We start from the raw sequence: 57,521 nt of genomic DNA, 5'->3' as shown, positions 1-57,521 counted from the left end.
TCAACGTCCTGACCCTGGAAACACTAACCCGGGCCCTCGCTTTGCTTGGCCCTCCCTGGGGAAAAGAGGTGGTGCAGGTTTCCGTAACCCGCACGGTATCCCGGGGCCATTATCATCTGATGCATGCTTTAAACCCTGTGTGGATCATCACTGCCCAAAAGGAGGGGGATGAGGGTGTCGGGTAAGTTTTATGGCATCGGCGTTGGTCCCGGGGATCCGGAGTTGCTCACCCTGAAGGCCTACCGTATTTTACAGGAAGTGGACCTGGTGTGTGTACCCAAATCGGCCGCCGACCGGGAAAGCCTGGCCTTGTCTATCATCAACAAGGTTATCAAGCGCCAGTTTACAACCCTGGAGTTATCCTTTCCCATGTCCCGGGATCGCCAAATACTCGAAGAGCACTGGGCCAGGGCCGGTGAAAGGGTGGCCCAACTGGTACGAGAGGGGCAGAAGGTAGCCTTTGTCACCATCGGTGACCCGATGTTTTACAGCACCTATGGCTACGTACGGGCTTACCTGCAAAAAAATTATCCCGACCTGCCAGTGGAAACCATTCCGGGGATTACCGCCATGAGCGCCTGTGCGGCCGCGCTGGAAGAACCACTGGCCACAGGAGAAGAAAGCCTGGCCGTAATACCAGCGGCCTATAACCTAAAGCGCCTGGAAGAGGTGCTGGACAGCTTTGACAACGTGGTGCTCATGAAGGTAAACCGTTATTTCGATCGGGTGTTGGAGCTCTTACGGGAAAAGGGTTTAACCGAACGAGCTGCCCTGGTGAGCCGCTGCGGTCATCCCGATCAAATGGTAAGCCGGAAGGTCACCGATCTGACCGGACAGAAGCTTGATTACATGTCGATCCTGGTCATCCACAAGGGAGGCCGTTAACAAGGGGGACGCAAAAGTGATTTTCTTTATTGGTGCCGGACCGGGAGATCCCGAATTGATTACCGTTAAGGGAGCAAAGTTGCTGCAGGAGGCCGATGTGGTCATTTATGCCGGTTCCCTGGTTAATCCGAAAATACTGGAATATTGCCGCCCCGGAGTAGAGATATACAACAGCGCCACCATGACCCGGGATGAGGTGCTGGCCGTGATGCGCCGAGCACATCAGGAGCAATTAACTGTAGTCCGGCTACATACCGGTGACCCTGCTTTGTACGGGGCCATCCAGGAACAAATGGATGCCCTGGCAGCCCTGGGCATACCTTTTAAGGTTGTGCCGGGAGTGAGCTCCTTTCTAGCTGCTGCTGCCGCCATCCCCCACGAACTGACCCTGCCGGGGGTAACCCAGACCGTGATCCTTACCCGGCTGGAAGGGCGCACCTCGGTACCCGAGCGGGAAAAACTAAGGGAACTGGCCCGCCACAAAAGCACCATGTGTATCTTTCTTTCCGTACACCAGATGGATCAGGTGGTTGAAGAACTGCTTGCCGGAGGTTATACCCCCCAAACCCCGGTGCTGGTAGTGGAAAAGGCCTCCTGGCCCGAAGAACGGTTGTTGCGTGGTACGCTGGCCGATATCGCTGATCAAGTCAAGGAAGCAGGCATCACCCGCACCGCCCTGGTGCTGGTGGGAGATGTTTTCAACTCCCCCTACCAGTTGTCGCAGCTCTATGACCCCCAATTCTGCCATGGTTACCGGAGTAGCAGGACATGATCATTGCCGTATTCGCCATTACCAAAAACGGTATTGATCTGGCGACAAAGGTATCCCGGCATTTACAACAAGCGGGGCACCAGGTGCGCATGTTCAGGCCCGCCCGTTTCCCGGGGGAGGGGGAACCCTTTACCGGTCCGGTGTCCCGGGTGGTGGCGGAGGAATTCTACCGGTGCCAGGGACTGGTCTTTATCATGGCCCTGGGCATTGTGGTGAGATTGCTTGCTCCCCTGATCAGGGATAAGCGCTCCGATCCGGCTGTAGTGGTCATGGATGAAAGGGGACAGTTCGTAATCAGCACTCTAAGCGGTCATCTGGGAGGAGCCAATGAGCTGGCCCAACAGCTGGCCGGGGCTCTCCAGGCAGTGCCGGTGATCACCACCGCCACCGATGTACACGGCCTGCCCGCGGTGGACGTCCTGGCCCGCAAATATGCCTTGACCATGGAACCATTCACCGCCGTAAAACAGGTGAATGCCGCCCTGGTAAACGGTGAGACGGTCACCCTTTGCAGCGAACGGCCCCTCCCTCTCACCCAAACCCCGGGCCTGCGGTTAATCCCGTGGGAAGACTTGCCCGCCACCCGGCCGCGAGGTTGGCTGGTGGTAATCACCAACCGCGTGATGTCGTTGCCCCATGAAAAGACCCTTTTCCTGAGGCCACGAAACCTGGTAGCCGGCATAGGCTGCCGCAAGGAAATAGCCCCGGAAAGGGTCAGACGAGCTCTTTTGCATGCCCTGGATCTTGCCCGGCGCAGCCCCGCCAGCCTGCGGGCACTGGCGACGGTGGACTTGCGGGCAAAGGAACGGGGTTTGCAGTTGGTTGCCCGGGAGGTGGGTGTGCCCCTGTTCAGTTTCACGAGGGAACAAATTCGTTCCATTTTTGCCCAAAAACCCAACCTTCATCATTCATCCTTTGTCCAGGGAAAAATAGGAGTTGGTGGTGTATGCGAACCGGTTGCCCTGCTGGCAGCTGCCCCCCAGGCCAAACTGATTCTCCCCAAAACCAGCTGGGAGGGCGTGACGGTAGCCTTAGCCGAGGAAAGCTATGGGTGGTGGGAACGGGACCGGGAAGTATAGAACATTTAAGTCCAAGGGCATTAAAGGCCCTGCAGGAAGCCGACGTAATTGCCGGGTACAAAACCTATATTGAACTCATTGCCCCTATAGTGGAAGGGAAAGAAATCATCAGTACGGGTATGACCCGGGAAGTTGAGCGCTGCCGCGCGGCCATTCAGCGGGCCAGGGGAGGGCAGAAGGTAGCCCTGGTATCCAGCGGAGATCCTGGGGTTTACGGTATGGCCGGACTGGCTTTAGAAATCTTGCACCGGGAAAACCTGTTTGACCAGGTCGAGGTTGAGATCATCCCCGGCATCACCTCCGCTACCGCTGCAGCAGCTCTTCTGGGCGCACCATTGATGCACGACTTTGTGGTGATGAGTTTAAGCGACCTCCTAACCCCCTGGGAAGTAATTGAAAAAAGGCTAGCCCTGGCCGCCCAGGGGGACTTTGTGGTAGTTTTGTACAACCCGGCCAGCCACAAAAGAACATCCCAAATCCGCCGGGCCAGGGAACTCTTGCTCCAGCATAAAAAGGCCAGCACACCGGTGGGGATTGTTCGCAAAGCTTACCGGGACGGGGAAGAGGTGGTAATTACGGATCTGGAACATATGCTCGACCACCCCCTTGATATGTTTAGCATTGTGATCATTGGCAACAACCAGACCCAAAGGATGGGCAACTTTCTGGTTACACCCAGGGGATATGCCTTATGATTCTGGTCTTAAGCGGCACCGCCGACGGACGCCTGATTGTACAGGACCTGGTAGCCAGCGGTTACACTGTGCTGGCCTCGGCAGCCACGCCGTACGGCGGAGAACTGTTGGCCCGGCACGGCGCCGAGATCATTACCGGCCCCCTAGCCCTGGACGAAATGGTTGCCCTGATCAAAAAACATCGCATTGAGCTTTTAGTTGATGCCACCCACCCCTACGCCCAGCGGGTCTCGGAAATTGCCCGCCAGGCCTGTGCCCAAACACAAATCCCTTACCTGCGCTACCAGCGGGGGGAAAGCAACTTGCCCCGGCACCCCTTGATCCATTGTACCGCCGGTTATGAGGAAGCAGCTCAACAAGCCGCATGTTTGGGAAAGGTAATTTTTCTTACCACGGGCAGCAAAACTCTGGATATCTTTTTAACTGCCGCCCGCCGGCATGGATGCCGCCTGGTGGTACGGGTACTCCCCGAACCTGCGGTAATCCAGCGCTGCCGCCAGCTGGGACTGAGCCCCGCCGATATTGTAGCCATGCAGGGCCCCTTTAGCCTGGAACTGAATCGCGCCCTGTTCAAACAATATGGAGCCGAGGTGATAGTCACCAAAAACAGCGGGGTCGTAGGGGGAACAGATGCCAAGATAGCAGCAGCACTGGAACTGGCCCTGCCGGTGGTGGTGATTAACCGGCCCCGGGAGCAGGACGGGGCAATAACCACTCGTGAAGAACTCCTGGAGAAAATCCGTAGAAGAAAGGATGTTCATGAGGCATGAAGACGGGTATTATTCTTTTGACCCACGGTAGCCGCCTCCCGGAAGCCCAGATTACCCTGCATCATTTAAAGGAGCTGGTAGCCCAGGAAAGCTCCTATGATGTGGTGGAGGGAGCCTCCCTGCAATTCAACCAACCTGACTTGCCCGCAGCTCTGGCTACCATGGCGGCCAGGGGAATGAAAAGGGTTGTGGTTGTACCCCTGTTCCTGTCGCAGGGGGTGCATATGAAAGAGGACATACCGGAAATTCTGGCCAGGGAGAAGGCCCGTTATCCCCACATGGATATTGTTATGACCGGCAATATCGGCGCCCACCGCAAACTGGCCGAAATAATCATGGAACGGATCCGGGAGGTAAGTGACCAGCATGCAATTAATTACTAACCCTAGGGCCATTGAGGAGCAGAGCATGCGCATTATCGAGGATCATTTGCCCGACCTAGCCAGGTTGCCGGCAGGGGAAAGGGCTATTGTCAAGCGGGTGGTGCACACCACCGGCGATCTTTCTTGCGCCCAGCTCATGCGTTTTCACCCCCGGGCTGTGGAAAGTGGTTTAAGTGCCCTCAGGGCGGGAAAACCCATCCTTACCGATGTCAACATGGTTCGCAGCGGCTTGATTAAAGATCGTCTGGCAGCCCTGGGGGTGGCAGTAGATTGTTTGATTAACCATCCGGAGGTAGTTACCCGCGCCCGGGCCAGGGGAACTACCCGGGCCATGGTAGCCATGGAACTGGGCGCCCCCAAAATAGAAGGGGGTATCATTGCCATTGGCAACGCTCCTACGGCGCTTTTCACCCTGTGCCGGTTGATCTCTACCGGACAGGCCAAACCGGCCCTTGTAGTGGGAACACCCGTGGGCTTCGTGGGCGCGGCCGAATCCAAAGAAGAATTGATATCCCTTGATATTCCTTATATCACCATAACCGGCACTAGAGGAGGCAGCACCATTGCCGCGGCAGTGATCAATGCCTTTTTGCTCATGGCTTAAGTTTTGGAAACTTTCAAAGTCAAAAATGATGCCCGTGTATAATTCCTCCCCGGCCTGTTTAAAATAGTATGTGGCCGGAAAGGAGGACACAATGGGCAGTAAACTAACCAGATATGCTGGCGTGGTTACCTTTTTTGTTGTGTTAACCTGGGTTGCAGCCGGAAAACAGGTAGAAGCCAGCACATCTTGGGGTAGTGGCAGCAACCTGACCCACTACAAATATCTGCTTTGCTATACCGTCAGGTCAGGAGATACCCTGTACGATATAGCCAGAGTTTACGATGTACCTCTGGCAAAACTGATGGACACCAATAAACTAAAGGACACCATCATCAGGCCCGGCGATGTATTGCTGGTACCGGACCGGGTCAGCGACAACGTCCCGGCAGTACTTTCCCGCGGAGGTATTTCCCGGGAGGAGTTTATGCTCCTGGCCAGGCTGATCCACGCCGAAGCCCGGGGGGAAAGCTTCACCGGTCAAGTGGCCGTGGGGGCAGTAATCCTCAACAGGGTAGCCAGTCCGGGCTTTCCCAAAACCATCCGGGAAGTAATCTTTCAGAAAGATCAAAACGTCTTTCAGTTTTCCCCGGTGGAGGACGGCTCCATCTACCTGGAACCGGATGAAATGGCCATTAATGCTGCTCTGGAGGCTCTGGCGGGGCGGGATCCGACCAACGGAGCTTTGTTCTTCTATAACCCACGTACTGCCACGGACCGCTGGATCCGTACCCTGCCGGTGGTCACCCGCATCGGCAACCATGTGTTCGCTACCAAAACCTAAAAAAGAGCCGGCCGTTAGACCGGCTCTTTCCCCCGGGGAAAAGACAACTCCCGCACCAGGATGTTTACGGACTTGACCATCAAGCCGGTCATTTCCTCCACCCGCCTTTTCACCGCCACCTGGATTTCCCGGCCCACCTGGTTTAATACGCAACCGTAGTATAAAACCGGATGCACCTCGATAACTACCCCGTCCACATACCTTTGTACGGTCACCCGCCCAGCACTTTTTACTCCCGGCACTTCTTCTGCCGCCCGGGATACAATAGCCACCAGAGCGCTGGTGGTGATGGTTAGTTTACCGTAATAGGTAAAGGTGGGGCGCACCACCGATTGTTCCAGCCAGCTACGCTTACCCTGCGGACCTTTACGACCCAGAAAAATCCTTAAGGAATCGGCAAATATATCTGGAAATCTTTTTTTGACCTCCACCGTGGGAGCGGGAATGACATGTTTACTGTACCGGGCGCGCATGGTCAGGGCCTGACGGATTTCGCGGGGAGAAGCTATTTCTTCAATGGAAATGATCCGGGAAACCGGGGGCAGACCCAACCGGGCGGCAATTTTTTCCACCATCCCCACCGAAGTGCCCAGAATTAGAACCCGGGACGGTTTTACCTTTTCCAACACCGCTCGGGCCTGCCGGGCGTGCTCTTCGTCCATGAAAAGGGCGGCCTTAATGGCTCCAATACGGGTTGACTGTCGTTTTGCCGATATACCCCCCAGGATTCGATTGCCTTTAATCAAAAGACCGTCGTCAATGATCAATTCTGCGCCACATTCATGAGCGGTAGCAATGGCCCGGAAACTCTTTCCGGTGCCGCTGGGACCTACCAGGGCGTAAACTTCCACGTTGTTCCCTCCAAAATAACGTGAAAAGGACATTTCTACGTACATAAACCACTTTCCTTTTTTTAGAGTCAAATTAGCGGTAGATGCGCCTGGTTGAAATGGGATAAAATACTATACCAACCGGAAGTATCTCCATTTTTTAAAAAACAAAAGGCCATGAGGCCTTCCTTGGGAGTGCCTTTAGAATGAAAAGAATGCTTCTGCTGCTCCTCATTCTAGCGGGCCTGGTTGCCGGATGTACAAGCCTAACCCTGCCGTCTGAATTACCCACCCCTTCGAAAGTATTCGATGCCCAGGGGCGGCTGATTGCCACCCTTTCTCCCCAAAAGCGTATACCGGTACCCTTAAAAGACATCTCCCCCTACATGCAGCAGGCCATAGTGGCTATTGAAGATGCCCGCTTTTACCAGCACCACGGTATTGACCCGGTAGGCCTTTTGCGCGCACTATATCATAATATTCGGGCGGGGAAAATAGTGGAAGGGGGGAGCACCATCACCCAGCAACTGGCCAAAAACATGTTTCTGAGCCCGGAACGGACCGCCAGGCGCAAAATAAAGGAATTGTGGTTAACCATCCAGCTGGAAAGGCGTTATAGTAAACAGGAAATACTGCAGATGTATCTGAACCAGATTTATTTTGGCCAGGGGGCTTACGGCATTGAAATGGCCGCCCGCACATATTTTGATAAGTCAGCCCGGGAACTGGATCTGGGTGAGAGCGCCATGCTGGCTGGAATTGTGCGGGCACCCAGCCTGTATAACCCGGCGACCAATTTGAATGGCGCCAGGGAAAGGCAATCACTGGTTCTCCAGCGCATGGTGGAACTGGGTATGATTACTCCTGAAGAGGCCAGGGAAGCCAGGCAGAAGCCCCTGCACCCCCAAAACCGCCTGGCCGGGCAAACCCGCGCCGCTTACTTTGTAGCTGAAATAGTGAAATACCTGCAGGAAAAATTTCCCGACCAACCGGACCTGGCTTATACGGGCGGGCTGTATATTCATACAACACTGGATTTAGATATGCAAGAAGCGGCTGAAAAAATATTTCAAGAAAGCTTGGCGCAACAAGACCCTGCCCTGGAAGGAGCTTTGGTGGCCTATGATCCCCGTAACGGTTATGTGAAAGCCATGATTGGAGGTAGAGATTTCAGCCGGTCCCAGTTTAACCGGGCCCTGGCCAGAAATCAGCCGGGCTCGGCCTTTAAACCTTTTCTTTATGCCGCCGCTATCGACCGGGGCTACACGGCAGCCACCACCCTGGAGTGCAAACCGGTTAGCTACGAAATACCGGGCCAACCACCTTACCAACCGCGGGATTTTAACGGAGGCTATCATAACCGGCCCTTTACCCTTAAAGAGGCCCTCTACACATCGGATAATGTGGTGGCTGTGGAACTGAACAACCGCCTGAAGCCGCAGACCCTGGTCGCATACGCCCGGCGTATGGGCATTGCGAGCCCCCTGAGGCCTTACCTTTCTCTGGCCCTGGGCACCTCAGAGGTGACTCCGCTGGAAATGGTCCGGGCCTATGGCCCCCTGGCCAATGGAGGTGTACTGGCCAGACCTTTGTTGATTACAAAAATCCTGGACCAAAAGGGCAGGGTGCTGGAAGAAAACAGCCCTCAACTACAACAGGTGCTTGACTCTAAGACGGCCTATATTGTTACCGACATGCTGAAAGGGGTGCTTGAACCGGGAGGCACGGCGGCAGCGGCCGGCGCCCTCCTGGACCGGCCGGCGGCGGGGAAAACCGGAACCACCGCCTATTTCCGGGATGCCTGGTTTGTCGGTTACACTCCGCAACTGGTAACCGCCGTGTATATTGGTTACGATGATAAATCGAGATCGGTGGGGGCCACCGGAGGCCAGCTGGCTGCCCCGCTCTGGGCCAAGTTCATGGCCGCGGCTCTACGGGATGAACCTAAGGATGATTTCCCTGTACCTGAAGACATTGTCTTTGTCGACATTTGCACCGATGATGGACTGCGGGCCACCCCTTTCAGTTCCCGGGTGATTAAGGCAGCCTTTGTGAAAGGCACGGAACCAGCCCTCCCCAGTTTCTGGGGCAGCACCACCCCCTGGGGTTTAAAACTGCGGGATCTGCTGCAACAGGACGTGAACTTTTACCGGAAGAATTATGAAAAACCTTAAAGGATCTGGACCCTGTTATGGAGAAAGAGAATCATTGAGGCAATAACGCCGCACAACACAAGGGGTGGGAATCTTGTCCCGGGAATTTGCCGCCGCCATAGGTAAACAGTTCCGTCTCAACGAGCAAGAGGTTGCCCTGTTGGGAAAGAACATCCGGCAGCTCTCCCGCCTGGAACGGCGTACCTATTTTGAGCAACTAAAACCAAGGGAAAGGGAGTTCAAACTCTTCCTGAAGGAAAAGTACGCTCTCCTGGATGAAGGAGGACGGCAGAAATGGATGGACACCACCGTGCATAGCCTCCTGGAAAAAGGAGGCGACCCGGATCTGGCCGACAGCCTGGTTATGGATGTGATCGGCCGGTTACAGGTCTACAAGAGTTTGCGGGAAAGGGCAGAGAATGAAGGCATTCGTTTAAAGGCTCTAACAAACTTCGGCGGGCTTTCCATGGTTCTTTTCATGGTAGTAATCATTACAGCCATCGTCCTGTACCTTGTGGGCCGCTAAAAATCCTGATGAGGTGGGAAAATGGTTAATCAGCTTAACGCTTTAAGTGAAGCAGTGCGGAACTTTGCATCCCTGGCCAGCGAACCGGAAGCCGTGGTTTTACGCACCGGTGCCTCCTTTGATGCCCAGAAAAAATTTTTCCTGTTACCTTATTTGGGACATTTTTACGAAATTGATCTCGCCGGTAACGTACAAAAGCAGGGCTCCACTGAAAAAGTACCCTACAATGATCGCACCCTCATCTTGCAATACCTGTGCTCGGCCAGCGGTTTACCGCCTCGAGGTCGCTGGCTGTCCTTCCTGGAATTGCCCAATGGCGCCCACCACAATGCACCATTCCACACCGACGCCCTTAACCCCCTGGCGGAAGCCTTTGGCACCAGACTGGAGGATTTTCGCCGCGCCACCAGGCATCTGGGAGGCGAACCCCTGAATATGGGAGATGCGGGTGCTAAAATCCCGGCCCTGCCCAAACTGCCTCTGGCCGTCACCATCTGGGCCGGCGACGAGGAATTCCCGCCCCGGGCCAATATTCTTTTTGACGCCGTAGCCCCCACCCATTTAACCACCGCCGCCCTCTGGGTACTGGGTGTGGAACTGGCCCACAAGCTCATAGCCTTCATCCAGCCGGCGCGGCAGGCAGTGGATTGGCTCGGGAAAAACCCTTGACTTTTCTTAAACCTTATAGGATAATATTCTTTGCGGGCGGGATGTAGCTCAGTTTGGCTAGAGCGCACGGTTCGGGACCGTGAGGTCGCAGGTTCAAATCCTGTCATCCCGACCAGTATTTTTTATAGTGAAGGGGATCCGGGTCAGACCCGGGTTTTGTTTTTGTTGCTTGATAAACCTGTTTCCCTGGTGAGTAATCCATGCTATAATTTATATTAATTGATTACGGTTATTTTCAGGAGGGGATGGTTTTGAAACTGCTGATTATGGGGCCCCCAGGGGCCGGGAAGGGCACCCAGGCCGAAATGCTGGTGAAGGAACTGAATATTACCCACGTTTCCACAGGAGACATGTTCCGGGCAGCAATTAAAGAAGGCACAGAAATGGGGAAAAAAGCCAAAGAATATATGGATAAGGGCGAATTGGTCCCCGATGACGTGGTCGTGGGCATGGTACGGGACCGCCTGCAGAAACCCGATTGTGTAAAGGGCTTCCTGTTGGATGGTTTTCCCCGGACTCTGGCCCAAGCCCAGGCACTGGACGACACTCTTCAAACCATGGGTATCCAGCTTGATGCGGTAATTAATATTGCCGTACCCCGGGACAAGCTTATGGCTCGCCTAACCGGTCGCCGGGTTTGCCGCGGTTGCGGCGCCAGCTATCATATTCTGTTTAACCCACCCCGGGTAGAGGGCAAATGTAACAGCTGTGGCGGCGAGCTCTACCAGCGTAGCGATGATAACGAGGAAGCTGTAGCCAACCGCCTGGATGTTTACGAAGCCCAGACCCAACCATTAATTGATTATTACGCTGGCAAAGGACTGCTCAAAAATATTAATGGTGACCAGGAAATTAAAAAGGTGCTGGAAGACATTCTGGCCTGTCTCAACTAATAAGGCAATCAGGATATCAAAGCCCCCGAATTTCAACGGGGGCACATTTAACTTAACCCGTGAAAGGAAATGGTCATGCATTGTTATGCCGGTCTGGCACGAATTTACGATTTTTTAGTGGCCGGGGTGGACTTTGAGGGCTGGGCCGATTACCTGGAAGAAATCCTACGGCGATTTGACCATCACCCCCGTACGATCCTTGATTTAGCGTGCGGTACGGGGAATACCACCCTACCCCTGGCCCGAAGGGGTTACCGGGTCATGGGGTTGGATCTCTCCCCGGCCATGGTAGCCATTGCCAGGAAAAAGGCTGCAAAACAGGGTTTGGCGGTAAATTTCTTTGCCGCCGATATGCGTTCTTTTCAGCTAAATAAACCGGTAGACTTGATTACCTGTTTCCATGATGGATTAAATTATCTAGCAGACTACAGGGATCTGGAAAGGACCTTTCAACAAGTGAGAAAAAATCTTACGCCCGGTGGAATGTTCATTTTTGATTTAAATGCCATTCAATGGTTGGCCGGCACCACCCCTGAAGTAACCATAGTGGACGAACCGGATTTGACCCTAATCTGGCAGAGCTGTTACCAGCCCGCAAATTGCAGCTGGGAAGTCCAACTAACCGCCTTTGTCCGGGAAGGGGAATACTATTATAAATTTACCGAACAACACCGGGAGTACGGCTACACACCGGAGCAGATACAGCAGGCCTTGCAAACCGCGGAGCTTAAGCACCTCGCTTCCTACGATGCCTTCTCCTTTAACCCCATTCATGCAGAAAGCCGGCGTCATTTTTATGTTGCCCAAAGGAGTTGATTGCGTGTCCGCACCAGACATCCCACGGGTAGAGTTTGCCATCATTGGCGGGTCAAGTACCTTTAGCTTAAATTTCCCTCAAGACCTGGGTACTCCCGATGTCCAGGTTCTGGCTGAAAACCTGGTTTTCCCCACGCCCTATGGGGACAGTCCTCCCTTAAAGTTGTTTACCATCGGGGAAAAAAAAGTGTTAACCGCAAAAATGCACGGCTGGCGCCGGGGGATAAGCCGGGGCAGGGCCTCCCAACAACTGTTCTGGGTGCTGCGAGAAGCAGGAGTAAAGAGAATTTTAGCCGAGGGCGGGGTAGGATCCATCAACCACCTGCTTAAGCCCCGGGATATTCTGGTTGCCTCGGATTACCTGGACTTTTCCATGCGCAAAGACGTGGGCCTTGATAGTGAATTTCTGCTCACCATGCGCCAGCCCGTTTGCCCTGTCCTCCGAGACGCCCTGATCAACGCGGCCGAAAAAAGTACGCCGGGACGGGGGCGTATTTTTGACCGGGGGATTTATGCCGTTACTGACGGACGTCATTTTGAAAGCCCGGCCGAGATAGCCATGTTGGGACGCTTAGGAGCCGATATAGTGGGGCAGAGCATGTGCCCCGAGGTTTATCTGGCCAGGGAAATTGGTGCCTGCTACGGCCGGGTGGATATAGTGACCAACTACGCCGAGGGTGTGGTCAAGGAATGGGAGCACCGGGAACTGGCCGACATCTTTTACCAAGAAGCAACCCGGATGGGAAACATTCTTCTGGAAGCCATGCGCCAGCTCGATACGCATCAGGAGTGCGGGTGTCCGGACTTACGCCATCCCACCCTTCTTAAGGAATAAATTACCAGACAAAATACCCGGGTGTATTTAATATAGTTTTATTGTAATCGGGCTACAAGGAGGTGGATGAGTAAGAGAAGGGATTCCCTGCCACAATTTAAATTATTGTCCAAAATATCCCAAAAAGCTATGAAAAATGCCCTGTGGAGCGCCAATACAGGCGCTCCAAAATTTTTATCCCCTTATAAGAAGTTTTTAAAGGATTTTTGAAGATTTTGTGGAATTAACTTACCGTTTAATATGACTAACCCGCCAAAATAAAGGGGAGGTGACTGTGCCCGGGAGGAAGCAAAAGCTTATTTGGCAGCTCGCAATCTAAAAAGGAGGAGGTACGACCCGTGCGTAAGAAATTTTGGTCCATCCTTTTAGTTGTACTGCTCAGTTTGGCCCTGGTTGTTACAGGCTGTGGCGGCCAGGGTAAAACGGAGACCCAAGGCGCCTCAGGGGAAAAGGTAATCAAGATCGGGTTTATTGCCCCCTTAACCGGCGATGTAAAGACCTTTGGCGAATCGGCCCAGAAAGGTTTTGACCTGGCATTAGAACAGGCCGGTTACAAGGCAGGGGATTTTAAAATTGAACCCGTAAAAGCTGATGATCGTAACGACGCCACGGAAGCTGTCAACGTAGCCACCAAACTGATTACCCAGGATGGCGTCAAGGCCATTGTAGGTTCCCTTACTTCCTTAACCACCATTCCCATTTCCAAGTTTGCCAATGATAACAAGGTGGTTTTGATTACCGGCACGGCCACCAGCCCCAAGGTTACTGTAGACGAGGGTAAGCGCAAAGAATATATCTTCCGGGCCTGTTTCATTGACCCCACCCAGGGTACTGTGGCAGCCAAGTTTGCCCTGGAAGAACTCAAGCTAAAAACTGCCGCCATCCTTTATGACCAGGGTAACGACTATACCATTGGCTTGGCCAACAACTTCAAGGAAGCCTTCACTGCCGGCGGAGGACAGGTACTGACCATGGAAGCCTATGCCAAGAATGATACCGATTTCTCCGCAGTGCTGACCAACATTGCCAAGAAAAATCCCGACATTCTCTACCTGCCGGACTACTACCAGAAGGTCAGCCTAATTGGCAAACAGGCCAGGGATAAAGGCATCAAGGCCGTATTTATCGGCGGGGATGGTTGGGACTCCAGCGACCTGGATTACAAGACCATGGAAGGCGGTTATTTCACCAACCACTACTCCGCACAAGATCCCAGGCCCGAGGTACAAAATTGGGTCAAGCAATTTAAGGAAAAATACGGCCAGGAACCCGACGCCTTTGCTACTCTGACCTACGACGCCACCAACCTGCTGCTCAATGCCATTAAAACCGCGAATAGCGATGACCCGGCCAAGATCAAAGAAGCCTTGCAGAACACCAAGGACTTCTCCATCGTAAGCGGCGAGAAAGTTTCCTTCGACGAGAACGGCAACCCGATTAAACCGGTAACCATACTCAAAATTGAGGGCGGCAAGCAGAAGTTCGTCACAGCCATCAAGCCCAATTAAAACGGCAACAGGAAGCGGGGAGGTGGGAAACCCCTCCCCGCATTCAGATTGGTTGACTGCAGGAGGTTTAGTGGAGTGGAGCATTTCCTGGAACAGGTGTTGAACGGCTTACAACTCGGACTCATGTACGCCCTGATTGCCCTGGGCTACACCATGGTTTACGGAGTGGTGCAGCTGATTAACTTCGCCCACGGTGATGTCTTTATGGTGGGGGCTTTTCTCGGCTACTTTGGCTTTGCCGTATGGGGGTTGCCCCTGCCCGTGGCCATACTTACGGCCATGGTGGCCTGTGCCCTGCTTGGGGTGATCATTGAACGGGTAGCTTACCGTCCCTTGCGTTACGCCCCGAAAATTGCCGCCCTGATTAGCGCCATCGGTGTATCGCTCTTTTTAGAGTACTTCAGCAGCCTTAAGTTCGTATTTGGCCCCAATTACCGGGTGGTGCCGCGACCTTTTCCTGAAGTACACTGGAATATTGCAGGCCTCTCCGTCAGCAACATTCAAGTGATTGTTTTTGTGGTTGTTCTGTTCATGCTTATCCTGCTCCAAATACTAATTTACCGTACGAAAACTGGTATGGCCATGCGCACGGTGGCCGTGGATCATAACGCCGCCCGGCTGATGGGCGTAAATGTGGATACCACCATATCCATTACCTTTGCCATCGGGTCGGCCTTTGCCGCCCTGGGAGGCGTTTTATACGCCATTGCCTATCCCCAGATTCATCCCTTCATGGGTATCATGCCAGGTTTAAAGGCCTTTACCGCCGCCGTACTGGGCGGAATCGGGATCATTCCGGGAGCAGTACTGGGCGCGCTTATAATGGGTCAGGTGGAAACCCTGACTTCCGCCTATATATCTTCCCAAATGCGAGATGCCATTGCCTTTGCCATTTTGATTCTGGTTCTCCTATTCCGGCCTACGGGGCTGTTGGGCCGTACGGAAACAGAAAAAGTATAACGTCATAAAGTAAGGTGAAGGGGCAGATGAAATTATCACGCAATACGTTTTTCTACTTTGCAGGGGCAGTGTTCTTCTTTGCCCTGGTCAAAGCCATGCAATTTAGTGGGATGCTCACTCCCTACTGGCAACTGGTGCTGGACCAAGCCCTGATTATTGTCATCGGTGCCCTGGGGCTTTCCATCATTTACGGCTTCACCGGGCAGTTTTCCCTGGGCCATGCAGCTTTTTACGGTCTAGGAGCCTATACGGCCGGAGCCCTGGACAAGGTCTATGGAAACGGCAACATGCTGTTTTTCTTTCTATCCCTCCTGACCGGGGCTGCGGTAGCAGGTCTGGTAGCATTGCTGATCGGCCTGCCTATTTTAAGGTTGCGTTCCGACTACCTTGGTATCGCTACCCTCGGGTTTGGTATTATTGTTAGAGTAGGCATGGAAAACGGCAACAAGTTGTTCCCGGTGCTGGGTGGAGCCACGGGGATGAGTGGCACACCCCAGGTGGCTCACTTCGATTTGATCTTCATCTTAACCCTGATTGTAATTCTGTTGGTACGTAATTTCATATTTTCTACTTACGGTCGTGCCTGCACCTCCATCCGAGAAGATGAAATTGCTGCCGATGTAATGGGCATTGATACTACCCGTTACAAGGTCATGGCCTTTGTCCTGGGCTGTGCCTTAGCGGGCCTCGCCGGAGGCATTTACGCCCACCGTTATCCTTTTTTGCACCCGGCCAGTTTTGATTTCCTGAAATCCTTTGACTTCCTCCTCATTGTGGTGCTAGGCGGGCTGGGAAGCATGACAGGCACTATCGTCACGGCAGTAGGCTGGGTCTTCTTGCTGGAAGTTTTGCGTGTGGTCCTGGGACAAAACTTTATTGACTGGCGCGGAGTTATTTACGCCCTCATCCTAGTCGTTTCGATTATCGTTAGACCCCAGGGTCTTTTCAGCGGCAAGGAATTGCGGTTATTAATCCCTGATCATCTGAAAATGCTGACCGGAAAGGAGCACACCCATGCCGGTTCTGGAAATTAGTAACCTGGCAAAAACCTTTGGCGGCCTCAAAGCAGTGAACAATTTTAGCTTAAGTTTAGATGAGGGAGAGATTGTCGGCCTCATTGGTCCCAACGGTGCGGGTAAAACGACAGTTTTTAACTTGATCACCGGCCTTTATAAACCAACCGCTGGTACCATACATTTTTGTGAAGAAGATATTACGGGCTTACCACCTTTTAAAATTTCCCAGCGAGGAATAGCCAGGACATTTCAAAATATTCGCCTTTTTAAAGGAAACACGGTGCTGGACAATGTGCGGGCAGTGTTTCATCCCCGCATTAAATATAACTTTTTTGATGCTCTTTTACGAACACCCCGGTATAACGCTGAAGAAGCAAAGGTTACCCGGGAAGCACTGGAACTGCTGGAGGCATTGAACCTGGCCCACCGGGCAAATGAAAAGGCAGCCAACCTGGCTTACGGGGATCAACGGCGGTTGGAAATTGCCCGAGCGCTGGCCACGCACCCCAAATTGCTGCTCCTAGACGAACCGGCAGCGGGAATGAACCCAGCGGAAGTGAAGCGCATGGTGGAATTAGTCCGTTACATCAAGGAGAGATTCAAACTGACGATATTACTAATTGAGCACCAGATGGGTATGGTTATGAACCTGTGCGAGCGCCTTGTGGTTATGGACTTTGGACAAATTATTGCAACAGGTACTCCCCTGGAAATCCGAAACAACCCGGTGGTTTTGGAGGCCTACCTGGGTAAGGGGGCGACAGTGGCTTGATCCTGCAAGTAAAAGATTTGGAAGTTTATTACGGTTCCATCCGGGCACTACAGGGGATTTCCTTTTACGTTGATAAAGGGGAAATAGTTACCCTTATCGGAGCCAATGGCGCGGGGAAATCCACCACCCTGCGCACAATCTCGGGACTGTTAATTCCCCGCCAGGGAGAAATATATTTCCAGGGCCAAAAAATAAATCGCACCCCGGCCCACCAGATAGTGAGAATGGGTATTTCCCACGTGCCGGAAGGGCGGCAAATATTCCCCAATCTCACCGTCATGGAAAACCTCTTGATGGGAGCCTACACCCGCCGCAACCGGTCCGAGGTACAGGAAAGCCTGGAAGAAGTACTGAACCGTTTTCCCCGTTTACGGGAACGGGCCAAACAGCTGGCCGGCACCCTGTCCGGCGGGGAGCAACAAATGCTGGCCATGGGCCGGGGATTGATGAGCAAACCCACTTTGCTTGTTCTGGACGAACCGTCCATGGGCCTGTCACCCCTGCTGGTAGAAGAGATCTTTGAAATTATCAAGAATATCAACCAGCAAGGAACTACTGTACTCCTGGTGGAACAAAATGCCTACATGGCCTTGCAGATAGCTCACCGGGCGTACGTGCTAGAAACAGGCCGCATTGTCTTAAGCGGCACCTCAGCAGAAGTACAGGCCAATCCACAAATTCGCAGCGCCTATCTGGGCGAAGTGGAAGAGGGGGCTTAAAATGTACGATGTAGCGATTATCGGAGGTGGCCCGGCAGGTTTAACAGCCGGGATTTACGCTGCACGAGCAAAACTCAAAAGCCTTTTAATTGAACGGGGTATGACCGGTGGCCTGGCAGCTACCACGGAATTTATTGAAAATTATCCGGGTTTTAGCGAAGGCATTGGGGGTCCGGAACTGATGAACCGGATGGAAGCCCAGGCCAGGCGTTTTGGCCTGGAAATCCTTAATTCCAATGTTGAGGCCCTCAAAAAAGAAAACCTGAACTTCATAATAAAAACAGAGGACACTGAGTTCACGGCCCGTACGGTCATTGTTGCCACCGGAGCGCAACCTCAAAGGTTAAACGTCAGGGGTGAAGAAACTTTTCATGGCCGGGGTGTCTCTTATTGTGCCACCTGTGACGGGGCCTTTTTTAAAGACAAACACGTGGCGGTAGTGGGCGGTGGAGACGCGGCAGTAGAGGAGGCCATGTTTTTAACCAAATTTGCCACCCGGGTGTTTATCATTCACCGGCGCGGTGAATTAAGAGCCACCAAAATCGTACAAGAGCGGGCCCGGCAAAACCCGCGCATAGAATTTATCTGGCACAGCGTAGTGGAAGAGATCACAGGTAACGAAATCGTAACCGGTGTACGCATTAAAGACGTCCGCACCGGCCAAACCAGCGAATTGCCCGTTAATGGGGTGTTTATTTACATTGGTTATAGTCCCAATTCTTCTATAGTTAAAGAGCTTGTTAAGCTGGACGAGCGTGGCTATATCCTTACCGACGCAAACATGCAGACCAGCTGTCCCGGCCTTTTTGCTGCGGGAGACGTCCGGCAAAAGTCCCTGCGCCAGGTAGTTACCGCCGTAGCCGATGGCGCCATTGCAGCAGTCAGTGCGGAAAAGTACCTGGAACAAAACCGGTAACGAGACAAAAAAGAAGCTGTATCGGTTGATACAGCGGAGAAAGGGAGAGGAGATTAGGTTGTTGTCAGCCTTTGTCTTTATTGTATCCATTACCCCGGGAGCTGAAAAGTTTTGGCGGCCAAACGGTTAGATTTACTTCCTAAGCGGAAAATAAAAGCTCTTACAGTTTCAGCGACCCCCTCGTTTTATGGTGGGCCCTATTTTTTTCCCCGCTGTTACCATTCGGCAGTTCATAGAAACCATCTGGCTGATACCCGAGCAATCAGCCGCCACAGTTAGCAAAAATATTTATAATCTTTTTATTCAAATAACAATAGATGCCATGGGGGTGGTTTTTTCAGTTATAATAAAAAGGGGGGAGGGGTACGAATTGAAGGATATAGCAAGCCTTATGGAAAGATTTCGGGCCGGCGACCCCAGAGCACTGGCCCGGGTAATCAGTTACCTGGAAAATGAAGAGCCTGTGGTTGAACACATCATGGAACAGATTTATCCCCTAACGGGGCGGGCGTATATCATAGGTATTACCGGTTCCCCGGGCGCAGGCAAAAGTTCCCTGGTGGACCATCTCACCACCTTGTTGCGCCAGAAAGGGGAAACCGTAGGTATTGTGGCAGTGGATCCTACCAGCCCCTTCACTGGAGGGGCACTGCTGGGAGACCGTATACGCATGCAAAACCACGCCACTGACCGGGGCGTATTCATACGGAGCATGGGTACCCGGGGGAGCCTGGGCGGACTGGCCCATACTACCGGGGAAGTGGTCAAAGCTATGGATGCTTTTGGCTTTTCCTGGATTATAGTGGAAACAGTGGGGGTGGGTCAGGCCGAACTGGATATTATGCACCTGGCCGATACCACTGTGGTGGTCTTAACCCCGGGGGCAGGGGACGCCATTCAAACCATTAAAGCCGGTATTATGGAAATAGCCGATGTCTTTGCCATCAACAAGTGCGATTTATCGGGGGCAAACAAAATTGCTGCTGAAGTGGAAATGATGCTGGATATGCAGGAGGATCGTTTAAGCTGGCGACCCCCGGTGGTAAAGACTTCTACCCTGGATGGACAGGGAGTAGCCGAACTGCTTGCAGCCATTGAAAGCCACCGGCAGTACATGCTACAGGACAAAACCCTGGGGGAAAGACGCTGGTTACGGACACGAAACGAAACCCTGGAACTGGTACAATACCTCTGGCAACGCATTATCACCCAGGAACTTGAGCATATTAATCCCATTCTTGATGCGGTTGCCAGGAGGGAAAAAGACCCTTACCGGGGGGCACGGGAGATTACCAGATACCTGCTGGAGAAATATTACCAAAAACTGGGTTCAGGATTTGAAATAGATACCAAAGAAGGTAAGGTGGGATACAATAACTCATAATAAAACTAAACTGAAAGGAGTGGTGTTACCAGATGAAGGTTACCTTTTTAGGCCACGCAGCCTTTCTCCTAGAGGGAGAGGCAAAGGTATTAATTGATCCCTTTATTACTGGCAACCCGGTAGCCACCGTTCGGGTTGAAGATCTGCACCCGGACCTGATCCTGGTCAGCCACGGCCATGGTGATCACCTGGGGGATGCAATTGAAATTGCTAAAAGGTCCGGTGCAACGGTAGTCTCAGTCTTTGAACTGGCCAGTTATTGCAGCCGTCAAGGTGCACTGGCCCACGGCATGCACATCGGAGGGAGCCATCAATTTGGTTCGGTAAAAGTAAAATTAACGCCCGCCTGGCACGGCAGCGGACTGGTTACCAACGGACCAGCTGAATATCTCGGCACTCCCTGCGGCTTTGTTTTTACCATGGACGGAAAGACCATTTATCATGCCGGAGATACAGGATTATTTGGAGACATGGCCATGGTGGGACGCCTGCATCCCATTGACCTGGCCCTGTTGCCCATCGGAGATAATTTCACCATGGGCCCTGAAGACGCCCTGGAAGCAGTACATCTAATTAAGCCAAACCTGGTCATTCCGATGCACTACAATACCTGGCCCCTGATTGAACAGGATCCCCAGGAATTCAAGCGGGCGGTGGAAACACAAACACCGGCGCGGGTAATCATTCTCGCCCCGGGAGAGAGCTATGAAGTCTAATCACCAGCCGGACCCGGCCTGGATGCGGGAACAGGGACAAAAGCTCCTAACATTGTTTAACCAGGCCCTGAACCAGCTGCAGGCGCTCCCACCTGACCCGCAGCTGGCCAATTACGCAGCCTTCCTTCACGGGCAGATTTACGGCCTGGCCATTGCCTTACATTTTCTCTTCCCGGGGTCCGGCAATCTGGGGGAAAAGGCCGCTTTAATGGTAAGACCCGTTCTTACCGAACACCGGTGTGAATGTGAAAGTTAAAAGGCTGAAATGGCTAAAAGGGAAGTCAAAGAGGAGGTTTACCTGCACGGTAGCCTCCTCTTTCTTTGAGTCTCTTTTTCCTCCCTTTGAAATAATTGTAATCAGCGTCACCCCATCCAAGTTTTTCTCATATTATAAACCAGAACGATGCACCCGGGTGTCGTTCAGAAAGAAAATTTAATTCCATAAATAAGGAGGAATTTAAGATGCCCGATGTGGTGGAAAAACCGGAAGTGGGGACCAAGGCTACTAGCGTCACTGAAGTTTTTGCGGGTATTTTCTTGATTCTAATTGGCCTTTTGTTGATCAGGTTCGGGTTCTTCTTCGCCGGTGCTCTGGTTGCCGTAGTAGGACTGGTTGTCCTGGCCTTTTAGAGCCAGCATGCCACCGGTACCCGTGAGGAACTTTTCCCTAAACAAGGAGGGCTACACCAGTGTAGCCCTCCACCCGCATCTTAGATGAAAGGATGTGCAGAGCGTGAGCTACGAAAAATCCATCCACAAAGCTCTCGATGACCTGGTGGAAAAACTAGAAAGCCTGCAGGCAGAAAAAAGCGGTCAGATTGAAGATACTGGAAAAGTGTCGGCCAGCCTGGACCGCCTGGCGGAATTAATTGCCGATCTTGAAGTACAGCGTTCACGAGAAAACAAACTGACCCAGAAGTTGGAAGTAGTCATTAATCAACTGGAGCGCCTGACCAAGGAACCTCTTTTTCGTTCCGAAGCCCAAAAAAAGGATCTAGAGTTCACACTGCGCAAGATTATCGCCGGCACCAGAACAGTCGGCCAGGTAATTGAAATCATCGCCAACAGTGTACAGATCATGTTTGATTCCATACTGAAAACCTTCAATGACTTCAAGGTAAACGCCAATCAAAGCACCCGCAGCGGCAAGAGCAATTCCCTGGAACTGGCCAAGGTTCTAGAACCTATGAACACCTTTTTAAGGAGCCTGGCCGCAAACATAGAAAAAAAAAGTAACGCCGAATCAACGGCAAGCTCGGAAGATACCCCGGCTGTTAGCGGCAGCAAGCAAGCATAGGGAGATGGGGCCGATGAAGCTTTTTGCCCATCATGAAAAACTCTCCAACATAGTACTCTTCAAAAAACCCGCTTTTGACGGGAATGAATTGCGCAGGGAATACCAGGACCTTCTTCATAAACACGGCGCCACCCGCATTGAACCTTTGCCCTTGGTGAACGGCGTAGTTTGCAATTTTTCCTTAGGGATTCAGCTGCGGGCTTTAGGAGAAGAGGAAGAAGTAGCTGTCCTGGAAGAAAATCTCCAGGTAAAACTGTATCCGTTTGAGGTACAGTCAAAAAACATTTTTCTGGAACAGGAGAGTTACCAGATCATCCCCTGGGGTATTCACCGCATTGGAGCGGACCAGCTCTGGTCCCAGGCCACGGGAGAAGGCATGAAAGTAGCCGTTTTAGATACGGGAATTGACCTGCACCACCCCGACTTACAGAAAAATATTGCCGGGGGCGTAAATTTTGTGGAACCCCACCTTCCACCCCAGGATGATAACGGCCACGGCAGTCACGTAAGCGGTACAATTGCGGCCGTAAAAAACAACTATGGTGTGGTCGGTGCCGCTCCCGGAGCTAAACTTTACGCCGTAAAGGTTCTCAATCACAAGGGCGAAGGGTATTTCGCCGATGTAATCCGGGCTCTTGCATGGTGCCTGGAACAGGGCATCCAGGTGGTTAACCTGAGCTTCGGCTCCAACACACCCAGCCATGCCCTCCATGAGGCCATCCGCCAGGTAACCGGCAAGGGAATGATTGTGGTGGCTGCAGCCGGCAATGACGGTACAACCCGTTCGGTGGACTATCCCGCAGCATATCCGGAAGTAGTGGCGGTAGGTGCAGTAGATGAAAAGAACCGTCTGGCCTCCTTTAGCAGCCAGGGGCCGGAAATTAATCTTGTGGCTCCGGGGACCCGCATACTTTCCACCGGAAACGGGGGATTATTCTGGCGTTTGAGCGGTACCTCCATGGCTACTGCCCACGTCAGCGGGACAGTAGCCTTAATATGGTCCATGGCACCCCAACTAAACTCCGATCAAATCCTGCGGACCCTTTATTCCTCGGCAGAAAGACTACCTGATCTCACCCGTGAACAGCAGGGTGCGGGAATGGTACGGGCGGATCACGCCAGCCAAAAACTAAGCCGGGGGAAAGGAGAAGAACTGGAAACCCCGGTAATGGAAACAACTGGTGCCGATCAGGCACATGAACCAAGCCACCGCTTTCCCCTTCTGCACTTTGGCCCTTTGTTTCCGGGACCAGTGAGGGAACAATAAGAATTTGGGGTAGCTTCGAAAGCTACCCCAAATTAATTTTAGCTTTTATCCTGGTGGTTCATTAACTGCATCATATTGGCCAGCAATTGGTTTAGTGCCTGATTATCCTGTTCACGGAGGGAGCGTATAAATTCTATGGCATTACCAAAAATACCCATCAAAACTGCCGGATCAACGCTGGCTCTTAACTGATCCAGCGTGGTCGGATCGATGTTCTCGAGCAGATTACGCAAGGGTTCGGACAACATGCCCAAATCCAAAGGTGTTTTTTCCATCTACTCTTCCCCCCTTTAATTTGATACTATATATATGTGTGTGATATATGTGTGTGATTATTTTTTTGCCCCCATGACCAGAATTCGAAAAGGGGAGAGTGTGCGCGGTGCCACATTCGGTGGTAGTTTGTGATGTGGAAACTACAGGTTTAAATCCTCAACATGATGAAATCATCGAAATAGCTCTCCTCCGGCTGGAAGAAGGAGAAATAACCGGGCAATTCCACAGCCTCGTCCGCCCGCGACAACGGATCCCAGTAACCATCCACCGTCTCACCGGTTTAAGTGAGGAACTTCTGGCCAGTGCCCCGTCGATAGATGAGGTGTTACCATCAGTGATGGATTTCCTTGGCAACAGCTCCCTAATGGGTCATAACGTATCCTTTGACCGGGATTTCCTGCAAGCCGCGGCAGGCACCCCGATCGCAGCTCAGCTTTTTGATACCCGGGAACTGGCCCGCATCCTTTTACCCAACGCCCCTGGCTTTCGACTGACCGACCTTTGCCGGCTTTTGGGGATAGAACAAAGGCGCGTCCACCGGGCACTGGATGACGCTCTGGCCACGGTCTCCCTTTATCGCCGGTTGCTCGATAAGGCCGGGGAAATGGAGGGGCAGGTGTTGTTATACCTGGCCGCCTTTTTGCAGCGGGCCGGATCGGCCTGGGCAGACGAAATAGGCCAGCTGGCCTGGCAATGCCGCTCCAGGAAGATTACCCGCCCCGCCTTCTTTTTGCCCCCTGAACCGGAAGAAACACAGGAACCAGTTTGCCCGCGAAACCTTCCTCAATCATCCCGGGAGCTAGCCGCCTTGCTGGAGCCCGGCGGCCCCCTGGCTCTCCACTTGGAAAACTACGAATATCGCCCGCAACAAAAACGAATGGTAGAGGCGGTAACCCGGGCCCTGGAGGAAGAAAAATTTTTGCTAATGGAAGCCGGCACGGGAACGGGAAAATCCATGGCCTACTTGATCCCGGCATTTTACTGGTCCCTCTTCCGGAAACAGCGTGTCCTTATTGCTACGCGAACCATTAACCTACAGGAGCAGTTATGGCAAAGAGACATACCCCTGGTGAAAGCGGCCCTCGGCTGGTCCTGCCGCGCCGCACTGGTTAAAGGCAGGCAAAATTATCTGTGCCTGCGGCGCTGGTTAAATACCCTGCAGACCAGTGATTGGACTGCTGCGGAAGCAGCTTTCTATGCCCGCATACTCGTCTGGACACAAGAAACCACCACCGGGGACAGGAGCGAACTCAATCTTTCCAGTTTGGAGCAAGAACTCTGGCAAGAACTGTGTGCCGATAGTGAAGCCTGCCTGGGCTCCCGTTGCCGGTGGTTCGCCCGGGCCTGTTATGTTTCCCGGGTCCGGGGCCAAGCTGAGAGAGCTAATCTGATCATTGTCAATCATTCTCTTCTCTTTTCCGATGTGCGAGCTGAAAACCGCGTACTTCCAGAATATGCCGCTCTGGTAGTAGACGAAGCGCATCATCTGGAAGACGCGGCCACTGAACAACTGGGGCGCGCAATTTCGCGTACCGTACTTTTCCGCTGGTTAAACAAGCTCAACCGGCTCCTGATCCGCTTGAGCGAACTGGCACCGCACCGGGGCGATTCTTCCTGGCTTTCCAGCCTCCAAAAAGTCCGTGATGCCTGCCACAGGGCATTCGAGGGGGCGGAGTCGTTCTTTAACGTCTTCCAGCAACTGGTTGTCCGGCAAGCTTCCGTGCAACAAAAAGAAAATACACGCAGGCACGTCCTCCGCTTACAACCGGGCTTAGAGGGGGATATCACTGTCGAGCTGCAATCGGAACAGGCAAACCTCCTTTTCTATCTCAAGGACTTGTTGACCGGCTTGAAAAACCTTATAGATCACCTGGAATCCAGCCAGATAGAAGATGAGAGCTGGGCCGGCCCGATCTGGGAGCTATCATTCCATGCCACAGAGGGTACCAGGATGGTAGCAGACCTGGAATCCATTCTTAAGGGCACCCTGGAGAAAAACGTCTACTGGGTCGAAGTACATGAAGGAGGGGAAAAGACCAACTGCAGCCTGCGGGCTGCGCCAATTCAGGTAAATAAAATACTTTACGAACACTTGTATCAAAGTAAAAAATCAATCATTTTTACCTCAGCAACCTTAACGGTTGAAGAATCGTTTGAACATTTTATGGAACGTACCGGTTTGGACCTTATTCCTCCCGAACGTGTAGTAACCATGCAGGTGGACTCACCTTTTCGGTACGAATACCAATCCCTGCTATGCGTTGTGAGAGGACTGCCTACTCCCGGAGAAGGGGCCGAAGATATATACTTCGCCACCCTGGCAAGTACGCTCCTGGACCTGGCTGAAGTTACGGGAGGCCGCATGCTGGTCCTATATACCTCCCACCGAGCACTGCAGGAAACCTATCGCCGGTTAAAGCCCACATGTGAAGAAAGGGATATCTGTCTCCTCGGCCATAATCTTGACGGCAACCACTGGCAACTGGTAGAGGAATTTCGTACTTCTGAAAGGGCTATCCTAATGGGAGCGTCCAGCTTCTGGGAAGGTGTGGACATTCCCGGACCGGCTTTAAGCTGCGTGGTCATGGTCAAACTTCCCTTTTGGGCTCCCCAGGTTCCAGTGGTGGAAGCACGCCTGGAAGAGCTGGCCTCCCAGGGGAAGGATGGTTTCCGCCATTTCAGCCTCCCCCAGGCCATTATTCGCTTTAAACAGGGCTTTGGCCGGCTAATCCGGACAGCCCAGGACCGGGGCGTAGTGGTAGTTTTAGATGGACGCCTGCTAAACAAAAAGTACGGCCGCCATTTTTTACATTCTCTACCTTTAAAAAGCCACATCCACGGAGACCGCCACCTGATTGTGAAGCGGATTGCCCACTGGTTTGCCCGTCCCGGCAGTCAGCCTAACTGGCTTGCGATCAATCAAACCGAAAATGTAGAGCGATTTGCTTCTTCCAGTCAACAAAAGAAATTTAATCTCTAAAACTGTCACATTTCGGCCAGCGGCACATACTATATTAAGGACCAACAAAGTAAAGGGGTGAGTTGTCTTGCGCGTGTATTTCGTGCGGCTGCCATCCTTCATAAGAGCCCTTTTAATGAGGGTTTGGAAATAGGGTCGGGGACAGGCCAAAACCTGTCCTTTTTTATTTGCTTGCAATATTGTGATCTCCGTCATTTTTAAAACGGGGATTTTTTTTAGACTTTAAAAAGGAATTATAATTGAGGCGTCGAAAGTATATCTTAAAACAGATATAGCATTAATTGGTTTTAGCGAAATCAACCCCTATCATATTCGAAAAGGGGCAAGTTCTTTACAAAAGAGGGATTGAGATGGAAACTATCAGACTCAACGAAAGTGAAGATAGGGATTTTATCGAACGTGTATCCCGGGAAAGCGGACAGGCAGTGGAAAATTGTTACCAGTGCGGAAAGTGTACCGCCGGTTGCCCGGTGGCCTTTGCCTATGACTTAATGCCCCACCAGGTAATGCGTATGGTACAAATGGGATTAAAGGAAGAGGTACTTCGTTGCCAGAGCATCTGGCTCTGTGCCTCCTGCGTTACCTGTACGGTCCGTTGCCCCCGGAAGATTGATGTAGCGATGGTTATGGACACCTTGCGGATTATGGCCCGCCGCAAGGGCATGGTACCCCCAGGCAGGGGACGCAATGTAGCCCTGTTCAACAATAATTTCCTTGGGTCCATTCAAAAGTACGGGCGGCTGTTTGAATTAGCCACCATGGCCATGTTCAATCTCAAAACCGGCCAGCCTTTCCGGGAAGCCAATACAGGGCTAACCATGTTAAGGCGGGGCAAGTTAAAGTTATCGGTAACAAAACCACGGGGATTGGAAGAAATTAACCATATTTTTGAAAAAGTACGCCAGGCGGAAAAGGAGGTTTAAACGTGAAGTTTGCCTATTATCCCGGTTGCAGTTTGGAAACCAGCGGGAAGGAATACGATCTTTCCACCCGGGCGGTAAGTAAACACCTGGGTATTGAACTTACGGAGGTCCCCGACTGGAGTTGCTGCGGGGCTACGGCTGGACACAGTACGAGCCACCTTCTGGCCCTGGCCTTGCCCGCCCGCAATCTGGCCCTGGCCGAAGAAACAGGTCTCGACGTAACCGCACCCTGTGCTGCCTGTTACCAGCGCCTGGCCCTGGCCTGCCACGAATTGAACCAGAACCCCCAGTTGCGGGAAAAAGTCAATGAAATTACAGGGCGGCCTTTTCACGGCAAGAGTAAGGTGATATCCATCCTGGAAGTGATTAGTTCCGTTGGTTTGGAGCAGATTCGGGCCCAGGTAGTGAAGCCCTTAAAAGGGCTGAAAATTGCCGCCTATTACGGCTGTCTTTTAGTGCGGCCCCGGGCCATCCAGATCGATGATCCCGAAAACCCGCAAATTATAGAGCAAATTATGCAAGCCGCCGGAGCGGATACGGTGGACTGGCCGCATAAGACCGAATGCTGTGGGGCTTCCCTGGCGGTAAGCAATGAAGAAGTAGCCATTCCCATGGTTTCCCGTATCCTGAAGGCGGCGGCACTCTCCGGTGCCAATTGCCTGGTGTGCGCCTGCCCCCTGTGCCACTTCAACCTTGACATGCGCCAGTTAAAGGTTAACCGACTCCGGGGAACCAATTATCAATTACCGGTATTTTATTTCACCCAGCTTTTGGGGGTGGCCATGGGTTTGAATCCGCAGGATTTGAGCCTGCATACCCATTTTGTAGATACCGGCCAGGTACTTAAACTGGTTGGTTAGACTATCACCGACAAGGAGCGATAGAAGTATGCAGCGTATCGGCATCTTTGTCTGCTGGTGTGGTTTAAACATCGGCGCGGTGGTAGACATGTCCCGGGCAGTGGAAGCAGTTTCCAAATTTCCGGGAGTGGTGTACGCCACCGACTACAAGTACATGTGCTCTGAACCCGGGCAGGAAATCATTATCCAGGCAGTGCGGGAACACCGCCTGGACCGGGTGGTGGTAGCCTCCTGCTCTCCCCGCCTCCACGAAGCTACCTTCCGCAAAACCCTTGCCCGGGCTGGATTGAACCCCTATCTTTTAGAAATGGCCAATATCCGGGAACAGTGCGCCTGGGTACATCAACGAGAACCAGAAAAAGCTACCCAGAAAGCCATCGAATTAATCCGCCGGGCCGTATCCAAGGTAAGCAAGCTGGAACCCCTTTTTGAATCCACCATTCCCGTCACCAAGCGGGCGCTGGTCATCGGCGGCGGCATTGCCGGTATGCAGACCGCCCTGGACATTGCCGACGCCGGTTACCAGGTCATCCTGGTGGAAAGGGAGCCTACCATTGGCGGGAAAATGGCCATGCTGGATAAAACTTTTCCCACGCTGGATTGTTCGGCTTGAATTATCACGCCCAAGATGGTTGCTGCGGCGCAGCACCCTAATATAACCCTGTTTACTTACGCCGAAGTAGAAAAGGTAGAAGGTTATATCGGCAATTTCGAAGTGACCATCAGGCAAAAAGCCCGCTCCGTCGACCATAGCAAATGCACCGGATGCGGCACCTGCTGGGAGAAATGTCCCACCAAGGTGTTAAGCGAGTACAATTTGGGATTGGGAATGCGCAAGGCCATTTACATCAGCTTTCCCCAGGCTGTACCCAACAAACCCGTTATCGACCGGCAACACTGCAGACAGTTTACCATGGGTAAATGCGGCGTTTGCCAGAAGGTTTGCCCGGCACAGGCAATCGATTACCAGCAGGAAGACCAGTTAGTTAAGGAACAGGTGGGGGCCATTGTTGTGGCCACCGGTTACGACCTGTTTGAATGGGAGCAGGCCTACGGCGAATACGGTTACGGGCGCTATCCCGATGTAATCAGCGGGCTGCAATTTGAAAGGTTGAACAACGCTTCCGGGCCAACGGGAGGCAAGATTTTAAGGCCCTCCGATGGGAAGGAACCAAAAAACGTGGTTTTCATCAAGTGCGTAGGTTCCCGGGATGCAGCCAAAGGGAAGGAATATTGCTCCCGGACCTGCTGCATGTACACGGCCAAACACGCTCACCAGGTGCTGGAAAAAATCCCGGGTTCAAAGGTCTACGTCTTTTACATGGATGTTCGGACCCCCGGTAAGGCCTACGAGGAATTTTACCTGCGCACGGTCCATGAAGGTGCCCGGTATATCCGCGGCCGGGTATCCAAAATTTACCCCGAAGGTGACCACCTGGTGGTCATGGGTGTGGACACCCTTTTGGGCCGGCCGGTAGAAGTAGCCGCGGATCTGGTGGTGCTGGCCACGGCCATGGTACCCAGCAAAGGATCGGCCGAAATTGCCCGCATTGTGGGCTTTTCCACCGACCAGGACGGATTCTTTATGGAAAGCCACCCCAAACTGCGGCCGGTGGAAACCAATACCGCGGGAGTCTTCCTAGCCGGAGCCTGCCAGGGACCTAAAGATATCCCCGATACCGTTGCCCAGGCCAGCGCGGCCGCGGCAAAGGTATGTGCATTGTTCTCCCACAGCGAGATGGCCGTGGACCCCATGATTGCCCACGTCAACCAGGCCCTTTGTTCCGGTTGCCTGGAATGCAAAAACGTCTGTCCCTACCGGGCCATTGAAACGGCAACGGTCACCGAACGGGTGGGCGGTAAAACGGTGGAACGCACGGTGGCCAGTGTTAACACCGGACTGTGCCAGGGATGCGGCGCCTGTACCGTAGCCTGCCGGGCCGGGGCAATCAACGTCAAAGGCTTTACCAATGAGCAGGTACTGGCGGAGGTGGACGCACTGTGTCTGTAACAGAACAATGGGAACCTAAAATCATCGGCTTTTGTTGTAACTGGTGCAGTTATGCCGGCGCCGATCTGGCGGGCGTTAGCCGTTTGAACTATCCCACATCAATCCGGGTGATCCGGGTGCCCTGTTCGGGAAGGGTTAATCCTGTTTTCATCCTGCGCGCCTTCCAGAGGGGGGCTGACGGTGTGCTGGTGAGCGGGTGACACCCGGGGGACTGCCACTATGTTAGTGGCAACTATCATACGCGGCGGCGCTACCTTATTTTTAAGCGCCTGCTGGAATACGTTGGCTTTGAACCGGGACGCTTCCAGGCCCGCTGGATCAGCGGCTCCGAAGGGGCTAAGTTTGCCCAAACAGTGGAGGATATTACGGCACAAATTAAAGCCCTGGGACCGAATACCAAGATGAGACAGAAACCAGTGCCGAAACCTGCTGATGTTTCCACCGGGGTGAGGGTGGAATGAGTGAACTAATGAAAATCCAAGAAAATTTGAGGGAGACAGCCCGGAAATTGTTAGCCAATGGGGAGGCCAGCCTGGTGATCGGTTATGCCCTGGGCAGTGAAGTAAGCCGGGTAGTTCCCGCCTTCATCAGCCGGGAAGATGAGGTGGACCGGCTGGTCTGGAATCCCCTCTGTATCAATAATCTGGCTAAATACCTGCTGGATTACCGTCATGAACCGGGGAAAGTGGCGGTGGTAGTCAAGGGCTGTGATTCCAGGGCCATCATTCGCCTGCTGCAGGATAACCAGATCACCCGGGAAAAGGTGATCATCCTGGGCATACCCTGCCCGGGCCTGATCAACCCGGATCTGGTGGCGGCCCGCCTTGACCCGGGAGCACAAATTACGGTTGCAGCCGTCAGTAAGCAAGACTTTTCTTTGCAGACAGGGGAGGGAACTTTCACTTTTACCCGGGACGAGGCCCTGCTCAAGAAGTGCCGGGACTGCGAACAACACACCCCGGTAATTGCCGATTTTATGCTCGGGGAAGAAATACCGCCTAACGATCCGGGGGATCCCTTTGTCGCAGTAAAAACGCTGGAAGAACTCCCGGTAGAAGAAAGAAGCGCATACTGGGATAAGCAGTTCAGCCGGTGCCTGCGGTGTTATGCCTGCCGCAATGTTTGCCCGGCTTGCACCTGCCGGGAATGTGTCTTTGACCAGGCGGAACCCTGCTGGGTGGCCAAAGCCAATAACCTCCCGGAGAATACTGCTTTTCATCTCATCCGGGCCTTTCACGTGGCCGGACGATGCGTGGATTGTGGTGAGTGCGAGCGGGTATGCCCGGTAAATATACCCCTTTCGCTCCTCAACCGGAAGATATTGAAGGACATGAAGGACCTGTTCAACGTCCCCACTCCGGGTACCAGTCTGGAGGAACTGCCGCCCTTAGGGGCATTTACCAAATCCGATCCCGATGAATTTATGTAGAGGGTGACGCCCGATGAAAGCATACACCATTACCAGGGATAATTTAGGGGCCTGGCTCGATGCCCTGGCCAGGGATTACACCTTGATCGCTCCCGTCAGGGAAGAAGAGAGCGTTTCTTTATTTAAACCCGTAAGTGGCTTTGCTGAGATAAACCTGGGTTATACCAATAGCACGGTATCCCCAAAGGGCTGGCTTTTCCCCCAAACGGAAGAAATGTTTTTCTTTTCCACCGGCGGTGATCAGATTACCCTCGCGGACGCGCAAACTCCCGGACCGGCCGTACTGTTTGGCCTTCGCCCCTGCGACATTAAAGGGATCCTGGCTCTAGATCCGGTTTTTAATGGTGCCTACCAGGACTGCTATTACCAGAAGCGCCGCCAGGATACCATTCTGGTGGGTCTATCCTGTACCCGGGTGGAACGTGACTGCTTTTGTACTTCCATGGGAGGAGGTCCCACCGACGGGGGGGGAGCCGACCTTTTATTAACAGAGATAGACGGTGGTTACGGCATCGAGGTGCTAACCCCTCGGGGAGAGAAACTGGTCAATAGGTACCAACAGTACTTTGACGCTGACCGGGAAAACCGGGTAATTCCGGCTCGCGAGGAACTGGGTAAAAAATTAGCGGGGCACTTTACCCGTAATGTGGACACTACCGGCCTAAAAGAATTCCTGGATCAACACTTTGAATTACCTTACTGGGGTGAGCTTGCCCGCCGCTGCCTGGGGTGCGGCATCTGCACCTATATATGCCCGACCTGTCACTGCTTTGACATCTTCGACCAGAGCCCGGATGGGGAGTCGGGAGTGCGCTCGCGCTGCTGGGATTCCTGCATGTTCAGCCACTTTACCCGTATGGCCGGCGGACACAACCCCCGGCCCACCCAAAAGGAACGGGTACGCAACCGTTTTCTGCACAAACTGAAATACCACCGGGACCGCTACAACCTGGACGGATGTGTTGGTTGTGGCCGTTGCGTCACCAGGTGTCCGGTAAATATTGACATCCGCCAGATCATTGCCGACCTGCAGGAGGTGGCCCGGCATGAGTAATTGCCGTCACAACCCTTTAAAGCCCTATCCAGCCACCATCGTGAAAATTATCGATGAAACCCCGGACGTGAAAACCTTCCAGATGGTGTTCGATGACCCGGCAGTAATGGAAAGTTTCCGGCAAAAACCGGGCCAGGTGGCTCAGCTTTCAGTGTTTGGTGTGGGGGAGGCTACCATTTCCATTACTTCCTCACCCACCAGGAAGGGCATCCTGGAGTTTAGCGTGAAAAAGGTGGGCATGCTGACCAGTGCCCTGCATTGCCTGGAACCGGGTACCAAGGTGGGTATCCGCGGTCCTTACGGCAACCACTTTCCGTACGAGGTAATGAAGGGCAAGGATCTTTTGTTTATTGGCGGTGGTATTGGCCTGGCTCCCCTGAGAGCACTAATTGATTTCGTGCTGGCCGAGGAAAACAGAGGAGACTACGGAAAGATAGATATTATCTACGGTGCCCGGTCTATGGACGACCTTTGTTTTAAATACGACATCCTGGATCGCTGGCCCCAAATGCCGGGCACTACCGTCTACACCACCATTGACCGGGCCGAGCCTGGCTGGGAGGGGCATGTAGGGTTTGTCCCGGCCTACCTTGAGGAAATCAATCCCTCCCCGGAAAACAAGTATGCCATTACCTGTGGCCCGCCCATCATGATCAAGTTCGTGCTGCAGGCCCTGGAAAAGATGGGTTTTTCCGACGACCAGGTGATCACAACCCTGGAACTGAAGATGAAGTGCGGCATTGGCAAATGCGGCCGTTGCAACATCGGCAGCAAGTACGTGTGCCTGGACGGGCCCGTATTTTATTTGAGTCAGTTAAAACAGTTACCACCGGAATTTTAACATGCGCTAACAAGGCCCCAGCCCCTAAACAGCCAACGAAATGGCCTCTTCAAAGCGGGCAGCCAATGGCCTGGTACACCGGGGAAAATTAGCCCTTTACTGTAAAAACCCCGTGGCTAAGGGCGGGCGGTCGTCCAGCTCCCTGCAAGAACGGGGGTGAGGTGCCGCTCAAGGTATTGAGTGGCAGTCTTCGGAAGAATGAAAAGACACCGTCTTTCAAAGACCGGTGTCTTTTTCACCACATATAATATTGCAGGTCTTTTTCCCGGGGTGATCAGGATGACAAAGACGTCACGTTGGCGCATTTATGTGGGGCTGTTTCTTTTAAGTGCGGGAGGGATATTGCTGGGCATAATCCTGTTGCTGCGCTAAAAAAGGATTTCGCCATAATCCCGTAGAACTTAAAAGAGTCAACCTTGATCGCCGAAGCCTACCCCCAGTATGCCCCCCAGGGCGCCAGCCACGAGGGACAAGATCAATTTTTGGAGCAGGGAAACGGGTATGACCTGGGAGGGGAGTACGGTGGTAGCAAGCAGCCAGGAAACGAGGAAAAATAATACGGCCACCCCCAAACCGTGAAACAAACCCCGATTCCCAGCCCGGCTCGCAGCGGAGCAGGCTCCCACCACCACACTGAAGAAAAATAGACCTGCGGCAAACCAGGGCAGGCTACTTTCAGCGAGGCTGGTAAAATAATAACCCGCACCTATTAAAGCGCTGCCCAGAAAGGATACTGCCAGTCCTAAAAGAGTCCCCCGCAATACTTCCCAGAGGCTAAAGGAACCGGGAGTTTCCTGGTTAAGCAAGGTTGATCACCTCCGTTTTTTTATTTTTCATCTATAGTAGGTGACCGTGGATAATATGACTAATTTTGGCCGGGAGAGGAAAAATGGCAGGACAAATTGTGGCTTATCCACTGGGGCAAAATTTATATCTCAATATCACCAACCGGTGTACAAACAACTGCCTCTTTTGCATCCGCCGCACCTCCGAGGGTGTTGGCTATGATCTCTGGCTCAAACAGGAACCATCCCCGGAAGAGGTGCTTGCCGCCGTGCAAGACCCCACCTGCTACCGGGAAATAGTTTTTTGTGGTTATGGGGAACCGCTAATGCGTTTGGAAGTAGTCAGGGAGGTAGCAGAGCAGCTAAAAAAAAGGGGGGCACAAATCAGAATTAACACTAACGGGCAGGCGAATCTAGTGTATCAAAGAAACGTGGTCCTGGAATTAAAAGACCTGGTAGATGCCATTTGTATCAGCTTAAACGCGCAGTCGGCCGACCGCTACCTAGAAATTTGCCGGCCCATATACGGGGAGAAAGCCTACCAGGCCGTATTAGATTTTGCCCGCTGTTGTGTTGGACAAATTCCCAAGGTGGTCCTTTCGGTTGTGGAATGGCCGGGCGTGGACGTGGAAAAGTGCCGGGAAATTGCCCGCAAGCTGGGAACAGAATTCCGGTTGCGGCGGTTTTCCGGTACGCTCAAACAGACATGAGCCAAAGCATCCCAGCGCCGCTGGGCTTTAGGTCAGACGCCCGTACTGGGCCTTTTTATGCCTAACGTATCACCCGCCCTTTCTGCAGGCTTTCCTTCGGAAGAACCAGGAGGGTGGGGCGGGGTGGGATCATCAACAAAATCGTGTTCCCACTGGCCATCGAGGTTAACCATAGTGGCCGAACCGGTAGCCTCCGGGATAATGGCATCGCCTTTAGCAAAAGGTTGCTTTTTTTTCTTTTCCGTCACCACTTTTTCCTCCTTTAAAAAAGCGGTCGTTTCCCGTCGTCTCAATCCTTAAGTGCCGACGCATAGTACCGATTTGTAAATATTCAATAAAACCGTTATGACGAGGATGCGGCGCTGTCCGGAGCGAACGACTTGCGAAGCGCCGGTAACAGCACCCGGTGAACCCAGCACTCACTGGCAGTGGTGCTCTTTCTAAGCCTGCTATAAAAGATAGTGAGCTGCATGTTTTTCCCCGTATGGCTTTTTCAGTGAATGCTGGGCGGCCCGAAGCGAGCCGCGGTGCGCATCTTACGCGGAGCACTGGAGTGAGCGGGGACCCAGCACTCACCGGGATACTAGCTCTTCCCAAAACCTGATGTGTCAATTAAACCTGAAACACCGGGAGTAGAGTCATATTTGGGTGAGTGCTGGGCCGCATCCAACCGGGTTCACTGAATATTTACACCGATTTTATATATCACCGGCTGTTCCTGTTCTTATACGAATACAATCCGGGGGATAATATAAAAACGGCTATCTGGTAAAGGAAGGGGGTGTAAAATCCTTTGACGATACAAACGACATGGCTAAAAATTGAAGGGATGTCCTGCAACCATTGCAAGGCTGCAGTGGAAAGGGCTTTAAAGCAAATTGACGGAGTAAGGAACGTTTTAGTTGATCTGGATAACAAAAGGGCCACAGTTACCCACAATCCCAAGGTAACCATGGAGGAACTGGCCAGGGCAGTTGAAAGGGCGGGTTATCAGGTGCTTACATAACTTTAATTTTGCCAGTAGCCGGAGGTAACATATTGCCACCTCCGGTTTTTCTGTTTGAACATCCTGTCGTAAGAAGAGAATATTTGATGGAATAAAGTTACAATTATTAGCAGGAAAAACCAGGGGCCAGAAAGAAATGGGATTTAACAGATATCGGAAGAAGGAGCGATTCAGATGTGGAACCCACTACCTGCACTGAAGCGCCAGAGTACCTTGGCCGTTTTGTGGCAAGTAGGGGCCCGCATCCTGGAAGCCCTGGGGGCCGACGAACAGGCCCTGCGCTGGATTGATCGGGCCATGCGGCTTGAACCCAGACAAGCAACGCTCCACCTGCATGCAACCAGGCTGTGCCTGAAACGGGGCCGCCTGGACCGGGCAATCCTTCACTGGAAAAAAGTAGCCGGTGAACAGGGTAAAACCAGCCTCTTGTACTGGCTTAAACGGACCAACCAACGGGCTTTTAATGCCTCCCGGTTGATACAAAAGACCGGTACTTACTCCCTGGAAGAAAAGGAGAAAAATCCTGCTCCTCCCGTTAAAGAGAGAAAGAATTCCCTGCCCCGTTTTTTAGGCCGGTTTGGAGATATTTTCCAGAGACACCCCGACACACCGCCTCTGGATGAAATAGGCGTGCAACTACTGGAAATAGGGAGGGCCGAACAGGCTCTGGCCGTGTTCCGGCAGGTTCAGCTTTGTCAGGGAGCCAGTCCTGAACTATACCTGAATATGGGGCTGGCGGCCAGCAAGCTGGGTCGGCACGAAGAGGCCCTGGAATATTACCAGCGGGCGCAGGCCGGGGGATTGAATAACGTAGAAATAATGAACAACAAAGGATACAGCCTGTCCCATTTGGGGCGATATGAGGAGGCCATTGCCTGTTATGAACTGGCCAAAGAAATGTGTCCTGGAGATGCGGCTATCCTGTCAAATCTAGCCTCCTGCTACCACCGGGCCCAGTTATATCAAAAAGCCCTTTCCTGTTATGAAAACGCCCTCCGTTGTAGTTCCAATGACACCACAACCTTGAACAACTATGCCTTGTGCCTGGATGAAATGGGCAGGCACGGGGAAGCCCTCCAGTTCTACGACCGGGCTCTGGCCGTGGATCCGGATAACCAAACGATCCTTCTGAACAAGGCTGCATGTCTGGTAAAGTTGAAACGCTATGACGAAGCCATAGCCATATGTGACCAGATACTGGCCAGAAAACCCGGCTGTCTAGAAACATGGGGTATGCGGGGAAACGTGCTAAACGAGATGGGTCGCACCTCGGAAGCCGTGGAATGTTACAACCGGGCTTTGAGCCTGTCGAGCAAAAAATTTGCAGGCAGTTGAATATAATTAAATATAACTTCCTTTGCTGTTACGGCGGCTTTCCTGCATCGTCCGGGGATGACCGCCGTCTTTGTTTTCGCTGCTGCGTTTCTTTTTTGTCGTCGTCCCGTCGGAACTAGAAGGACGTTCGGGAAGGGTGGCGAAATAGTTAAAATCCAGGTGGTTGAGTTATACTACTCGGTGGAGGAATTAAACATATGTACCGGTTAACAGTAATTAAGCGCTTTGCAGCCGCCCACCGCCTGGTCAATTACCAGGGTCAATGTGCCCGACTACACGGACACACCTGGACCATAGAGGTCTCGGTGGGGGGAGAGAAACTGGACTCTTGTGGCATGCTCATTGACTTTCGAGCTTTAAAGGAACTGGTAGGCCAGATCGTAGGAGAACTGGATCATAGCTATTTAAATGATTTGCACCCGTTTAGTGAGCCTAATTTTAACCCCACCGCGGAAAACCTTGCTAGATACATTTATTATAAACTGAAGTCGCTGCTACCCTCCGATTTGACCATGGGCGAGGTACGGGTTTGGGAATCCCCCGATGTCTGTGCCAGCTACCGGGAGGATATCAGACCGTGAAAAGTATCGTTTTGCTTTCCGGTGGCCTGGATTCCACCGTTTCCATGGCCCAGGCCTTACGCGAAGGCGAGGTAGAGCTCTGCCTGACCATGGATTACGGCCAGCGGGCAGCTGCAAGGGAAATTGCGGCAGCCAGCGCCCTGGCTGCCTATTATAAACTAGCCCACCGGGTAATCCAGTTGCCCTTCCTGGGTGAGGTTACCACTACCTCCCTGGTGAATAGGAAGGAAACCATACCGGAACCTGCGGAAGAATTTTTAGACGACCCCCAACAGGCTACAGCTACGGCGGCCGCAGTATGGGTACCCAATCGCAACGGCCTATTCATTAATATTGCCGCGTGCTTTGCGGAAGCTCTGGGCTGTGAGCAGGTAGTAACCGGTTTTAACCGGGAAGAAGCGGCTACTTTTCCTGATAACAGCTTTGATTTTTTAGAGGCCATCAACAGCTCCCTGGCCTATTCCACGGCCAGCGGTGTGCGCGTGGTCAGCTACACCGCCAGACTAAATAAAGCGGAAATAGTGCGCCTGGGGCAACGCCTGGGAGTACCGTGGCACCTGATCTGGAGCTGCTACTATGGTGGAGAGACCATGTGCGGGCGCTGTGAAAGTTGCCGGCGACTCTGCCGGGCCATGGCTGCCGCAGGGCTTGAGGATTGGGTTCGGAGGTGAAATCCATGCACGTTTATTTTGCCCCCCAGACCATCCTGTACGACGGTACACAACTTTCATCCCTTTGGGCCTACCGCTCCTTTGGCCTGTTAGGGGACAGCATTGTGGCCTTCAGGGGGCCCTGCCGCGTTCAATTCGAGCACATGGTTGATCTGGAGGATGTACGGGCACAATCACCCATTTACGGCGATGATATGTTGCATTTCATTGTGGAACACTTTGATCACGATTTAGAAAGAGCAGTCCTGCGACAGCGCCTCCTGGCAGCCATCATCAGGGAAATACTGGAGCAAAAGGGGTACGGGCTGCAACGATCCGGAGATGATTTATATTACCAGGACCGTAAACTTTCTATTTCCATTGCCACTACCACACCCGTATCCACCATGATCCATACGGCCTTAAATATAACGGCGAAAAATACACCGGTACCGGCAGCCGGCTTGGTGGAACTGGGCTGGTCGGTGGCACAAATCCCGAAGCTGGCCGGGGAAATTGGCCGGGCCTACGCAGACGAAATGCAGAGCGTGCAACGCTCCAGATGTAAAGTAAGGGGGGTGGGTTAGGGTGTCCCCCCCGGTTGCCCCCCTGGTGGAAATTTTCTCCTCCATCCAGGGCGAGGGTATCTGGGTGGGTTGCCGGCAAATTTTTTTGCGCTTTGCCGGCTGTAACCTGGCCTGCAGCTATTGCGACACGCCCCGCGGTATACCCCAGTACTGCCGATGGGAAGCCCGGCCGGGCAGCCGAGAATTTCTTCTGTTGCCCAACCCCCTCACTGCCCAAGAGGTAGCCTTGATGATCAGGAAACTAGAGCCGGCCGCCCATCACTCCATCAGTCTGACGGGGGGAGAGCCGCTACTCCACACATCCTTTCTTTTGGAGCTCATTCCCCTTCTTAAGGGAACCAGGCAGGGTATTTATCTGGAAACCAACGGCACTTTACCGGATAGCTTGGAAAGGATACTTCCCCTGGTGGACATTATCGCCATGGATATCAAATTACCGGGAACTGCCAACATAAACCCCTGCTGGCAGGAACACAGGGCATTTTTAAAGCTGGCCCGCGGGAAACATGTATTCGTGAAGCTGGTAGTGGATGAAGACAGCAAACCGGAAGAAATAGAAAGGGCCTTGGACTTGATCTGCAACGTGGGGGATATCCCCCTGGTGATCCAGCCGGTGACAACCCCTGAAGGTAAAACCAGGTTAAACCCGGAAAAAGCAATCACCTGGCAATCCCGGGCTCTGGAAAAACTAACCGACGTCAGGGTCATCCCCCAGACGCATAAATTTTTGGGTCACTTGTAATGTTAGGAGGGAGAGGTAATGATTGATACCGAAAAGATTGAAAAAGCGGTACGCATGATTTTAGAAGCCATCGGCGAGGACCCTGACCGGGAGGGATTAAGGGAAACGCCGGCCCGGGTAGCCAGAATGTACAAAGAAATCTTTTGTGGTTTATGGGAAGATCCGGAATTACACTTGGAAAAAATATTTACCGAGGAACATGAAGAAATGATCCTAGTGAAAGACATCCCCATATATTCTATGTGTGAGCATCACCTGTTACCCTTCTTTGGCAAGGCCCATGTAGCCTATATACCCAGGCGGGGTAAAGTAACGGGGCTTTCCAAGCTGGCACGGGTGGTGGAGGGATTTGCCAAACGCCCTCAATTACAAGAGCGCCTAACCACCCAGATTGCCGACAGCATTATGCGCCGGCTAAATCCCCAAGGTGTGCTGGTGGTAATTGAGGCGGAACACATGTGCATGACTCTGCGGGGAATCCGTAAGCCTGGCTCGAAAACCATTACCTCGGCAGTCCGTGGTTCTTTTCAAAGAAGCGAGGCCACAAGGGCGGAAGCCCTGGCCCTCATTAAGGACTAGCTAACCAATGCATTTGGAGGTCAAAACCAATGAGGGAAAAAGAAGGCAAGCTGGAGTTAATAGCCACCAAAAGCTTTGCTCCCTATCCGGAAATGTACAAGGTAATTGATTTCCTAAATAAAAACCTAAAGCATAAAAAAATAATGTTTGGTTTAACCAAAGATCCCGAGAAGGGCAAAATGATTATTTCAATTTATGAAATATAAGCGGAGGGTACCATGATTGTTTTGCTCAGCAATGATGACGGCATCCACGCCCCCGGTTTAAAAGCCCTGGCCGAGAGCCTGCAGGAACTTGGCGATCTTTATATCGTGGCCCCGGACCGGGAACGCAGCGCTACCGGCCACGGGATTACCGTTCACCGCCCCCTGCGCCTGGAAACGGTTAGTATTCCTGGCATTAAGGCCATGGCTTGGGCCGTGGATGGAACACCGGCCGATTGTGTTAAGCTGGCCGTGGAAGATCTACTACCCAATCCCCCGGCCGTGGTGGTCGCCGGCATTAACCAGGGACCTAATTTGGGCACCGATGTCCTTTACTCCGGAACGGTTTCCGCAGCCATCGAAGGAATTATCAATGGTTTTCCAGCCCTGGCCATTTCCTTAACCAGCTATGGCAGCCATGATTTTACCTCGGCCGCGGAAGTAGCCCGGAAGGTGGTTAACCTGGCTATGCAAAAGGGCCTGCCCCGCGGGACATTATTAAATATTAATGTACCGGCGGCTAAGCCCCGGGGCATACGCTTTACCCGCCTAGGCAACCGGCGGTATGTGAATATCTTTCATAAACGTACTGATCCCCGCGGGCGCATTTATTACTGGATGGCCGGAGAACCGCTGGACCTGGAAGAAAACGGCGATGATACGGACGTGCAGGCCATAAAACAAAATTTTATCTCCATTACGCCCATCCAGCTTGACCTGACCGACTACCAATCATTGCAAATTCTTCGCCAGCAGTGGGGGGAGATAACCTTTACTTTTTAACGGCGCAAGCCCAGGAACGAGGCCAGGCGTCGCAAATCATGGCTGTGCACCCCACCGGATAGAAACAACAAAAGCAAATAGGTCACACCCCCCAGGAAAAGCACAACCAAAAGGCCGGCACGGGATAGATCATCGGAGCCCAGCATAAAGTTACGGGCATACCACATAACCACCGTCATGCCCGCGGTAGCCACCAGCGGTTTACCCAGGCAATAACCAAAATCTACCTTAAGAGCGATGATTTTCTTTAAGTCCCGGTAATTCAACAGGGACATAATCATATAGGCGGCGCACAGGGAGAGGGCAGTACCCCTGATCCCCAGGGCGGGAATGGCTGTAAGGTAGTAAATGCCGGCCACTTTAAAGGCGGCGGCAATAATCAGGTTGCTCAATGGCCTTTCGGCACGGCCCAATCCCTGCAGGATCCCCGTGGTGGTCTGCTGCAGGTAAAGAAACGGCCCTCCCAGAGCCAGGGTCCCCAGAGCCACGCCGGCGTCGGCATAGCCGAAAATGGCCTGACATAACTCCCTTGGCAAAAGGAAAAAGACCGCGGTGGCGGGTAATCCGGCCAGCATGGTCAGGCGCAAAGCTTCTTCCGTCCGGCCACGTACCAAGGAAAGGTCGTTTTGCGCCAGAGCATCACTTATGGCCGGAACCAGAGCCGTGGCTAAAGAAATAGTCACAATACTGGGAGTAAACAGGAGGGATTCAGCAATCCCAACAAATTGACCGTAAACCCCGGTAGCCTCATTTAAGGTCATTCCTGCCACTTGGAGACGCCGGGGAATCAACATGGCGTCCACCGATAAAAAGGCGGTGGAAACAAAACGGGTCAGGGTTACGGGAACGGCCAGATCGAAGATCCGCCCTGTAATTCTCAGTGCCGGTTCCGGACAATAAGCGACAAGAGGTGAAAAGTAAGGGCGTTTTTTGAAATAAATGGCCAGCATGGACAAAAAACCGATAAATTCCCCCAGCACCACCCCCAGGGAAATGCCCATGGCCGCATACTCGATTCCCCGGGGGAGCATAAACCAGGCAATACCCAAGCCGGCAGTCACGCGGACCAGCTGTTCCACCACCTGGGTTACAGCCGTAGGAGTCATTTGCTGGAGCCCCTGAAAAAATCCTCGAAAAGCCGAGCAGAGGGATACGATAATGATTCCCGGCACCAAACTAAGAAAACAGTAGTACACTTTCGGGTTAGGGAAGACGTACTGTTGCAACAGGGGTGCACCCAGAATGAGCACCAGGGTAAAGAATAGACTGCTAGCCATAATCCACCAAAAGGCGATGGAGAAAACCCGGTAAGCTCCCCCCAGGTTGCCCCGGGCCACCTCCTCGGCCATCAGTTTAGCAATAGCCACCGGAATACCGGCGGTGGCCAGAACCAGCACCAGGACGTATATGGGGTAGACCATGTTAAAAAGGCCAACCCCCTCGGGGCGGATCAGCCGGATCATCAAAATCTGATAGACAAACCCGATCAGACGGTTGCAAAGGCTGGCCAACAGGAGGATAAAGGCGCCATAGACAAAGGATTGCCGGGACATGTTCTGCCACCTCTTGCTATATGTATGTTCGTACCCGAATACCTATGTGGCCAACCTTGTCAAGCCCGCTGGAATGTATGCCGAAAAAATTTTCTTATTTCCAAAGGATTTTGTGAGCTTGGCGTAGAATAACAGGAGTTTAAGTAACGTATAAGAGCAAAAAGGCGTTGCACTAAAGGGCACCCGTGATGGGGCTGTTTTTTGTTGTCTAATCCAGATATGCCCAGTTCTGGCTACCATAGAGTATATAATACAGACCTGGGGGAAACCATTATTTACAAAAAAAGGAGGTAACGGGATTTTGAAAAACTACCAGACTTCTCAAATCCGTAACATTGGCGTGGTAGCCCACGGCGGCGCCGGCAAGACCTCTTTAGTAGAGGCAATGCTTTTTAATACCGGGGCCATTACCCGACTGGGCCGGGTAGAAGATGGCACCACCACCGCCGATTACCATCCCGAGGAAATCAATCGTCAGGTAACCATTCATACCAGCCTGGTACCTTGCGAATGGCAAAATTGCAAGTTGAACCTTTTAGATACCCCTGGATACTCGGACTTTATCGGGGAAGTGTATGGTGTAGTACGAGTGGTGGAAACGGCGCTATTTGTGGTCTCCGCCGTTGACGGAGTACAGGTACAGACTGAAGTTATCTGGGATCTGATAGAGCAGGGCAATCAATCCCGGGTAGTTTTCATTAACAAGATGGACCGGGAAAACGCCAATTTCTACAAAGTGCTGGATGATCTTCAGGCCAAGTTTAAAGCCAACTTTGCCCCTATGCAACTGCCTATCGGCCAAGCCAATGATTTTGTCGGAATTGTAGACCTGGTGGAACAAAAGGCCTATTCCTTTGAAAATGGGAAAGCCAAGGAAGTGGCCGTTCCCGATAATCTGGCCTCGGAAATTCCTTCATACCGGGAAAAGTTAATCGAGGCAGCGGTGGAAGCCGACGACGAGCTGATGATGAAGTACCTGGAAGGGGAAGAATTAAGCAGCGAGGAAATTAAACAGGGCCTGCAAAAGGGGGTCATTGCAGGCAAGGTAGTTCCCATCTTGTGCGGCTCGGCCACGAAAAACATAGGTGTGACCAGCCTCATGGATTTCCTGGTGAAAAACTGTCCCGCTCCGCCGGTGGAGGAAGGAGTTCCCTTCTCCAGCCTGGTCTTTAAGACCCTGGCCGACCCCTACGTGGGCAAAATGAACTTTATCCGCATTTTTACCGGAACACTGAAGAGCGACACCGTCGTGCTCAACAGCACCAAAGAAAAGCAGGAAAAGATTGGACAGATCCTCTATGTACGGGGCAAAAACTCCACTCCTACCACCGAGGTGCCCACGGGCGACATCGCCGTGCTGGTCAAACTGCAAGACACCAGTACGGGCGACACGCTGTGTGACAAGGATCACCCCGTCAAGCTGGAGGGAATTAACTTCCCCGAACCAACCCTCACGGTTGCCATCCAGCCCAAGAGTAAAGGGGACGAAGATAAACTGGGCGATGCCCTGTCCAAGTTACTGGAAGAAGATCCCACCGTCCGGGTGGAGAAAAACACGGAAACAAAGCAGACCCTGCTCACTGGTATGGGAGAGCTGCACCTGGACATACTCCTCGAAAGGTTAAAGCGCAAATACGGCGTGGATGTAAACATGGATTCCCCGAAAGTACCCTACCGGGAAACCATCCGCGCCGAAGTAAAGGTGGAGGGCAAGCACAAGAAGCAAACCGGCGGCCGCGGTCAATATGGTCACGTATGGCTGCGCTTGGAGCCCCTGGCCGATGCGCCCTTTGAATTTACCGAGGAGATTTTTGGCGGAGCGGTACCCAAGCAATACATCCCAGCAGTGGAAAAGGGCGTACGGGAAGCCATGCAGGAGGGCGTGCTGGCCGGTTACCCGGTAACCGGCGTAAAAGTGGTACTCTACGACGGTTCCTTCCATCCGGTAGACTCCTCGGAACTGGCCTTCAAAATTGCCGCTTCCATGGCCTTTAAGAAGGGACAGCAACAGGCCAAGCCGGTACTGCTTGAACCAATCATGGAAGTGGAAGTCACCGTCCCCGAAAACTTCATGGGCGACGTCATTAGCGACTTCAACACCAAGCGGGGACGCATTTTGGGCATGGAAGCGGCCGGAAAGAATTCCCGGGTAAAGGCTCTGGTGCCCCTGGCGGAAATGTACCGCTACGCCATCGACCTGAAATCCATGACCCAGGGGAGAGGTTCCTTCCGCATGAAATTCTATAGCTACGAAGAGGTTCCCGCCCGCTTAGCCGAAGAAATCATCAAAAAGGCCAAGGCGGCAGCGGAGGCAGAAAAATAGGCAGGAGCAAACCTCCTGCCTTACTTTTTCCTCAAAAAAGTTTACGCTAAAAAAGCCTTCCTCTTTGGAAGGCCGCTGTTTTATTGGCTGGCAGGGGAGACAGGACTCGAACCCGCAACCTACGGTTTTGGAGACCGTTGCTCTACCAATTGAGCTACTCCCCTCCAAACAAACTGTTGTAGCAGTGTTATTATAAAATATTTTCATCAGACCGTCAAGGACCATTTTAAAATAAAAGGTGTTGTTGCCTGGACGGGATGCCGTAACTCTGATCCCGGGGAGGCATTAATATATTAACCCGCGAAATACGGGATGACAAGACTGGTGGTTGTTGCTAAAATGAAAGAAACCTGAAAACTTTTGCGAAAGGGGGGAATGCCCCGGAGCGACCAGATTATCCCGGACAGGTTAATGCAAAAAAGACTTTCATTTAGCGCCGGGGATAAATCGCACGGGCTTATGCATGGGTATTGAGCTGCGGAAAATAGTAAACGAAACACAATTTCATAACCCCTTCCAGGGGTTTGCCTTAACCAGCACCCCCAGCGAGATACGGTTTGATCCCTTAACCGGCCAGAGGGTGCGTATTCTGCCTTTGCGCAACCGCAAATTACCCCGCCACGATTGGACGCCTTTTGTGGAGGAATCACGGCAGAAGTTTTGCCCCTTTTGCCCCGAAAACCTTGAAAAGGCCACGCCCCGTTTTCCCGAGAATATAGTACCCGGGGGCCGTTTGAAGTACGGTCAGGCAGTGGTAGTGCCAAACCTGGCACCTTACGAGATTTACGCCGGGGTGACGGTAATGGGACCGGAGCATTACCTGTCCATGACCGCACTAACTCCCGGTATTATCGTTGATAGCTTCCGGGCGGCACTGGATTTTCTTAAATTAGTCGAAGCTTACGATTCTGAGCAGGCCCGGTACGGTTCTGTGAACTGGAATTACATGCCTTATTCGGGCGGTTCTATAATTCATCCCCACTTACAGGTTTTATGCGGGCCGCAGCCCTGCCGCTACGATGCGGAAATGATTGATCATGGAAGGACTTACCTGGAGAAAAACGGCCGAAACTTCTGGGCGGATCTTCTGGAGTATGAGCAGGAAAAGGGAGAACGTTATCTGGGCCAGGTGGGAAACATCCACTGGTTGGCTACCTTTGCCCCCCGGGCCCTGTGTGACGTTACGGCCATCCTACCCCATAAAACAACTATCGCAGAGGTGGAGAACCAGGATTTACAAGACCTGGCTGAGGGTCTGCTCAAGGTTATTCGTTATTACGATGATATTAACATCGCCAGTTTTAACGCAGCCCTCTATACTGCCCAGCAAGAGGACCGGGGTTTCTGGATCACTGCCCGGATCGTGGGACGTTACACCATTTATCCCCTGGTGGGAAGTGACTTCAGCCATCTTCAGGTGCTCCACGATGAACCGTGGACATTACATGTACCTGAAGAAATGGCCCGGGAATTAAAAACATACTTTGAATAGAACAACACTTTACTTTTGCGAAGCAAGGCCTGCCGATTTGCCGGCGGGCTTTAATCATTAACATCGCTAATAAAATGAGGGAGGAAAACACCATATGGCGGCGAATAAATATGTGTAAGAGAAATATGTCGGGGAGGTGTTACCCGGTGGGGGCACGGTGTATCATGTGCGGTCGTTTGGTAGAAGTTGAAGAGTTTAACCCGGATTCATACGATGATTACGAGGATGAGGATCTGCAACCTAAAAAGTCCATTTTGATTTGTCAGTTGTGTGAAGCAAAATTACGCCACGAAGCAGATGAGGCGCAAAAAATTCCCAAGCCCATGTAATTTTTCAAGTAGCACCCAGGACACTTCGGAGCAAGGGACGCTTCTGGCATCGTAACAGGGGGAGGATTAGTGTTGGGGATAGCTTTAAGATTTTCTAAAACATTGCTAATTTTAGGTCTCTTGATTATCCTGGCCCTGATATACTGGGGGGCGGGCTTTTATACTGACTGGCTGTGGTTTAAATCCTTAAACTTTGAGAAAGTCTTTTTAACTATTCTGCTTTCGCAGTGGGCCGTAGGGCTGGTTGCCGGGCTAACGGTCTTCCTGGTCTTTTTTATCAACCTGCTATTTACCCGCGGCCCGCTGAGTAAGGCAGCCGAAACCAGGCCGATCAGCGATGGCGACATAGTCACCCTTTACCAGCCTCCCTGGAGCAGGTATGTCCAATCAAAGAAATTAACCGCGATCATGGCCATTTTAAGCTTTATTCCGGCATTTCTGACCGCGCTGGCCGTAACCGATAATTGGATGATAGTCCAGCAGTTTCTGCACAGCACCCCCTTTAATCTGAAAGATCCCATTTTTCATCGTGATGTAGGTTTTTACGTATTTCAGTTGCCCTTTTACCACTTTATCTACCGGCTTTTATTGTGGATCAGTGTGCTCAGCTTGCTGGCCGTAAGCGGCATCTACGCCCTGATTGGCGGCACCGGTCAAAACGGCTGGAAAAGCATTTTTCGTTTTGAACAGGCCAAATATCACCTGTCGTGCCTGGCGGCGGCATTCTTCCTCCTGCGGGCCTGGGGATATCGCCTGGATCAATATATGTTACTTTATTCCGAACGAGGAGTAGTCTATGGCCCCGGCTACACCGATATTCACGCTAACCTGCCGGCTTATAAAGTCCTGTTTGTCCTGGCCCTGGCCTGTACGGGGATTATTCTAGTGAATATCTTCCTTTCTCGCTTCCGGCTCGTTCTTTATACGATCGGTTTTCTAGTCGTTGGCTCTATAGTCCTGGGAAGTATTTATCCCGCCGCGGTCCAAAAATTTATTGTCGTTCCCAACGAGATGAACCGGGAAAAACCTTATATTGAAAATGCGATTAAATTCACCCGCCTAGCCTATAAACTGGATAGTATCGAAAGAAAGTCCTTTCCTGCCGGCCGGGAGTTAACCGCGCAAGATCTGAAGAATAACCAGGATACCATTAACAACATCCGGCTTTGGGATTACCGCCCCCTGCAGCAAACTTACAGCCAGCTGCAGGAAATGCGTCTCTATTACCAGCTGAAAAATATTGATATTGACCGCTACATCATTGATGGACGTTACCGCCAGGTGATGGTGGCAGCAAGGGAATTAAATCAAAGCCAGTTGCCCCCCCAGGCGCAAACCTGGGTAAACCTGCACCTAAAATATACCCATGGGTACGGTATTGTCATGAGCCCGGTCAATGAGGTAACCAGGGAAGGCTTACCACGCTTCCTTATCAAAGATATTCCTCCCACCACCCATACGGACCTTAAAATCGAACGCCCGGAAATTTATTTTGGTGAGGTCACGGATAATTATGTAATCGTCAATACCAAGAGCCCCGAATTTGATTACCCCAAGGGAGATGAAAATGCCTGGAGTACTTACCAGGGGAATAAAGGCGTCAAAGTTGGCTCCCTGGTGCGGCGGCTGCTATTTGCCATCTCTTTCGGGGACTACCGGTTGCTTCTTTCCGGAGACATCACCAATGAAAGCCAGATGCTTTATTACCGCAATATCTACGAACGCGTACCCAAGCTGGTACCTTTCCTGACCTACGACAGAGACCCCTATATTGTTCTGGCCAACGGCAAGCTGTACTGGATGTGGGATGCCTATACAACCACCAACATGTTCCCTTATGCAGAACCCTACAACCACCGGCTGAACTACATCCGCAATGCAGTGAAGGTAGTGGTCGATGCCTACGATGGAAGCGTTGATTTTTATATTGCTGACAAGGATGATCCCATAATCCAAACCTACAGTAAAATATTCCCGGGTGTCTTCCGGCCCCTTGCCGAAATGCCTGAAGCCCTGAGGGCTCACATCCGTTATCCAGAGGACCTCTTTATGAACCAGGCACAAAAATATGCTATTTATCACATGGAGGACTACCGGATCTTTTACAATAAAGAAGATAAATGGGATAGGCCCACCGAGATAGTTGAAGACAAGGAAGAGCTTATGGAGGCCTATTACATTATCACCAGGCTGCCCGGGGAAAAAGAGCCCGAATATATACAGATCCTGCCCTTTATTCCCCAAAATAAAAAGAATATGGTGGCCTGGCTGGCAGGCAGGTCGGACGGCCCCAATTACGGCCGCTTGCTGGTATACGAGTTCCCCAAACAGGAACTGGTGTACGGCCCCATGCAAATTGAAGCGCGCATTAACCAGGATACCACCATCTCGCAGCAACTCTCCCTGTGGGACCAGCGGGGTTCCCGAGTCTTCCGGGGTAACCTTCTGGTGATACCGGTCAAGGACTCCCTGTTGTACGTGGAGCCGTTGTACCTGCAGGCAGAACAAAGCAAAATGCCCGAACTGCGCCGGGTAATTGTAGTCCACGGCGACCAGGTGGTCATGGAACCAACCTTAGAGGAGGCCCTAAAGCGCATCTTCTCCGATGGCAAAGGGGAAACGGGCCAAGCCATACCGGGAGCGCAACCAGCCACCGGTGACCAGTCAGTGGCTGAATTGGCACGGGAGGCCAGCAGGCTTTACGATCAGGCCATGGAAAGGCTCAGAGGCGGAGACTGGGCAGGTTATGGCGAATCTTTGCAACAGTTAAAACGTGTTTTAAACGAATTAACTGCACGAACAAAGGAATAATAAGAAACCCCGGAAATAACGTACCGTCAAAAAGGACCCGGGGTAAAGAGGAGGGGGAAAATGTTTTTCGAACAATGGTGGCAGGGGGTTGTCTTCGGGTTTTTCACTACGCTGGTGATGCTGGTGATTGGCTCTGCATTCACCATCATGTGGAAAAAATATGAGGATGTGGAAGAGAAGCCAACCCATAGCTGCGACGCCCATGGGCATCACTGAATTTTAGCAGTAGCAGTCTACCTTAAAGTGTTTGATCTTTTACCGGTACTAACGCCGGTAATTTTTTCATGGAGGGTTTCCTGATGCCTTTTATAACCCTTGAAGGGCTCAATTATCATTATTTCGCTGGGATGCCCAAAAACAAGGAACCAAGGCAAACCATCCTTTTTATCCACGGAGCAGGGGGAAGTCACTGCCACTGGCTTTACCAACTCAACGGTTTAAAAGAAGACTACCTGGTGCTGGCCGTGGATCTACCCGGCCACGGCCAGTCGCAGGGAAAAGCATCCGATGCTATTGCCGCTTACCGCCAATTTGTTTATGCTTTTGCGGAAAGGCTAATTGGTCATCCATTTTTCCTGGCCGGACATTCTATGGGAGGAGCAATCACCCTGGATTTTGCCCGCTGTTATCCAGAGAAACTGGCCGGGATGGTCTTGATTGGAACTGGTGCTCGCCTGCGAGTGCTACCGGCTTTGCTGGAGACCTTCCAAAGGGGGGAACACTATGCGGAGCTGATCCAACTGGCTTACGGCAAAAACGCGCCCCCTGCTCTGCTGGAAGCTGCCCGCAGGGAAATGGAATCCGTTCCACCCTCAGTATACCTGGCAGACTTTACGGCCTGTAACGGTTTTGACTTGATGGGTGTCCTGCCTTTTATCGATGTCCCCGCCCTGGTCATTGCCGCCGATCAGGACCTGCTCACGCCGCTAAAGTACGGCCAGTATCTAAAACAGAAGCTGCCCAGGGCCGAATTAGAGATTATTCACGGGACCGGCCACATGATAATGCTGGAACGGCCAGGAAAAATAAACGCTATCATAAAACGATTCCTGGAGGAGCACAGCACCATTACGGGGAATCATTGGGTTAATCAGGATGAGTGAAAAGTGTGGGGATAAAAGCGAGTGATGCTCTTTTGCTTAAAACGTATGGGGGGAGGTTTGACCATGGCTGGTCCAGCCAAAATTAAACGCATTGGTGTATTAACCGGCGGGGGCGATGCTCCCGGATTAAACGCCGTCATCAGGGCGGTGGTAAAAGTAACTATCAGGGAATATGGGCTTTCGGTAATTGGCTTTTTAAACGGTTTTGGGGGATTGATTAAGAACCAGGCCCGGGAGCTTACGGAAAAGGATGTAGTCGGTATCCTGCCCCGGGGTGGAACCATTCTCGGTACCACCAACCGTGATAATCCCTTTCATTATCCAGTGGTTAAGGGCGGGAAAAAGGTTTTTGTAGACGTAAGCGATCGTATTTTTGAAAATATCAGCATCCACGGGGTCGATGCCCTGATCGTTATCGGTGGAGATGGCAGCCTGGCCATTGCTAAAGAGCTACACGCCAAAGGATTATCTGTGGTTGGAGTTCCTAAGACCATCGACAACGATCTGCTGGCCACAGATCAAACTTTTGGTTTTGATACTGCCCTTACTACCGCCACCGAAGCCCTGGACAAGTTACACACCACGGCAGAATCCCACCACCGGGTTATGGTTCTGGAGGTAATGGGGCGTTATGCCGGGTGGATAGCTCTGGCCGCCGGGGTGGCCGGTGGGGCGGATGTAATCTTGATTCCTGAAATTCCCTACCGAATTGAGAAGGTCATTGAAATGATCAACCAGCGGGAAGTACAGGGTAAAAAGTTTAGCATCATCGTGGTGGCCGAAGGGGCCAAACCAGTGGACGGAGAATTAGTGGTTCAAAAAAGGGTGGAGGACAGCTTTGATCCCATTCGTTTGGGTGGCATTGGCCATGTAGTGGCTCAACAGGTCGAGGAAGCCACCGGAAAAGAAACCAGGGTCACCATACTGGGACATCTACAAAGGGGAGGTTCCCCTACGGCTTTTGACCGCATTCTGGCCACACGCTACGGCACGGGGGCAGTTCGGCTGGTTATGGAGGGGCGTTTCGGACACATGGTCTGCCTCCGGGGTACCACCATTGATGCCGTACCCCTGACGGAAGCTACGGGTCAGATCCGCTCCGTACCCCTGGACAGCGATCTGCTGCTCTCGGCAAGGCAACTGGGAATTTGCCTGGGAGACTAAGTTATGTGATAAACCTTATCCTTCGACAAGGGAGGGGTAGAATTGCTTACCGTGAAAATACCGGAGCGGGGGATGCTACAACTGCAACACCTTGTTCTGGATTTTAACGGCACGATGGCCAAAGACGGCACCCTGCTACCAGGAGTAGAGGAAAGGCTAAACACCCTTGCCGAAAAACTAGCGATCCACGTGCTTACAGCCGACACCTTTGGAACGGGGGAAAAGGCCTGCCGTAATATTAAGGCCTTCGTGCACGTCCTGGAGCCGGGAGAAGGGGGCAGCCAAAAGCTAAAATTTATTGAGAAACTGGGTACACAACATACAGTAACCATTGGCAACGGTACCAACGATAGCCTGATGCTTAAAAACGCCGCCCTGGGGATCGTTGTTCTGGGACCGGAAGGTGCCTCGGTACAGGCCCTTGTGGCAGCCGACGTGGTTGTCACGGACATCTGCCAGGGCCTGGACCTGTTGCTGCATCCCAAGCGGCTAATCGCTACCTTGCGCTTATAGGAGGCAGGAGAAAGGAGTGACCTTTTTGTGATCCACAACTACACTGAAGTGGTAGTGCAGCGGTTTTTACCAGAGGTATTAAAAGAATATGCCAAAAACAACCCCGGGACCTGTACCTGTATCCGCTGCCAGGAGGATATTATGGCTCTGGCTTTAAATCAATTGCCCCCTCACTACGTAGTGTCCGATGAGGGTACGATTTATACAAAAGTAAATTTTGACCAGATAGGCGGGAAGGCACAGGTAATCGCGGCCATTACCAACGCCATTAAACAAGTGGCGGCCAACCCCAGGCATGACAAATCCCGACCATAAGCAGGAGGAGGGGGAAGGCATGCAATATGAACCACCCCTTTTCCGGCCACCCAGTGAAGCCAGCAGTTTAATTTTACAGGTTACCCTCGGTTGTTCCCATAATGCCTGTGCCTTTTGCGGCATGTACAAGGGTAAGAAATTCCGTCCACGAACCCTGGCGGGAATCATAGCTGACGTCGAGGAAGCGGCCCGTTTCTGGTCTGGAGTGCGGCGGATTTTTCTGGCCGACGGTAATGCCCTCGCCATGGATACCCGGGAGCTCTTAAGGCTGTTGCAGTACCTTTATCAAACTTTTCCCGAGCTTGAACGGGTCTCCTGTTACGCCGGCCCCCTGGATCTCCTCAGAAAAGAACCGGAAGAACTGCGGGAACTGCGGGAAGCGGGCCTGAGATTGCTCTACCTGGGGGTAGAAAGCGGCAGCGACCTGGTATTAAAAAGAATGCACAAAGGGGTCAACGCCGCGGAGATGGTATGTGCCTGCCAGCGCGCCCTGGATGCCGGATTCGAGCTATCGGTAACGGTGATTACGGGCCTGGGTGGGAGGGAACTTTCCCGGGAACATGCCCGGGCCACCGCCAGTGTAATTAACGCCATCAACCCCACCTATCTGGCTGCACTTACCTTGATCGTGGTACCCAACACCCCCCTTTACAGCCAGGTGGAGGAGGGCAAGTTTTTTCTGCTTAATCCGGAAGAAACATTACAAGAGCTAAAGTGGTTGCTGGAAGGGCTGGAAGTGGATAACTGCATCTTCCGCTGTAATCACGCTTCCAACTATCTGCCCCTAAAGGGCACGCTCAAGAGGGACCGGGAGAAGCTTATCGGGATACTGGAAGAAGCTTTAAGGGATCCGGCCAGGGTTTCATTGCGTCCGGATTATGCCCGGGGTTTGTAACGCAAAAAATCACCTTTAGGGATAAGTTGCCTTTAGGGCAACTTTTTTTACGTCCCCAGGCCAATGTAAAAAAAATTTCCCTTCTCCCACATTATAACAATTTTTTACAAGGATGTATTTACCTTCTAGTCGTATACTATTCCAATAAGTACGTAGGGGGAGGGGAAAAGAAATTGAAACTTTGGCACGTTGTCATTACGGCCCTGTTTTTTTTGCTGCTGGCAGAAGGGAGCCACCTGGCCGCCAGCACCACCCAACAGAATGAGATATATGCTATCATTAAAGGATCGGTAGAGGACGATTCCTGGTGGCAAGCACGAAACAGGGAAGAAGTAAAGGAAAAGCTGGGAAAGTACTACGCCGAGCCCCTATTATCCGAGGTAAGTGAGCGGGCATGGGATTTTATCGCCCGGCCAACCGATTGGTATTGCCGGGCTGCCGTTACCGATGTTTCCCTTGAGTACCGGACATCAGAAAAGGCAACGGTAAGCGCAACCCTGATGAACACTGATCTCGTCACCGGGCAAATCCAAAAGGGAACAGGATATTTTAGTTTACATAAAACTCCACTAGGTTGGCGCATTGTTTCTGCCGATTACCGCTGGGAGGAAGTAATCGACGCCCAATAAGTTATCAACTGAAGGACTTGGAGCCCCTAAACGAGAACAATATAATGGTAATATAATGGCAGTAGGGAGACCATCAAAAAAAGGGGCGTGGGATTTTTGAAAATCGGCGTTTTTACCGATAGCTACCGTCCATATACCAGCGGTGTGGTACGGTCCATAGATACTTTTACCGCTGAGCTAACCAAACTGGGACATGACATCTATATCTTTGCCCCCAATTACCCTAATTGCTCCAGGGAAAAGCGGGTTTTTCGTTTTCCTTCCGTCCCGGCCCCAACAAACCGGGATTTTGCCCTGGCGGTACCCTTTTCCTTTCGCCTGAAACCCACCATCAACCAATGGCAACCTGATATAATCCATGTTCATTCACCCTTTTTGCTCGGGCGAGTGGGGGCCCGTTATGCCCATAAGCTGGGCATCCCTTTGGTTTTTACCTTTCACACTCTCTACGATCAATATGTCCACTATGTACCCTTTGCCCAGGGCGTTACCCGGGAACTGACCAGACGCTTTTGCCGGGACTTCTGCAACCGGTGCGATTTAGTGGTTGCGCCCACCGGCATTATTGAGGAACATTTAAAAAAAATGGGGGTGCGTACAAAAATAAAAGTCATACCCACCGGCATCAATCTAGAGGAATTTACACAAGGGGACAAAAACTGGTTACGCCGGGAACATGGAATTAAACCGGAAGAAAAGATCCTGCTTTTTGTGGGACGGCTGGGGCAGGAAAAGAACATTGGTTTTCTGTTATCCGCTTTTGCGGAACTTAGCAGGGGGAACTCCAATCTAAAACTGGTTCTGGTGGGTGGGGGTCCGGAAGAGGTCAATTTAAAAAGACAGGCCGCCCAGCTTGGCATAGGCCAGCAAGTAATATTTACCGGCACGTTAAATAGAACGGAAGTAATTAACTGTTATCAGGGGGCCGATCTTTTTGTTTTTGCCTCCAAAACCGAAACCCAGGGGTTGGTGCTGGCTGAAGCCAAGGCAGCAGGACTTCCGGTGGTAGCTGTTAAAGCTTTTGGTACAAGTGAAATGGTCAGAGACGGAGAAGATGGTTTTCTGACACCGGAAAATAAGGACCTTTTTGTAGCAAAAATAAAAGAGCTCATTACAGATGACGACCTGCGACAAAAAATAGCCGTCCGGGCAAAAAACAACGCCCAATTGCTTTCTTCCCGCCAATCAGCTTTAAATCTAGTTGCCGAATACCATGCCCTCAAGGAAAAAAAACACAATCATCTTATGCGCAGCTCGGTCTAAAGTTTCGATCTAGAAAAGTTCTAAAGCTCATGTTAAAAAACGTCGAAAGTGCTTATTGCCGGATATATTTATGGAGGGAAGAGGATTGGAAACTTGGTTACCAATGATAGGAGGCTATCTGTTTATTTTCTTTGCCCGGGTAATAGACATGTCCCTGGACGTAATCAGAGTATTGATGCTGATGCGGGACAAACGGTTGCTGGCGGCTGTAATTGGTTTTCTTGAGGTTTCCGTGTTCATACTGGCTCTCAGTCAAGTATTGGCCGGGGGTTTAAACGACCCCGTTAAAGTAGTAGCTTATGCCGGCGGTTTTGCAACGGGGAATTACATCGGCAGCCTTATCGAAGGCAGACTTGCCCTGGGTTACCTCTCGCTACAGGTGTTCCCGGCACCACAACTGGCATCCCAGTTTATCGAAAGGTTGCGCCAGGAGGGATTTGGTGTTACCAGCGTGGAGTGCCAGGGCCAGTGTGGCGAGAGGACGGTTTTGTTCGTACTTCTTAAACGGCGCGACCTGCAGCGGGCGTTATCCATCTTGAATAAGCTTGATCCCAACATATTCTTTAATGTCTCGGATGCCCGGCTGATCCATGGAGGAATTTTTCCATCTAAAAGTAAGTAAAGGCAAGGGATAAAGGCAGAAGTGTATATAACACCGATTACATCAGGTATTTAACGGGCGGTGCTTAAAAGACCCGGTTCTAAAGATGTAGTCTTGCCGCCGAGCTGATCCGTTGTCACCGGCCTCTGCAGGGGAACCACGGTAGGAGCACCGTTTAATCCTGTAATGATCAGATACTCGTGGCCAGTGGCATTATCCCGCAGAACAGTAAAACCGCCCAAATTTTTAGTTTCAGAATGCTCATAAATAATCTTAAAACGCTGGTCCTGTCCATCAGGTGTTCCAGGGAGTTGCCCGTGATTGGCCTGACCGGTATCCCGAGAACAACCAGCCAAGACGATAGTTATAAGAAGCAAAAAACTGAGCACAGCAGTGCGCATAAGAGATCAACCTCCTAGCTTATGGAAATTACCAATTACCGAAAACCTTCTATAAGAATTATTATATTTCAGCACGTGTAACATTTCAAAGGTTTCCAGGAAAGAACAGAGGATTCTCATCACCACGATGCCCCCGACGGGAACCCGATAGCATATTCCAAGCCACCGGACAATGATGATCAGGACAAGATCAGTGCTTGATGACTCCACTTCCGTGTATTGGCCAATCGGGTAACCCCCCTGGAAACATCCTTTCACCTATATATAGTACCGGGGGGTCGTTCAAGCCCCGGAAGCAACGGCAAAGTGGCCAGCGGAGGGCCGGGCACGAGCTTGCCGGTGAATTGAAAGCCGGCCGTGAACCACAAGGCTTGCAAGCGCAATGCCCGGCCCGGAGCGCATCGAAGTGGCAGGAGTTTCCGGGGCCGGTTGACATAATTCCGCTTTGATCGGCCCCGCGACCCCAGATCATTGCTTCCTGGCTGCGGGGCGGATAAAGCGCTATTATGTCGATCGGCCACCGTAACCCAAGGCGCCGGCGCGAGGTT

64 protein-coding genes and 2 tRNA genes (1 of these 66 running past the window's edge) are annotated in these 57,521 nt (G+C 52.2%); 59 read left to right on the top strand and 7 right to left on the bottom strand.

Features of this window, described 5'->3' with window-relative positions; all coding sequences use genetic code 11:
• The 9 genes from cbiT to BUA65_RS04700 form a co-directional block, all read left to right on the top strand.
• Positions 1-185 carry the end of a precorrin-6Y C5,15-methyltransferase (decarboxylating) subunit CbiT gene (gene cbiT, locus BUA65_RS04740; protein WP_072867620.1) on the top strand. The gene continues 421 nt to the left of window position 1, outside the view, so 185 of the gene's 606 nt are visible here — the last part of the coding sequence; its start codon lies beyond the left edge, outside the window; its stop codon occupies positions 183-185.
• A complete protein-coding gene (gene cobI, locus BUA65_RS04735; RefSeq protein ID WP_072867618.1) occupies positions 175-885 on the top strand; it encodes a precorrin-2 C(20)-methyltransferase in 711 nt (236 codons plus the stop codon). Before cbiT ends, cobI begins: the two co-directional genes overlap by 11 nt.
• Before the next feature lie 16 nt (positions 886-901).
• Complete coding sequence (gene cobM, locus BUA65_RS04730) at positions 902-1,657, top strand: precorrin-4 C(11)-methyltransferase (protein ID WP_072867616.1); 756 nt, start codon at positions 902-904, stop codon at positions 1,655-1,657.
• Positions 1,654-2,736 (top strand): cobalt-precorrin 5A hydrolase, encoded by a 1,083-nt coding sequence (locus tag BUA65_RS04725; protein WP_072867614.1) that lies wholly within the window; start codon positions 1,654-1,656, stop codon positions 2,734-2,736. Before cobM ends, BUA65_RS04725 begins: the two co-directional genes overlap by 4 nt.
• Positions 2,709-3,431: a precorrin-3B C(17)-methyltransferase gene (cobJ, locus tag BUA65_RS04720; protein ID WP_072867613.1), complete on the top strand. Its 723-nt coding sequence runs from the start codon at positions 2,709-2,711 to the stop codon at positions 3,429-3,431. Before BUA65_RS04725 ends, cobJ begins: the two co-directional genes overlap by 28 nt.
• Complete coding sequence (cobK, locus tag BUA65_RS04715; protein WP_072867611.1) at positions 3,428-4,201, top strand: precorrin-6A reductase; 774 nt, start codon at positions 3,428-3,430, stop codon at positions 4,199-4,201. Before cobJ ends, cobK begins: the two co-directional genes overlap by 4 nt.
• A complete protein-coding gene (locus BUA65_RS04710; RefSeq protein WP_072867609.1) occupies positions 4,198-4,584 on the top strand; it encodes a sirohydrochlorin chelatase in 387 nt (128 codons plus the stop codon). The genes cobK and BUA65_RS04710 overlap by 4 nt, the downstream gene beginning before the upstream one ends.
• Positions 4,568-5,188 (top strand): precorrin-8X methylmutase, encoded by a 621-nt coding sequence (locus BUA65_RS04705; RefSeq protein WP_072867607.1) that lies wholly within the window; start codon positions 4,568-4,570, stop codon positions 5,186-5,188. The genes BUA65_RS04710 and BUA65_RS04705 overlap by 17 nt, the downstream gene beginning before the upstream one ends.
• Positions 5,189-5,279: 91 nt before the next feature.
• The gene (locus BUA65_RS04700; protein ID WP_072867605.1) at positions 5,280-5,969 is read left to right on the top strand and encodes a cell wall hydrolase; all 690 of its coding nucleotides are present in this window, start codon (positions 5,280-5,282) and stop codon (positions 5,967-5,969) included.
• A 14-nt stretch (positions 5,970-5,983) separates the two neighbouring features.
• On the opposite strand, the gene BUA65_RS04695 is transcribed toward BUA65_RS04700, so the two are convergent.
• Positions 5,984-6,820 (bottom strand): Asp23/Gls24 family envelope stress response protein, encoded by an 837-nt coding sequence (locus BUA65_RS04695; RefSeq protein ID WP_072867603.1) that lies wholly within the window; start codon positions 6,818-6,820, stop codon positions 5,984-5,986.
• Positions 6,821-7,005: 185 nt separating this feature from the next.
• Between BUA65_RS04695 and BUA65_RS04690 the strand changes: the two genes are divergently transcribed.
• The 19 genes from BUA65_RS04690 (at position 7,006) to BUA65_RS04605 (ending at position 23,246) form a co-directional block, all read left to right on the top strand.
• A complete protein-coding gene (locus tag BUA65_RS04690; RefSeq protein WP_072867601.1) occupies positions 7,006-8,973 on the top strand; it encodes a transglycosylase domain-containing protein in 1,968 nt (655 codons plus the stop codon).
• Between the two features lie 73 nt (positions 8,974-9,046).
• Positions 9,047-9,478, top strand: a complete 432-nt coding sequence (locus BUA65_RS04685) for a hypothetical protein (RefSeq protein WP_072867599.1) — start codon at positions 9,047-9,049, stop codon at positions 9,476-9,478.
• Positions 9,479-9,499: 21 nt separating this feature from the next.
• On the top strand, positions 9,500-10,147 hold the full coding sequence (locus BUA65_RS04680) for a DUF3786 domain-containing protein (RefSeq protein ID WP_072867598.1): 648 nt from the start codon (positions 9,500-9,502) through the stop codon (positions 10,145-10,147).
• 37 nt (positions 10,148-10,184) lie between these two features.
• Positions 10,185-10,262, top strand: a tRNA-Pro gene (locus BUA65_RS04675).
• A gap of 136 nt (positions 10,263-10,398) precedes the next feature.
• Positions 10,399-11,040, top strand: coding sequence for an adenylate kinase (locus tag BUA65_RS04670; RefSeq protein WP_072867597.1), 642 nt, complete (start codon positions 10,399-10,401; stop codon positions 11,038-11,040).
• 75 nt (positions 11,041-11,115) lie between these two features.
• On the top strand, positions 11,116-11,856 hold the full coding sequence (locus BUA65_RS04665; RefSeq protein ID WP_072867673.1) for a class I SAM-dependent DNA methyltransferase: 741 nt from the start codon (positions 11,116-11,118) through the stop codon (positions 11,854-11,856).
• A gap of 4 nt (positions 11,857-11,860) precedes the next feature.
• Positions 11,861-12,691: an MTAP family purine nucleoside phosphorylase gene (locus BUA65_RS04660; RefSeq protein ID WP_072867596.1), complete on the top strand. Its 831-nt coding sequence runs from the start codon at positions 11,861-11,863 to the stop codon at positions 12,689-12,691.
• Between the two features lie 338 nt (positions 12,692-13,029).
• Positions 13,030-14,199 (top strand): ABC transporter substrate-binding protein, encoded by a 1,170-nt coding sequence (locus BUA65_RS04655; RefSeq protein ID WP_072867595.1) that lies wholly within the window; start codon positions 13,030-13,032, stop codon positions 14,197-14,199.
• A gap of 75 nt (positions 14,200-14,274) precedes the next feature.
• Positions 14,275-15,159 (top strand): branched-chain amino acid ABC transporter permease, encoded by an 885-nt coding sequence (locus tag BUA65_RS04650; protein ID WP_013822547.1) that lies wholly within the window; start codon positions 14,275-14,277, stop codon positions 15,157-15,159.
• A gap of 26 nt (positions 15,160-15,185) precedes the next feature.
• Positions 15,186-16,193 carry a branched-chain amino acid ABC transporter permease gene (locus tag BUA65_RS04645; RefSeq protein WP_072867594.1) on the top strand — a complete coding sequence of 336 codons (1,008 nt, stop codon included), beginning with the start codon at positions 15,186-15,188 and terminating at the stop codon, positions 16,191-16,193.
• A complete protein-coding gene (locus BUA65_RS04640; RefSeq protein WP_072867593.1) occupies positions 16,174-16,947 on the top strand; it encodes an ABC transporter ATP-binding protein in 774 nt (257 codons plus the stop codon). Before BUA65_RS04645 ends, BUA65_RS04640 begins: the two co-directional genes overlap by 20 nt.
• A complete protein-coding gene (locus tag BUA65_RS04635; protein WP_072867592.1) occupies positions 16,944-17,666 on the top strand; it encodes an ABC transporter ATP-binding protein in 723 nt (240 codons plus the stop codon). The genes BUA65_RS04640 and BUA65_RS04635 overlap by 4 nt, the downstream gene beginning before the upstream one ends.
• 1 nt (position 17,667) lies before the next feature.
• Positions 17,668-18,582: a thioredoxin-disulfide reductase gene (gene trxB / locus BUA65_RS04630; protein WP_072867591.1), complete on the top strand. Its 915-nt coding sequence runs from the start codon at positions 17,668-17,670 to the stop codon at positions 18,580-18,582.
• A gap of 370 nt (positions 18,583-18,952) precedes the next feature.
• Positions 18,953-19,966 (top strand): methylmalonyl Co-A mutase-associated GTPase MeaB, encoded by a 1,014-nt coding sequence (gene meaB, locus BUA65_RS04625; protein WP_072867671.1) that lies wholly within the window; start codon positions 18,953-18,955, stop codon positions 19,964-19,966.
• 32 nt (positions 19,967-19,998) lie between these two features.
• The gene (locus BUA65_RS04620) at positions 19,999-20,682 is read left to right on the top strand and encodes a metal-dependent hydrolase (protein WP_072867590.1); all 684 of its coding nucleotides are present in this window, start codon (positions 19,999-20,001) and stop codon (positions 20,680-20,682) included.
• A complete protein-coding gene (locus BUA65_RS04615) occupies positions 20,672-20,938 on the top strand; it encodes a hypothetical protein (protein ID WP_072867589.1) in 267 nt (88 codons plus the stop codon). Before BUA65_RS04620 ends, BUA65_RS04615 begins: the two co-directional genes overlap by 11 nt.
• A 206-nt stretch (positions 20,939-21,144) precedes the next feature.
• Positions 21,145-21,312 carry a hypothetical protein gene (locus BUA65_RS18165; RefSeq protein WP_165613191.1) on the top strand — a complete coding sequence of 56 codons (168 nt, stop codon included), beginning with the start codon at positions 21,145-21,147 and terminating at the stop codon, positions 21,310-21,312.
• A 103-nt stretch (positions 21,313-21,415) separates the two neighbouring features.
• The gene (locus tag BUA65_RS04610) at positions 21,416-21,979 is read left to right on the top strand and encodes a hypothetical protein (protein WP_072867588.1); all 564 of its coding nucleotides are present in this window, start codon (positions 21,416-21,418) and stop codon (positions 21,977-21,979) included.
• A 13-nt stretch (positions 21,980-21,992) separates the two neighbouring features.
• Complete coding sequence (locus tag BUA65_RS04605) at positions 21,993-23,246, top strand: S8 family peptidase (RefSeq protein ID WP_072867587.1); 1,254 nt, start codon at positions 21,993-21,995, stop codon at positions 23,244-23,246.
• Positions 23,247-23,284: 38 nt separating this feature from the next.
• On the opposite strand, the gene BUA65_RS04600 is transcribed toward BUA65_RS04605, so the two are convergent.
• The gene (locus BUA65_RS04600; RefSeq protein ID WP_072867586.1) at positions 23,285-23,521 is read right to left on the bottom strand and encodes a hypothetical protein; all 237 of its coding nucleotides are present in this window, start codon (positions 23,519-23,521) and stop codon (positions 23,285-23,287) included.
• A gap of 107 nt (positions 23,522-23,628) precedes the next feature.
• Here BUA65_RS04600 and BUA65_RS04595 point away from each other — a divergent pair, with 107 nt between their 5' ends.
• From BUA65_RS04595 to BUA65_RS04560, 8 genes are all read left to right on the top strand, one after another.
• The gene (locus tag BUA65_RS04595; RefSeq protein WP_072867585.1) at positions 23,629-26,502 is read left to right on the top strand and encodes a helicase C-terminal domain-containing protein; all 2,874 of its coding nucleotides are present in this window, start codon (positions 23,629-23,631) and stop codon (positions 26,500-26,502) included.
• Positions 26,503-26,852: 350 nt separating this feature from the next.
• Entirely contained in the window at positions 26,853-27,425 is a 573-nt protein-coding gene (locus tag BUA65_RS04590; RefSeq protein ID WP_072867584.1) for a 4Fe-4S dicluster domain-containing protein, read from the top strand.
• A gap of 2 nt (positions 27,426-27,427) precedes the next feature.
• The gene (locus BUA65_RS04585; protein ID WP_072867583.1) at positions 27,428-28,285 is read left to right on the top strand and encodes a CoB--CoM heterodisulfide reductase iron-sulfur subunit B family protein; all 858 of its coding nucleotides are present in this window, start codon (positions 27,428-27,430) and stop codon (positions 28,283-28,285) included.
• 28 nt (positions 28,286-28,313) lie between these two features.
• A complete protein-coding gene (locus BUA65_RS04580; protein WP_084062064.1) occupies positions 28,314-30,296 on the top strand; it encodes a CoB--CoM heterodisulfide reductase iron-sulfur subunit A family protein in 1,983 nt (660 codons plus the stop codon).
• Positions 30,287-30,757, top strand: a complete 471-nt coding sequence (locus BUA65_RS04575; RefSeq protein WP_165613190.1) for a hydrogenase iron-sulfur subunit — start codon at positions 30,287-30,289, stop codon at positions 30,755-30,757. The genes BUA65_RS04580 and BUA65_RS04575 overlap by 10 nt, the downstream gene beginning before the upstream one ends.
• Before the next feature lie 8 nt (positions 30,758-30,765).
• Complete coding sequence (locus BUA65_RS04570; protein ID WP_242656231.1) at positions 30,766-31,725, top strand: Coenzyme F420 hydrogenase/dehydrogenase, beta subunit C-terminal domain; 960 nt, start codon at positions 30,766-30,768, stop codon at positions 31,723-31,725.
• Between the two features lie 13 nt (positions 31,726-31,738).
• Entirely contained in the window at positions 31,739-32,779 is a 1,041-nt protein-coding gene (locus BUA65_RS04565) for a 4Fe-4S dicluster domain-containing protein (protein WP_072867581.1), read from the top strand.
• On the top strand, positions 32,772-33,620 hold the full coding sequence (locus tag BUA65_RS04560; RefSeq protein ID WP_072867580.1) for an FAD/NAD(P)-binding protein: 849 nt from the start codon (positions 32,772-32,774) through the stop codon (positions 33,618-33,620). The genes BUA65_RS04565 and BUA65_RS04560 overlap by 8 nt, the downstream gene beginning before the upstream one ends.
• Before the next feature lie 410 nt (positions 33,621-34,030).
• Here the strand turns inward: BUA65_RS04560 and BUA65_RS04555 are convergent, their stop codons facing one another.
• Positions 34,031-34,426, bottom strand: coding sequence for a TIGR04086 family membrane protein (locus BUA65_RS04555; protein ID WP_072867579.1), 396 nt, complete (start codon positions 34,424-34,426; stop codon positions 34,031-34,033).
• Positions 34,427-34,524: 98 nt separating this feature from the next.
• Here BUA65_RS04555 and BUA65_RS04550 point away from each other — a divergent pair, with 98 nt between their 5' ends.
• Positions 34,525-35,115, top strand: coding sequence for a TatD family nuclease-associated radical SAM protein (locus BUA65_RS04550; protein ID WP_242656230.1), 591 nt, complete (start codon positions 34,525-34,527; stop codon positions 35,113-35,115).
• Positions 35,116-35,147: 32 nt separating this feature from the next.
• Here BUA65_RS04550 and BUA65_RS18510 read toward each other — a convergent pair whose 3' ends face one another.
• Positions 35,148-35,363, bottom strand: coding sequence for a hypothetical protein (locus BUA65_RS18510; RefSeq protein WP_072867577.1), 216 nt, complete (start codon positions 35,361-35,363; stop codon positions 35,148-35,150).
• 545 nt (positions 35,364-35,908) lie between these two features.
• On the opposite strand from BUA65_RS18510, the gene BUA65_RS04540 reads away from it, so the two are divergent.
• The 9 genes from BUA65_RS04540 to surE all read left to right on the top strand — a co-directional run bounded on the left by BUA65_RS04540 (position 35,909) and on the right by surE (position 41,581).
• Positions 35,909-36,121: a heavy-metal-associated domain-containing protein gene (locus BUA65_RS04540; protein ID WP_207543853.1), complete on the top strand. Its 213-nt coding sequence runs from the start codon at positions 35,909-35,911 to the stop codon at positions 36,119-36,121.
• Between the two features lie 174 nt (positions 36,122-36,295).
• Complete coding sequence (locus BUA65_RS04535; RefSeq protein WP_072867576.1) at positions 36,296-37,456, top strand: tetratricopeptide repeat protein; 1,161 nt, start codon at positions 36,296-36,298, stop codon at positions 37,454-37,456.
• A 197-nt stretch (positions 37,457-37,653) separates the two neighbouring features.
• Positions 37,654-38,037, top strand: a complete 384-nt coding sequence (gene queD, locus BUA65_RS04530) for a 6-carboxytetrahydropterin synthase QueD (protein ID WP_072867575.1) — start codon at positions 37,654-37,656, stop codon at positions 38,035-38,037.
• The gene (queC, locus tag BUA65_RS04525) at positions 38,034-38,708 is read left to right on the top strand and encodes a 7-cyano-7-deazaguanine synthase QueC (protein ID WP_072867574.1); all 675 of its coding nucleotides are present in this window, start codon (positions 38,034-38,036) and stop codon (positions 38,706-38,708) included. The genes queD and queC overlap by 4 nt, the downstream gene beginning before the upstream one ends.
• 5 nt (positions 38,709-38,713) lie before the next feature.
• Complete coding sequence (locus tag BUA65_RS04520; RefSeq protein ID WP_072867573.1) at positions 38,714-39,274, top strand: DUF366 family protein; 561 nt, start codon at positions 38,714-38,716, stop codon at positions 39,272-39,274.
• 1 nt (position 39,275) lies between these two features.
• Positions 39,276-40,016 carry a 7-carboxy-7-deazaguanine synthase QueE gene (locus BUA65_RS04515; RefSeq protein WP_072867572.1) on the top strand — a complete coding sequence of 247 codons (741 nt, stop codon included), beginning with the start codon at positions 39,276-39,278 and terminating at the stop codon, positions 40,014-40,016.
• An 18-nt stretch (positions 40,017-40,034) separates the two neighbouring features.
• A complete protein-coding gene (folE, locus tag BUA65_RS04510) occupies positions 40,035-40,595 on the top strand; it encodes a GTP cyclohydrolase I FolE (protein WP_013822517.1) in 561 nt (186 codons plus the stop codon).
• 29 nt (positions 40,596-40,624) lie between these two features.
• Positions 40,625-40,801, top strand: a complete 177-nt coding sequence (locus BUA65_RS04505; protein ID WP_072867571.1) for a YpmA family protein — start codon at positions 40,625-40,627, stop codon at positions 40,799-40,801.
• A gap of 12 nt (positions 40,802-40,813) precedes the next feature.
• Positions 40,814-41,581: a 5'/3'-nucleotidase SurE gene (gene surE, locus BUA65_RS04500; RefSeq protein WP_072867570.1), complete on the top strand. Its 768-nt coding sequence runs from the start codon at positions 40,814-40,816 to the stop codon at positions 41,579-41,581.
• Here the strand turns inward: surE and spoVB are convergent.
• Positions 41,578-43,134 (bottom strand): stage V sporulation protein B, encoded by a 1,557-nt coding sequence (spoVB, locus tag BUA65_RS04495; protein WP_072867569.1) that lies wholly within the window; start codon positions 43,132-43,134, stop codon positions 41,578-41,580. The genes surE and spoVB overlap by 4 nt on opposite strands.
• Positions 43,135-43,435: 301 nt before the next feature.
• Between spoVB and fusA the strand changes: the two genes are divergently transcribed.
• The gene (fusA, locus tag BUA65_RS04490; protein WP_072867568.1) at positions 43,436-45,457 is read left to right on the top strand and encodes an elongation factor G; all 2,022 of its coding nucleotides are present in this window, start codon (positions 43,436-43,438) and stop codon (positions 45,455-45,457) included.
• 88 nt (positions 45,458-45,545) lie between these two features.
• On the opposite strand, the gene BUA65_RS04485 is transcribed toward fusA, so the two are convergent.
• Positions 45,546-45,621, bottom strand: a tRNA-Trp gene (locus BUA65_RS04485).
• Positions 45,622-45,920: 299 nt separating this feature from the next.
• Between BUA65_RS04485 and BUA65_RS04480 the strand changes: the two genes are divergently transcribed.
• From BUA65_RS04480 to BUA65_RS04430, 12 genes are all read left to right on the top strand, one after another.
• A complete protein-coding gene (locus BUA65_RS04480; RefSeq protein WP_072867567.1) occupies positions 45,921-46,949 on the top strand; it encodes a hypothetical protein in 1,029 nt (342 codons plus the stop codon).
• 146 nt (positions 46,950-47,095) lie between these two features.
• Positions 47,096-47,278, top strand: coding sequence for a hypothetical protein (locus BUA65_RS04475; protein ID WP_207543852.1), 183 nt, complete (start codon positions 47,096-47,098; stop codon positions 47,276-47,278).
• Positions 47,279-47,350: 72 nt separating this feature from the next.
• Positions 47,351-50,089, top strand: a complete 2,739-nt coding sequence (locus tag BUA65_RS04470; protein WP_072867566.1) for a UPF0182 family membrane protein — start codon at positions 47,351-47,353, stop codon at positions 50,087-50,089.
• 60 nt (positions 50,090-50,149) lie between these two features.
• A complete protein-coding gene (locus BUA65_RS18160; RefSeq protein WP_165613189.1) occupies positions 50,150-50,305 on the top strand; it encodes a hypothetical protein in 156 nt (51 codons plus the stop codon).
• An 83-nt stretch (positions 50,306-50,388) separates the two neighbouring features.
• Complete coding sequence (locus tag BUA65_RS04465; RefSeq protein WP_072867565.1) at positions 50,389-51,192, top strand: alpha/beta fold hydrolase; 804 nt, start codon at positions 50,389-50,391, stop codon at positions 51,190-51,192.
• A 63-nt stretch (positions 51,193-51,255) separates the two neighbouring features.
• Entirely contained in the window at positions 51,256-52,356 is a 1,101-nt protein-coding gene (locus BUA65_RS04460; RefSeq protein ID WP_072867564.1) for a 6-phosphofructokinase, read from the top strand.
• Between the two features lie 51 nt (positions 52,357-52,407).
• Entirely contained in the window at positions 52,408-52,869 is a 462-nt protein-coding gene (locus tag BUA65_RS04455; protein ID WP_341349606.1) for an HAD family hydrolase, read from the top strand.
• A gap of 27 nt (positions 52,870-52,896) precedes the next feature.
• On the top strand, positions 52,897-53,184 hold the full coding sequence (locus BUA65_RS04450; protein ID WP_072867562.1) for a late competence development ComFB family protein: 288 nt from the start codon (positions 52,897-52,899) through the stop codon (positions 53,182-53,184).
• Positions 53,185-53,203: 19 nt separating this feature from the next.
• The gene (locus BUA65_RS04445) at positions 53,204-54,079 is read left to right on the top strand and encodes a radical SAM protein (RefSeq protein ID WP_072867561.1); all 876 of its coding nucleotides are present in this window, start codon (positions 53,204-53,206) and stop codon (positions 54,077-54,079) included.
• A gap of 173 nt (positions 54,080-54,252) precedes the next feature.
• Positions 54,253-54,708, top strand: a complete 456-nt coding sequence (locus tag BUA65_RS04440) for a hypothetical protein (RefSeq protein ID WP_072867560.1) — start codon at positions 54,253-54,255, stop codon at positions 54,706-54,708.
• Between the two features lie 87 nt (positions 54,709-54,795).
• The gene (locus tag BUA65_RS04435; RefSeq protein ID WP_439328931.1) at positions 54,796-55,971 is read left to right on the top strand and encodes a glycosyltransferase family 4 protein; all 1,176 of its coding nucleotides are present in this window, start codon (positions 54,796-54,798) and stop codon (positions 55,969-55,971) included.
• 85 nt (positions 55,972-56,056) lie between these two features.
• Positions 56,057-56,593, top strand: a complete 537-nt coding sequence (locus BUA65_RS04430) for a DUF2179 domain-containing protein (protein WP_084062063.1) — start codon at positions 56,057-56,059, stop codon at positions 56,591-56,593.
• A 50-nt stretch (positions 56,594-56,643) separates the two neighbouring features.
• Here the strand turns inward: BUA65_RS04430 and BUA65_RS04425 are convergent, their stop codons facing one another.
• On the bottom strand, positions 56,644-56,973 hold the full coding sequence (locus BUA65_RS04425; RefSeq protein WP_072867557.1) for a hypothetical protein: 330 nt from the start codon (positions 56,971-56,973) through the stop codon (positions 56,644-56,646).
• Between the last annotated feature and the right edge of the window lie 548 nt (positions 56,974-57,521).

This window comes from Desulfofundulus thermosubterraneus DSM 16057, from assembly GCF_900142025.1.
In the GTDB taxonomy this organism is placed as follows: domain Bacteria; phylum Bacillota; class Desulfotomaculia; order Desulfotomaculales; family Desulfovirgulaceae; genus Desulfofundulus; species Desulfofundulus thermosubterraneus.
Note: the sequence above shows the minus strand (reverse complement) of the source record. Positions and strands in the feature narration are given on the sequence as shown.

Bases quoted from the DNA above. Each gene is read 5' to 3' on its own strand.
- BUA65_RS04560 (WP_072867580.1), top strand. From the start codon at position 32,772: ATGAGTAATTGCCGTCACAACCCTTTAAAGCCCTATCCAGCCACCATC.
- queD (WP_072867575.1), top strand. From the start codon at position 37,654: ATGTACCGGTTAACAGTAATTAAGCGCTTTGCAGCCGCCCACCGCCTG.
- BUA65_RS04700 (WP_072867605.1), top strand. From the start codon at position 5,280: ATGGGCAGTAAACTAACCAGATATGCTGGCGTGGTTACCTTTTTTGTT.
- BUA65_RS04460 (WP_072867564.1), top strand. From the start codon at position 51,256: ATGGCTGGTCCAGCCAAAATTAAACGCATTGGTGTATTAACCGGCGGG.
- cobK (WP_072867611.1), top strand. From the start codon at position 3,428: ATGATTCTGGTCTTAAGCGGCACCGCCGACGGACGCCTGATTGTACAG.
- BUA65_RS04605 (WP_072867587.1), top strand. From the start codon at position 21,993: ATGAAGCTTTTTGCCCATCATGAAAAACTCTCCAACATAGTACTCTTC.
- BUA65_RS04640 (WP_072867593.1), top strand. From the start codon at position 16,174: ATGCCGGTTCTGGAAATTAGTAACCTGGCAAAAACCTTTGGCGGCCTC.
- BUA65_RS04520 (WP_072867573.1), top strand. From the start codon at position 38,714: ATGCACGTTTATTTTGCCCCCCAGACCATCCTGTACGACGGTACACAA.
- BUA65_RS04705 (WP_072867607.1), top strand. From the start codon at position 4,568: ATGCAATTAATTACTAACCCTAGGGCCATTGAGGAGCAGAGCATGCGC.
- folE (WP_013822517.1), top strand. From the start codon at position 40,035: ATGATTGATACCGAAAAGATTGAAAAAGCGGTACGCATGATTTTAGAA.
- BUA65_RS04425 (WP_072867557.1), bottom strand. From the start codon at position 56,973: ATGCGCACTGCTGTGCTCAGTTTTTTGCTTCTTATAACTATCGTCTTG.
- BUA65_RS04505 (WP_072867571.1), top strand. From the start codon at position 40,625: ATGAGGGAAAAAGAAGGCAAGCTGGAGTTAATAGCCACCAAAAGCTTT.
- trxB (WP_072867591.1), top strand. From the start codon at position 17,668: ATGTACGATGTAGCGATTATCGGAGGTGGCCCGGCAGGTTTAACAGCC.
- BUA65_RS04665 (WP_072867673.1), top strand. From the start codon at position 11,116: ATGCATTGTTATGCCGGTCTGGCACGAATTTACGATTTTTTAGTGGCC.
- BUA65_RS04445 (WP_072867561.1), top strand. From the start codon at position 53,204: ATGCAATATGAACCACCCCTTTTCCGGCCACCCAGTGAAGCCAGCAGT.
- BUA65_RS04620 (WP_072867590.1), top strand. From the start codon at position 19,999: ATGAAGGTTACCTTTTTAGGCCACGCAGCCTTTCTCCTAGAGGGAGAG.
- spoVB (WP_072867569.1), bottom strand. From the start codon at position 43,134: ATGTCCCGGCAATCCTTTGTCTATGGCGCCTTTATCCTCCTGTTGGCC.
- BUA65_RS04565 (WP_072867581.1), top strand. From the start codon at position 31,739: ATGAAAGCATACACCATTACCAGGGATAATTTAGGGGCCTGGCTCGAT.
- BUA65_RS04600 (WP_072867586.1), bottom strand. From the start codon at position 23,521: ATGGAAAAAACACCTTTGGATTTGGGCATGTTGTCCGAACCCTTGCGT.
- BUA65_RS04710 (WP_072867609.1), top strand. From the start codon at position 4,198: ATGAAGACGGGTATTATTCTTTTGACCCACGGTAGCCGCCTCCCGGAA.
- BUA65_RS04725 (WP_072867614.1), top strand. From the start codon at position 1,654: ATGATCATTGCCGTATTCGCCATTACCAAAAACGGTATTGATCTGGCG.
- BUA65_RS04590 (WP_072867584.1), top strand. From the start codon at position 26,853: ATGGAAACTATCAGACTCAACGAAAGTGAAGATAGGGATTTTATCGAA.
- BUA65_RS04645 (WP_072867594.1), top strand. From the start codon at position 15,186: ATGAAATTATCACGCAATACGTTTTTCTACTTTGCAGGGGCAGTGTTC.
- BUA65_RS04465 (WP_072867565.1), top strand. From the start codon at position 50,389: ATGCCTTTTATAACCCTTGAAGGGCTCAATTATCATTATTTCGCTGGG.
- BUA65_RS04615 (WP_072867589.1), top strand. From the start codon at position 20,672: ATGAAGTCTAATCACCAGCCGGACCCGGCCTGGATGCGGGAACAGGGA.
- BUA65_RS04680 (WP_072867598.1), top strand. From the start codon at position 9,500: ATGGTTAATCAGCTTAACGCTTTAAGTGAAGCAGTGCGGAACTTTGCA.
- BUA65_RS04570 (WP_242656231.1), top strand. From the start codon at position 30,766: ATGAAAATCCAAGAAAATTTGAGGGAGACAGCCCGGAAATTGTTAGCC.
- BUA65_RS04480 (WP_072867567.1), top strand. From the start codon at position 45,921: ATGGGTATTGAGCTGCGGAAAATAGTAAACGAAACACAATTTCATAAC.
- BUA65_RS18165 (WP_165613191.1), top strand. From the start codon at position 21,145: ATGCCCGATGTGGTGGAAAAACCGGAAGTGGGGACCAAGGCTACTAGC.
- BUA65_RS04535 (WP_072867576.1), top strand. From the start codon at position 36,296: ATGTGGAACCCACTACCTGCACTGAAGCGCCAGAGTACCTTGGCCGTT.
- BUA65_RS04690 (WP_072867601.1), top strand. From the start codon at position 7,006: ATGAAAAGAATGCTTCTGCTGCTCCTCATTCTAGCGGGCCTGGTTGCC.
- BUA65_RS18160 (WP_165613189.1), top strand. From the start codon at position 50,150: ATGTTTTTCGAACAATGGTGGCAGGGGGTTGTCTTCGGGTTTTTCACT.
- surE (WP_072867570.1), top strand. From the start codon at position 40,814: ATGATTGTTTTGCTCAGCAATGATGACGGCATCCACGCCCCCGGTTTA.